We start from the raw sequence: 57,264 nt of genomic DNA, 5'->3' as shown, positions 1-57,264 counted from the left end.
TAGGGTCCCCGGGTGACCAGCGAGATCACCCTTTTCGTCAATCCCACCGCAGGACGCGGCCGGGGCGCGCACGCCGCGCAGCCGGCCGCTTCCGCGTTGCGGGACGCAGGATTCTCCGTCCGTACGGTCCTCGGCGAGGACGCCGACGACGCGTTGCGGCGGGCGCGCGAGGCCGTGGCCGGGGGGACGGGCGCGCTCATAGCCGTCGGCGGCGACGGGATGATGTCCCTCGCCCTCCAGGCGGTCGCCGGAACCCTGACCCCGCTCGGTGTCGTCGCCGTCGGTACCGGCAACGACTTCGCCCGCGCTCTCGGCCTGCCGATCAGGGACCCCGCGGCGGCGGGACGGCTGGCCGCCGCGGCGCTCAAGGGCGGTGCCGTCCGCGAGATCGACCTCGGCCGGGCCGGTGAGCGCTGGTTCGGGTCCGTGCTCGCCTCCGGCTTCGACTCCCGCGTCAACGACCGGGGCAACCGGATGCGCTGGGTCGGCGGCCGGTTCAAGTACGACCTGGCGATCCTCGCCGAGCTCGCCGCCTTCAAGCCCCTCACGTACCGCATCGGCCTGGACGGCGGACCGATGCGGGAGATCGAGGCGACGCTCATCGCCGTCGGCAACGGGTCGGCCTACGGTGGCGGCATGCGGATCTGCGCGGACGCCGTCATGGACGACGGCCTCTTCGACGTGACCGTCGTCGGCGCCTGCAGCCGCACCACTCTCCTCAGGGTCTTCCCGAAGGTGTACAAGGGGACGCACCTCGGTCACCCCGTCGTCACCACGCACCGGGTGTCCTCGATCTCTCTCGAAGCGGTCGGTGTCACCGCGTACGCGGACGGTGAGCCGCTCGGCCCGCTCCCGCTGACCGCCACCTGTGTACCCGGTGCGGCCCGGGTGCTGGGGGCCGGTCCTCCCGCGCGCCTCTGACGCTTTCGCGCACGGGCCGGCGGCCGCGATAAAGATCGCGTCACTGTCAGAGGGGGCGGGTAGGCTCGTGGACAAGATGACAGAGGACCTCTCACCAGCTGAGCGATACCAGGCCTTCCGGATCCGAGCCGCCGAGCAGGCGACCGCGCTCGGGCCGTTTCGCGAGATGTACGAGTTCGATCTGGACCCCTATCAGATCGAGGCCTGCACGGCGCTGGAAGCCGGCAAGGGTGTGCTCGTCGCGGCCCCGACCGGCTCGGGCAAGACGATCGTCGGCGAGTTCGCCGTGCATCTGGCGCTGGCCCAGGGCCGCAAGTGCTTCTACACCACGCCGATCAAGGCCCTGTCCAACCAGAAGTTCGCCGACCTGGTCAAGCGCTACGGCGCGGACCAGGTGGGCCTGCTGACCGGGGACAACAGCGTCAACGCCGACGCACCGGTGGTCGTCATGACCACCGAGGTGCTGAGGAACATGCTGTATGCGGGCTCCCAGGCGCTGAACGGCCTCGGTTACGTGGTGATGGACGAGGTGCACTACCTCTCCGACCGCTTCCGGGGCGCCGTGTGGGAGGAAGTGATCATCCACCTCCCCGAATCCGTCACCCTGGTGTCGCTGTCGGCGACCGTGTCCAACGCGGAGGAGTTCGGCGACTGGCTGGACACCGTCCGGGGCGACACCCAGGTGATCGTCTCCGAGCACCGGCCGGTGCCGCTCTGGCAGCATGTGCTGGCCGGCCGCCGGATGTACGACCTCTTCGAGGAGGAGAGCGACCACGGCGGCCGCGGGTCCGGACGCCGTGAGGTCAACCCCGACCTGGTCCGGCTCGCCCGCATGGAGAACCAGCGCGGATACAACCCGCGTGAACGCCGCCGCGGGAAGATGGTGCGCGAGGCGGACCGCGAGCGCGAGCGGCGCCAGCGCAGCCGGATCTGGACACCGTCGCGGGCCGAGGTCATCGACCGGCTGGACGCCGAGGGACTGCTGCCCGCCATCACCTTCATCTTCAGCCGGGCCGGCTGCGAGGCCGCCGTCCAGCAGTGTCTCCACGCCGGGCTGCGGCTCAACGACGAGGACAAGCGCCGGCTGGTCCGGGAGATCGTCGAGCAGCGCACGGCGTCCATCCCCACCGAGGACCTGCACGTCCTCGGGTACTACGAGTGGCTCGAAGGCCTGGAGCGGGGCATCGCCGCGCACCACGCCGGGATGCTGCCGACCTTCAAGGAGGTCGTCGAGGAGCTCTTCGTGCGCGGGCTCGTGAAGGCGGTCTTCGCGACGGAGACCCTCGCGCTCGGCATCAACATGCCCGCGCGCTCGGTGGTCCTGGAGAAACTCGTCAAGTGGAACGGCGAGCAGCACGCCGACATCACCCCCGGCGAGTACACCCAGCTGACCGGCCGGGCCGGCCGGCGCGGCATCGATGTCGAGGGCCATGCGGTGGTGCTCTGGCAGCGGGGCATGGACCCGGGCGCGCTGGCCGGACTCGCGGGCACGCGTACGTACCCGCTGCGCTCCAGCTTCCGCCCCTCGTACAACATGGCCGTCAACCTGGTCCAGCAGTTCGGGCGGCACCGTTCCCGTGAGCTGCTGGAGACCTCCTTCGCCCAGTTCCAGGCGGACCGCTCGGTGGTCGGGATCTCCCGCCAGGTCCAGAAGAACGAGGAGGGCCTGGAAGGCTACAAGGAGGGAATGACCTGCCACCTCGGTGACTTCGAGGAGTACGCGCGGCTGCGCCGCGACCTCAAGGACCGGGAGACGGAGCTCGCCAAGCAGGGGGCCTCGCAGCGGCGGGCGGCGGCTGCGGCGTCCCTGGAGAAGCTCAAGCCGGGCGATGTCATCCATGTGCCGACCGGCAAGTTCGCCGGACTCGCGCTCGTCCTGGACCCGGGGCCTCCGGCCGGGCGGACCCATGGGAACGGGCACCGCGGGCTCGAATACCACGACGGGCCGCGGCCGTTGGTGCTGACGGCGGAGCGCCAGGTCAAGCGGCTGGCCTCGATCGACTTCCCGGTGCCGGTGGAGGCGCTGGAGCGGATGCGGATCCCGAAGTCGTTCAACCCGCGTTCCCCGCAGTCGCGCCGCGATCTGGCGTCCGCGCTGCGGACCAAGGCCGGGCACATCGTCCCCGACCGTCATCGGCGCGAGCGTGCCGTCGCGGCCGACGACCGCGAGATCGCGCGCTACCGGGCCGAGCTGCGGGCCCACCCCTGCCATGGCTGCGACCAGCGCGAGGACCACGCGCGGTGGGCCGAGCGGTACCACCGGTTGCAGCGGGACACCCAGCAGCTGGAGCGCCGCATCGAGGGGCGGACGAACACCATCGCCCGCACCTTCGACCGGATCGTGGCCCTGCTCACCGAGCTCGACTATCTGCGGGGCAGCGAGGTCACCGAGCACGGACGGCGCCTGGCCCGGCTGTACGGCGAGCTCGACCTGCTGGCGAGCGAGTGCCTGCGTGCGGGTGTGTGGGAGGGGCTGAACCCTGCCGAACTCGCCGCGTGCGTCTCGGCGTTGGTGTACGAGGCGCGGCAGTCGGACGACGCGGTGGCGCCGAAGCTGCCTTCCGGACCGGCGAAGACCGCGATGGGCGAGATGGTCCGGATCTGGGGGCGGCTCGACGCCCTGGAGGAGGACTTCAAGATCAATCAGGCAGAGGGGGTCGGACAGCGCGAACCCGATCTCGGATTCGCCTGGGCGGTGTACATGTGGGCCTCCGGCCGGACGCTGGACGAGGTGCTGCGCGAGGCGGAGATGCCGGCGGGGGACTTCGTGCGGTGGTGCAAGCAGGTGATCGACGTGCTGGGGCAGGTCGCCGCCGCGGCTCCGCGTGAGGGGAGTTCGGTGGGGCGGAACGCGCGGAAGGCTGTCGACGAGGTGTTGCGGGGAGTTGTGGCCTACAGCTCCGTGGGGTGAGCGGGAGGAGGTGCGGCGGCGCTGTTGCCCCGCCGCACCCCTTCTCGTCTTCCGGTGGCCTTCCCATGCCCTGGAGCACGGGCGGTCAGGCGGGGCGGCTTGATCTGTAGGCGCGCCAGCCGCCGTGCTCCGTGATGTCCTCCGCCCCCTCCACCGCGTAGGGCTCGCACAGGAAGCCCGGGGCCGTCGTGCCGTCCGACAGGTCCACCCGGCCCAGCACCATGGGGTGCGGAAGGGCTGCCGTGAGGGCGCCCAGCCCCTCGGCCGGGAGTTCCCAGATCTCCGTCTCGATGGCGGCGCCGCCCTCGTCCGTGCGGACCAGGCCCGGCTTGGGCGGCGTGGTCGCCAGGGCGTGCAGACGGTAGACGCGTGCTGTCGTCGTCGTACGGATCAGACGGGCGCCCAGATGGAGGAGTTGCGGGTTGAGCGGCTCGCCGGTCAGGTGGGCGCCCGCCACCGCGATGCGGACGGGCGGGGTCAGCAGCGCGGCGATCCGCGCCAGGCGTTCGTCCGTGTGGGCCGGGCCGATCAGCATCACGCCGAACGGCAGGCCGGCCACCTCACCCGCCGGTACCGCCACCGCGCACAGGTCGAACAGATTGGTGGAGTTGGTGAACCTGCCGAGCCGGGCGTTCGCGCCCAGCGGGTCGGCCGCCACCTCGGCGAGCGTGGGGTGGCCGGGCGCCGTGGGAAGCAACAGCGCGTCCGCGTCGCCCAGTGCGGCCTCGGCCGAGGCGCGGAGCCGAGCCAGCCGGTCCCGGTCCGCGAACAGGCGGTGCGCCGGGACGTCCCGGGCCGCGGTGATGATGCCCGCCACCGTGGGGTCCAGGTCCGTGGGGCCGCTGTCGACGAACGCGCCCACCGCGGTGTAGCGCTCCGCGACGAACGCGCCCTCGTAGAGCATGGCCGCCGCCTCCGTGAACGGGGCCGGATCGACGGGCAGCAGGACGGCACCCGCCGCGCGGAACCGGGCCGCCGCGGACGTGTAGGCGTCCGCCCAGCCCGGGTCCAGTTCACCCAGCTGTTCCACGGACGGCACCGCGATCCGCCACGGGCCCGGGACACGGGCGGGGACGGGGGCGGGGACGGGGTGGGCGGTGGGGGCCGTCATCAGGGCCAGTGCCGACTCCGCCTCGGGGAGCGTACGGGCGAAGACGGTGACACAGTCCAGGCTCGCGCAGGCGGGGACCACGCCGTCGGCCGGGACGAGACCGCGCGTCGGCTTCAGGCCCACGATGCCGTTGAACGCCGCCGGCACCCGGCCGGAGCCCGCCGTGTCCGTACCGAGCGCCAGGTCCGCGATGCCGAGCGCGACGGCGACCGCCGAACCCGAGCTGGAACCGCCGCTGACGCGATCGGGGGCAACGGCACTGCGGACCGCGCCGTACGGGGAGCGGGTGCCGACCAGTCCCGTGGCGAACTGGTCGAGATTCGTCGTGCCGATCACCAGAGCACCGGCGGCGCGCAGCCGCGCCACGGCGGGGGCGTCCGCGGCGGGTTCGTACGCGAAGGAGGGACAGCCCGCCGTGGTGGGCAGCCCGGCCACGTCGATGTTGCCCTTGACGGCCAGCAGACGGCCGGCCAGGGGCAGGAACTCGCCCGCTGCCAGACGGGCTCCGACGGCATGGGCCTCCTTCTCCAGATCGGCCTGCGGACGCAGGCCGATCCAGATCTCCGGGCGGTCCACCGCCTCGATACGGGCGTACGCGGCGCGGACCCGGGTGAGCGTGGGGTGGGACATCGGGGGTGCTCCTCAGTTCGTACGGGTGGGCGGGGCGAGAGTCACCAGAGCCGTGCCCGCTTCGACCTGGGCGCCCGGCCGGGTGAGGATCCGGTCCACCACGCCGTCCGCCGGGGCGTGCACCCGGGACTCCATCTTCATCGCCTCCAGCGCCAGCAGCGGCTGACCTGCCGTCACGGTGTCGCCCTCGGCCACGTTCAGCTGCCAGACCGAGGCCGCGAACTCGGCCTCCACCAGCCGGCCGCCCTGCGGCACGGTCACCTCGGCGGCGGGCGGCGCCGGTGCGTCGGCGGCGTCGGCCCGCGCGAACTCGCCCGCCGCCTCCCACGCCTCGCGCTCGGCGGCGAACGCCGCGCCCTGGCGGGCACGGAACTCGGCGATCGAGTCCGCGTGATGGGCCAGGAACTCCTCGTACCGGGCCAGTGAGAACTCGCCCTCCTCGATCCGGGGGACGAAGCGGCCGGAGAGGAGGTCCGCGCGCAGGTCCAGGAGTTCGTCGGCCTCCACCGGATACCACTTGATGCGGTCGAAGAACCGCAGCAGCCACGGCGAGCCCGGCTCGAAGGCGCCGCGCTGCTGCCAGCCCGACCAGACCTGGGTGGTGCGGCCGACGAACTGGTAGCCGCCGGGCCCCTCCATTCCGTAGACGCAGAGGTAGGCCCCGCCGATGCCGACGGAGTTCTCCGCGGTCCAGGTGCGGGCGGGGTTGTACTTGGTGGTGACGAGGCGGTGGCGCGGGTCCAGCGGGGTGGCCACAGGTGCGCCGAGGTACACGTCACCCAGACCCATCACCAGGTACTCGGCGTCGAACACCGTGCGGTACACGTCGGCGACCGTGTCCAGGCCGTTGACCCGGCGGATGAACTCGATGTTCCACGGACACCACGGCGCGTCGTCCCGGACCCCGGCCATGTAGCGGGCGATGGCCTCACGGGTCGCCGGATCGTCCCAGGACAGCGGGAGATGCACGGTGCGGGAAGGGACGGTCAGGGCGTCGGTGGGCGGGAGCGCCCGCTCGGTGCGGTGGAGCAGGTCCAGCAGCGCGGTCTGACCGAGAACGGCGGGGTCCGTCTGGATCTGGAGCGAGCGGATGCCGGGAGTCAGACCGGTGATGCCGGGAACGGCCGCCTTCGTCAGCGCCTCCATGAGGGCGTGGACGCGCATCCGCAGGGCCAGGTCCAGCTGCATCGGCCCGTACTCGACCAGGACGTTGTCGTCACCGCTGCGACGGTAGGTGAGAACGTCGTCGCGGTACAGGATGCCGCCGTCGACGATCTCCGCGCGCGGCTCGCCGGTCACCGTCACCGGTGCGAAGCGGACGGTGTCGCCGGGCCTCAGCTGGCCCAGCTTCCAGCGTTCGGCCGTCACCACCGTCGCCGGGCAGACGAATCCCCCGAGCGAGGGGCCGTCCGGGCCCAGGAGCACGGGCATGTCGCCGGTGTAGTCGACCGCGCCCACGGAGTACGGCGTGTCGTGGATGTTGGACGGATGCAGCCCCGCCTCGCCGCCGTCCGCCCGCGCCCAGCGGGGCTTCGGACCGATGAGGCGGACGCCGGTGCGGGCCGAGTTGAAGTGGACCTTCCAGTCGGCCGCGTAGAAGTCGTGGATGTCCTCCTCGGTGAAGAACTCCGGTGCCGCGTGCGGGCCTTCGGCCGCGGCGATGTGCCAGCCCGACGTGAACCGGGGCCGTTCGGCCACCGGTACGGGGAGCGCCGCCGGTTCGCGGGCGCCGCCGTGCAGGACATCGCCGGTGCGCAGGGCCCGGCCGCCGTGTCCGCCGAAGCCGCCCAGCGTGAACGTGGCCGCGCTGCCCAGGAACTCCGGCACGTCCAGACCGCCGCCGGCGAAGAGGACGTACGTGCGCAGCCCGTGCTCCGCCGGTGCGCCGATCGCCAGCGCGGATCCGGCCGGGACGGTCAGCGGCTCCCACTGCGGGGCCGGGGAGCCGTCGACGGTCACCGGAGCGGGGGCGCCGGTGACGCACACGGTCGTGGGACGGGTGAAGCGGAGCGTGGGGCCCTGGAGGGTGCACTCCAGGCCGGGGGCGCCCGGGACGTTGCCGAGGGCCGTGTTGCCCAGCCGGAAGGACAGGTCGTCCATGGGGCCCGACGGTGGCACGCCGACCTGCCAGTAGCCGGTGCGGCCGGGCCAGTCCTGCACGGTGGTGAGCGTGCCGCCGGAGACCACCTCGATCCGGGGCGTCGGGTCGGCGAGCGTGGCGAGGGTGGCCGTGGAGTGCGTCGCCTCACGGACCCGGTCGTCGGCCAGCGCCGCCCGGACCAGACCGAGGTTGGTCTCGATGCCGTCGATACGGGTGCCGGCGAGGGCCGCGTCCAGCCTGGCCAGGGCCTCGGCACGGTCGGTGCCGTACGCGATGACCTTGGCGAGCATCGGATCGTACGCCGTCGTCACCTCCGTGCCCGTCTCGATCCAGCTGTCCACCCGCAGGCCCTCGCCCCGGGGGAAGTCGACCCGGGTGAGCAGACCGGCACCCGGGCGGTGGTCACGGGTGGGGTCCTCTGCGTAGACCCGGGCCTCCACGGCGTGGCCGTGCGGAGCGTCCGGCTGCCGTACGACCCCGGTTTCGCCCTGGGCCAGGCGCAGCATCCACTCGACGAGGTCGACGCCGTGGATCTCCTCCGTGACGGGGTGCTCGACCTGGAGACGGGTGTTGACCTCCAGGAAGTACGCCTCGGCGCGTGCGGCGTCGTAGACGAACTCCACGGTTCCGGCCGAGCGGTAGCCGACCGAGGCGCACAGCTCCCGCGCGGAGGCGGTCAGCCGGGCGCGGATCCGGTCGGGGAGGCCGGGGGCCGGGGCCTCCTCCATGACCTTCTGGTTGCGGCGCTGGAGGGAGCAGTCGCGGTCGCCGAACGTCACCACCCGGCCGTGCCCGTCGCCGAACACCTGCACCTCGACATGGCGGGCGTCCTCCACCAGGCGTTCCAGGAAGACCCCCGCCGAGGAGAACGACGCGGCGGCGACACGCTGCACCCGTTCCCAGGCGTCGGCGAGCTCGGGGCCCGACCCGCAGGCCGACATGCCGATGCCGCCTCCGCCACCGGTGGCCTTCAGCATGACGGGATAGCCGATGCGTTCCGCGGCGGCCAGCGCCGACGGCAGATCGGGCAGGAGCCCGGTCCCGGGGGCGAGCGGCACGCCCGCGGCCTCGGCCGCCGCGCGTGCGGTGTGCTTGGCGCCGAACAGCTCCAGCTGGGCGGCGGTCGGCCCGACGAAGACGATCCCGGCGTCCTCGCAGCGCCGGGCGAACTCCGCGTCCTCGGAGAGGAATCCGTAGCCGGGGTGGATGGCCCCGGCCCCGGTGTCCTTGGCCGCCTTCAGTACCTGGTCGGCGTCCAGGTAGGACTCCTTGGCGGGCGCGGGGCCCAGCCGTACCGCCTCGTCGGCGAGCCGGACGTGGGGGGCCGACCGGTCCGGGTCGGAGAAGACGGCGACCGTACGCAGACCGAGACGGCGGGCCGTACGGATGACGCGGACGGCGATCTCGCCGCGATTGGCGATGAGCAGCGTGTCGAAGGTCATCGGCCCGTCCCGGTGAGGGTCGCCGACACCGCTGTCGGCTCGAAGCCGTTGCAGGGGTTGTTGATCTGCGGGCAGTTGGAGATCAGTACGAGCACATCGGTGTCGGCCCGCAGGGTGACGCTGAGCCCGGGTGCGGAGATTCCGTCGACGATGCCGAGTGTGCCGTCCTGTTCCACGGGCACGTTCATGTACCAGTTGATGTTGGACACCAGATCGCGTTTGCCGAGCCCGTGCCGGGATCCCTCGGCCAGGAAGTTGTCCACGCAGGCGTGCTGGGACCAGGTGTGATGGCCGTAGCGCAGGGTGTTGGACTCCTTGGAGCAGGCGCCGCCGACCGTGTCGTGGCGGCCGCAGGTGTCCTCGGTGACTGTCATCAGCGGGGTGTGCTCGTTCGACATCAGCACACTGCCGGTGGTGAGGAAGACGGAGCCGCCGGCCTGGATCGTGTCGGGGGCGCTGTAGCGGACCGCCGTGTCGTGGGCGTCGTACACCAGGAAGTCCACCGCCTGGTTGCCGTGGAGGTCCGTGAGGGTGAGGTGCTCACCCGCCCGGACGGTGGCGGACCAGGCCGCGCGGGCGGGGATGGCGGTGGTGGTCATGCGAGCCCCCGGGCGGTGAGGAAACCGAGTGTGCTGAGGAAGGCGCGGCGGCCCTCCGGCGTGGCGTCCCAGAGGGCATCACCCGGAGCGGTCGGCCGTGCGCGCCAGGCCAGTACCTCCAGCGGAGTGCAGGTGTAGGCGGGGCGGGGGTCCAGCGGGTGCGGGACGTTCGCGATCAGCACGGTCAGGTCCTGCTCGGCGCGCAAGGTCACGGCGGTGCCCGCCCCCGCCGAGCCGGTGAACTCCGTGGTGCCGTCCTCGCCGATCCGCACTCCCTGGAAGAAGGAGAGCGACGGCGGCAGGTCGCGCGGCTCCAGCCCGTTCTTCAGGGCGGCCAGCTTCAGCAGCTCGCGGCCGGCGGGGGAGGGCGACTGCGGGGTGCCGTCGCCGTACCGCTCGGTGTTCCGCCGCAGCGTGGAGGTGCCGCACAGCGCGTCATGCCGGCCCGAGGAGTCGGCGGTCACCGAGGCGAGCACCCGTCCCTGGTCGGAGAGGAGCAGCCGGCCGGCCCGCAGATAGGCGTTCCACTGGACCTTGACGGTGTCCGCCGTGTTGATCCGCTCCCAGGGCCGGCCGTCGGCGTACAGCAGCAGATGGGCGCAGGCGTCGCCGGTGAGGTCCGTGAGCCGCAGCTCGGTACCGCGCGCCAGGACCCGGTGCGTGTAGTTGCCGCCCGCGACCGTCTCGGCCCAGACCGGTGGTGCGGGGACCTCGCCCGGCCAGTCGGTGGCGGGCACCACGGGCATGGTCCCGGTACGGGCGCTGCCCTGGGCGCGTGCGTGGTCCCGGGCTCCGTGTGTTGTCGCTGTCGCTGTCGCCATGGCTCGGCCTCCGGCTCGACGTGTTGCCGATGGATGTTCGCTGTCGGGATGTCTCTGTCGGGCGTTTCTGTCGGGGTGTCCCGTCGGGGTGTCCCCGTCGGGATGTTTCTGTCGCCCGACAGAAATTAGGGCGCCGGGGATTCACGCCCATTGCCCGTTCGTTGCGCGGGAGTTACCGACAGCTCACGAAGATCGTGGCGGGCGGGGATGTGCGACGATCGGCCCATGTCCAGCACCTCGGGTACCGGCGGCGGGCGCCGGGTCGGCCGGCCGCGCGCCACTCAGCGACCGGACAGCGGGCTGTCCGCCCGGGAGGAACTGCTGGCGGCGGCAGCCGAGTTGTTCACCACCCGTGGATACGCGGCGACCACCACCCGGGCGGTCGCCGAACGCGCGGGCATGCGGCAGGCGACGATGTACCACTACGTGGCGGGCAAGGAGGATCTGCTCGCGACGCTCCTCGAGTCCACGGTCACCCCGTCGCTCGCGCTCGCCGTAAGGCTCCTCGCGGACGGGTCGAGGCCGGCCGAGGACCGGCTGTGGGAACTGTGCCGGGCCGATGTGGCGCTGCTCTGCGGGGGCCCGTACAACCTGGGTGCGCTGTACGTCCTGCCGGAGGTGCGGGCCGAGCGGTTCGCGGACTTCCACCGGGTGCGGGCGGAGCTGCGGTCCGCGTACGGGGAGCTGCTGGCCGCCACCGAGGCGGGCGCGGCGCTCGGCGCGGACGAGGCGCGGCTCCGTGCCGACCTCGTCTTCGGGCTGATCGAGGGCGTGATCCTGGTGCATCTGTCGGGGCCGGGGCGGGCGACGGAGACCTTCGCGGCGGCCACGGCGGATGCGGCGCTCCGGATCGTGGGCTGTGGGGCAGGTGGGGGCGGCGGGGCTGACAGGGCCGGTGGGGCTGATGGGGGCGGCGGGGCGCGGGCCGGGGCCGGACCCGGACCCGGGGGGTGAACGCGGCGCCGGCCGGTCCGCGTTCCGCGGACCGACCGGCGGTGATGGTCCCTTCTGCCGGACGGGACGGAGGTGCCGCGTCCGGACGCGGGGACGTGCGGACGGGTTCTAGGTGCGGTGGCCTGCCTCGCTCCTCATCGAGGCGCCCGCGCAGACCAGCCCCAGCAGGACGGTCAGGCCGCCGATGATGACGTTGTTGAGCACGACGCCCGTGTCCGGGCTGCTGCCCACCACCCACGGCGAGATGATCATCCATGCGCCCATGGCGCAGATGGCCCAGCTCAGGCCGTACATCCGCTGGGGCATGACGGTGAATCCCAGTCCCAGTACGGCGATTGCGATGCCCATGACCAGGTTGTGGGTGACGAGGGAGCTCTGGGAGGTGGTGAAGTGGAGCACCCAGGGCGAGACGGCGCAGTACAGACCGACCAGGAACACCGGTCCGTCCACGAGCGCCACATCGCGGCCGCCCATGATGCGGTCGTAGCGGTCGCGCATTTCGGAGACGTCGGGGTGTCCGGCCATGTCATGGCCGGTGTGCGAGACGTTTGACATGAGGGTCGTCTCCTTCGGTTCCGGCCGCCGGATGGTGCGACAAGCGGCCTGCTCTGCCATTGTGCCCTTATATGCCCTTTATGTGTCGATTCAGTGCGGCCGGATATCCGCAGGAACCGCATCGGTCTCGCGGTGGTCCAGCCGTCTCGCCAGGGCGACGAGTTCCGGCGTACGCAGTACGCGTCCGCCGTACCCGGGCAGCGGGACGTGCAGGGGCCCGGTCCAGCGCGCCGGGATCGCCCCGAATCCGTACACCGCCCCCGCCAGCCCCCCGGCCACCGCCGCCACCGTGTCGGTGTCGCCGCCCACGTCGATCGCCGAGGCCAGCGCGTCCTCGTACGACCCTGTCGTGCGCAGCGCCTACAGAGCCGTGCCCAGGCAGGGCCACACGGCGCCGTTGAACTCCGTCGCCAGGTCCGGATGCCAGCCGGGCGCGAGCACGGTGGCCCAGCGCTCCCGGTGATCAGAGTGGACGGCGGCCAGGGCGTCCGGGACGGCGGCGAGCGGGTCGTCCCCGTTGAGCGCCACCCGGATCAGCTCGTGCAGCACCGCGGTGCCCTCCCAGGCCGCGCGGTCGCCGTGGGTCAGGGCGGCGATCCTGCGGGCGGCCGCCGCGGTCGCGGCCCGGGTGTCCGCGTCCGGCCCGGCGTCCGGCCCGGCGTCCGGCCGGGCACTCGGCCGGGCGAAGTAGACGGCGGAGGTGGCGGCGCGCATCAGTGAACCGTTGCCCGCCGCCCGGCCGTTGATCTGGAAGTGCAGTGCGGCGGCGGTGTCCCACGGGTCACCGCCGGTCAGGACGGCCTCCGTCTGGAGCCCGATGTCCTTCGGCTCGCCGGCCGCCCACCGCCGGAACCGGTCGAACACATCGGGAAGGTCCAGGCCGTCGCGCTCCAGCAGGGACTCCGCGACGAGTACGGCCATCTGCGTGTCGTCCGTCGCCTCACCCGGATCCCATCCACCGCCGCCGCACATCGTGCCGACACCGTCCGGGAAGCGGGCCGTCCAGACGCCCGCCGGACCGAACTCGAACGGGGCCCCCAGCGCGTCGCCGACCGCCGACCCGACCACCGCACCTGCTGCCCGGTCCTGCCTGCTCAGGGAGTTCATGGAGGCAGCGTACGTACGCGCATCGGTGCACCGGTCGGCTGACGCCGGCGGGCCGACGGCCGGCCCGGGTGCGGTGGGGGCGAAGCTGCGTCAGCCGGCCCGTGACGGCCGCTTCGTCCAGGCGCGGTAAGCGGCGCCGAGCAGCACCGTGGCCCCCAGGAAGAGCACCGTGAACCACTGGAAGTACCAGTGTCCGCCCGCCGGGTCGTACACCGCGGCCCGCGGCCAGGCCAGGTTGACGGTCATCACCGCTCCGTACGCGAAGGCCAGCGCGTTGACCGGAAGTCCCCAACGGCCCATCGAGAAGAGGGGTTTGCCCGCCTCGTCGTGGAGCGGTCCGCCGGCGGGGGAGAGCGGGACGCGGCGCAGGCGACGCAGCAGCATGGGGCCCGTGACCATGGCGTACGCCAGGTACAGCATCGCGATACAGGTGGTGCCGATGGCCAGGAACGCCTCCGGTGACGCCAGGTTGAGCAGCCCGAGCGCCGCGGCTGCCGCGCCGACGAACAGGGCGGGTGCGGCCGGCATTCCGGTGCGCGGGGAGACCTTGGCGAGCCGGGAGGAGCAGGGCAGTACCCCGTCACGTGCCATCGAGAACAGCATCCGGGAGCCGGACGTCTGGATCGCGAGCGTGGCCACCGCGACGGCGACCGCCACATCGGCGAGCAGCACCCGGCCGACACCGTCCCCGAGGCTGCTGGTCAGCACGTACGAGAGCCCTTCCGTGGCCAGCCGTCCGTCGGTCAGGCCGGGCGCGGCCAGGACGCCCGCGAGCACCAGCAGCCCGCCCAGCACCCCGGCCGAGGCCAGGGCGAGCAGGATCGTGCGCGGGGCCGTGCGGCGCGGTGCGCGGGTCTCCTCGCTCATCTCTCCCGCGCTGTCGAAGCCGATCAGGACATAGGCCGCGGTGAACGAACCGACCAGCATGGCCCCGAGCGCGCCGCCCTGGTCGCCGTTGTGCAGGGTGACGCCCGGATCTCGTTCGGTGTGGGTGAGGAGGAGGACCAGGATGAGAACGGCTCCGGCGATCTCGGCCGTCACCCCGATCCTGTTGACCGCCGACATGACCTTGTTGTCGAGGAGGTTGACCGTGGTGGTGAGGGCCAGCAGCGCCACGGCGAGCAGTGCGGCGTTGGCGGCGCCCGTCGACGTGGTGGGCGCCGGATCCCCGCCCACCAGCTGGAAGCCGGACCAGATCGCCGGCAGTACCACCTGGAGCGCGAGCGCGGCGGCGGCGACCACGACGATCTGGCCGATCACCATGATCCAGCCCGCGAACCAGCCGAAGGCGGGAGTGCTCAGCCGGGTCGACCACTGGTAGACGGCCCCGGACAGGGGGTAGCGGGCGGCGAGTTCGGCGAAGCACGCGGCGACCAGCAGCTGGCCCACGAGCACGGCCGGCCAGGTCCAGACGAATGCGGGGCCGCCGAAGGAGTAGCCGAAGGCGAAGAACTGGAAGACGGTCGTGAGGACGGAGATGAAGGAGAAGCCCGCGGCGAACGAGGCGTAGCGCCCCATGGACCGGTGCAGCTCCTGGCGGTAGCCGAAACCGGCCAGGGACGCATGGTCGCCCCGGCCGGTTGCGGTGGGATCCGGTCGTAGGTCCGTGGGTGCGGTGGCGGTCATGTCAGCCCCTGTCGCCGATTTCCTGTCGGGCGACAGAAATTAGGGACGCGCTGTTTCGGGGGAGTGACACGACCGTGTCCGCGCGGGGCCGAAGTGCTCACGCCCCGCGGCGGGTTGCCGAGGGGCGTGACCGTCCGGCCCCGCCCGACCGTCCGGCCCCGCCCGACCGTCCGGCCCCGCGGGGACGGGCCGCTACTGGGCGGGCATCAGCACCGTGTCGACGATGTAGACCGTCGCGTTGGCGGTCTGGACATTGCCGCAGACGACCTTCGAGGAGCCGTTCACGGTGTACGCGGTGCCGGAGCCGGACGTCGTCAGCGGGCCCTTCTCCAGGGTGTCGAAGGACCCCTTCTCCAGCTGCTGCGGCGTCAGCTTCTGGCCGACCACGTGGTAGGTGAGGACCTTGGTGAGCGCGGCCTTGTCGGCGAGCAGCTTGTCCAGGTCGGCCTTCGGGACCTTGGCGAAGGCGTCATTGGTGGGGGCGAACACCGTAAGGTTCTGCGCGCTGTTCAGGGTGTCGACCAGGCCGGCCTTCTTGACCGCGGTGACCAGGGTGGAGAGCGCCGGGTTGTTCGAGGCCGCTGTCGCCACCGGGTCCTTCGCCATGCCGTCGAAGGAGCCCGAGCCGTTCTTCGGCACGGTCGAACAGGCCGTACCGAAGGGCTCGTCCATGGGCATCGTGGCGTCGGTGGAGGCCGAGGCCGCGCCGGATGCCTTCGCGGAACCCGCGGAGGATCCGGACGTGCTCTCCTTCGATTCGCCGGAGCAGGCCGTCAGGGCCACGGGCAGGAGGACCGCCGCGCAGAGTGCGACGGCGGCGCGACGGGTGTGGATGACCTTCATGGTGTTCTCCTGGTCGGAAATAAGTGACGTAATGGTCACGTTGGGTAGTCGCTTCATGGTGTGAGCGGGTGGGATGTTCCGTACGGAGCGCATGGGACGTCCTGTTCCAGGCGGAGTCCGCGGGGACGCCTTGCTCCGTACGTGGTGTGTGGGACGTCTTGTTCCGCACAGGGTGTGCGCGGGACGTCCTGTTCCGTACGTGGTGTGTGGGACGTCTGATCAGGACACGTCGACCACCACCGAGTGCCAGCCGGTCGCACCGTTGGGGACGGTGCCGACGCGCCGGCCGGTCTGGGTGGCACCGGTACGGTCCGTCGCGCGGACCTCAAGGGTGTGGTTGCCGGGGGTGGCCGGCCATTCCCACACCCACTGGCGCCAGGTGTCCGGGCTGTCCTCCGCCGCCAGCCGCGCGGTGTGCCACGGCCCGCCGTCCACCCGGACCTCGACCCGCTGGATGCCGCGGTGCTGGGCCCAGGCCACGCCGGCGACCGGAAGGGTGCCGGCCTTCGGGGAGGCGAAGGGGCGGGGGGTGTCGATCCGCGACTCGGTCTTGACCGGCGCCTGCGCGGACCAGGAGCGTTTGACCCAGTAGGCGTCGTAGTCGGCGAACGTGGTGAGCTCGATGTCCTTGATCCACTTGCAGGCCGACACGTATCCGTACAGGCCGGGGACGACCATCCGGACCGGGAAGCCGTGAGTGAAGGGCAGCGGTTCGCCGTTCATGCCGAGGGCCAGCAGCGCGTCGCGCCCGTCCATGACGGCCTCGACCGGTGTGCCGATCGTCATACCGTCCACCGAACGCGCCACGATCTGGTCGGCGGGTCCACCGCCGGACGGCGGCCTCACCCCCGCCTCGCGCAGCAGATCTGCCAGCCGGACCCCGATCCACCGGGCGTTGCCGACATACGGTCCGCCCACCTCGTTGGAGACGCAGGTCAGGGTGATGTCGCGCTCGATGATCTCCCGGCGCAGCAGGTCCTGGAAACTGAGGGCGAGAGGCTTCCTCACCCCTGTGCCGTGGATCCTCAGCCGCCATTCGCCCGCGTCGACGCGCGGTACGACCAGGGCCGTGTCCACCCGGTAGAAGCTCTTGTTCGGGGTGATGAACGAGCTCAGACCCCTGATGCCCAGATCGGCGCCCGCCGGTACCGCAGGTGCCGCGGAGGCGGGTGCGGGCAGCGTCAGGTCACGCCGTGAGGCCTCCGCCCCGGCCTGGACGGCGGAGGTGAGCTGCCGCCCCAGCAGCCCGGCACCGGCCGAGGCCGCCGCGGCCGCGCTCGCCGCGATGACGAAGCCCCGGCGGTCGAAGGTGCCGCGGTCCGGCCCCCCGCCGCTGTCGCCGGCCTCGTCGCCGGCCTCGGGAGAGGGACCGGGAACCGGAGGCAGCCTTCCGGCCAGGAGATAGAGCACTCCCGCGGCCACCACGGCACCCACCACCGAGGGCAGGGCGTCGGACGGGTGGCCCTCCGGCCGTCCGGCCGCCGCTACTGCCCCGATCACACCGAAGACCAGAACGGCGGCGGAGCCGGCCGGCCGGTGCCGTGCCGCCAGCACTCCGACCGCCATGGCGAAGACCGCCAGCAGGACCAGAATGCCGAGCTCCAGCACCAGCTTGTCGTTGGTGCCGAAGTTCCGTACGGCGAAGTCCTTCAGCGCCGGGGGAGTGCGGTCGATCACGGCGCCGCCCACCGCCGCGACCGGACCCGCTTCGGGACGGACGACCCCCGCCACGAGCTCGGAGACGGCCAGGGCGCAGAACCCCGCGATCACACCGCTGAGCGCGGCGAGGGCGGTACGTGCCCAGCGGGACCGCCGGGGCGCCGGGGCCCCGTTCCGTGTGTCGTTCCGGTCTTCACTCACATCCGGCATTCGGCGCCGGATGCCCGGTGGATTGCTCTGTCACCCGAACGGATGAGAGTCGGTCCCCGCCAATCCGCAGTGCGACCGGTAACGAACCACAGCCGTAAGGCATCGCCGCCCACACGTGAAGGCGCGAGCGGCGAGGGGCGCCGGCAGGCGGAGGGAACGGATCGGTATGACAGGCAGACGGCAACGCACCGCGGTGGTGGGGAGCGGGGTGGCGGGACTGACCGCCGCCCACATTCTGCGCACCACCCACGACGTGACGCTGTTCGAGGCGGACGACCGGGTGGGCGGCCACGCGCACACCCATGACCTCCCCGCCTCGGACGGCCGCGTCCACCGCGTGGACTCCGGCTTCATCGTGCACAACCGGCGCACCTATCCCCATCTGCTGCGGCTCTTCGCGGAACTCGCCGTCCCGACACAGGAGTCGGAGATGAGCATGTCCGTCAGGTGCGAGGGATGCGGCCTGCAGTACGCGGGCGCCCGCGGCCCGGCCGGTCTCCTCGCCCGGCCGGCGACGGTCCGCGATCCCTCCTATCTGCGGATGCTGGCCGCCGTCCCCCGCTTCCACCGGGCCGCCCGCCGGCTCCTGGCCGACGGCGGCCCGGACGCGGACACGATGACGCTCGGCGACTTCGCCGCCCGCTGCCGCTTCTCCCCGTACTTCACCGCCCACTTCCTGACCCCCGTGGTGGCCGCCGTCTGGTCCTGCGACCCGGTGACCGCGATGCGCTACCCCGCCCGCTACCTCTTCCGCTTCCTCGACCACCACGGGATGCTCGCGGTCGGCGGCTCCCCGGTGTGGCGGACCGTCACCGGCGGATCGGGCGCCTACGTCGAACGGGTCACCAAGCAGCTCTCCGCCGTCCGCACCGCGACCCCGGTCCGTGCCGTGCGCCGCCACGCGGACGGCGTCGACCTCGTCACCGCCGACGACACCACGGAAGCGTTCGACTCCGTCGTCATCGCCACCCACCCCGACCAGGCACTGCGCATCCTCGCCGACCCGACGGACGAGGAACGCCGCACCCTCGGCGCCTTCCACTACTCCCGCAACCCCACCCTGCTGCACACCGATGCCCGGCTGCTGCCGAGCGCCCGAGGCGCCCGCGCCTCCTGGAACTACCTGATGCCGGACTGCTCGGCCGACGCCGGACACGTCACCGTCAGCTACGACATGAACCGGCTCCAGCGGCTCGACGCCCCCGAGACCTTCGTCGTCACCCTGAACGGCGCCGGCCGTGTCGCCCCCGGCCTCGTCCGCGCCCGGATGGTCTACGAACACCCCGTCTTCACCCCGGAGTCGGTGGCCGCGCAGGCCCGGCTGCCCGCCCTGTCCGGCCCGGTCACCGCTTACGCGGGGGCCTACCACGGCTGGGGTTTCCACGAGGACGGCTGCCGTTCGGGGGCCGAGGCCGCCGCCGCCCTGGGGGTGGACTGGTGAACGCCCTCTACCCCTGCACGATCGTCCACGTGCGGACCGCGCCCAGCACGTACGCGTTCCGGCACCGCACCTACCTGTGGCTGATCGACCCCGACGGGCCGCCGCCGCTGCCCGCCCCGCTGCGCTTCCTGGCCGGTTTCGACCCGCGCGACCACTTCGGCGGCACGGCCCCGACCATCCGGGCCGGTCTGAGCCGCTTCCTGGCCGCCAACGGCCTGGACCTCGCCGACGGGACCGTGCGGATGCTCACCCAGGCCCGGGTGTTCGGCCATGTCTTCAACCCGCTGACCGTCTACTGGTGCCGCCGCGCGGACGGCAGCCCGCTCTGCACGGTCGCCGAGGTCCACAACACGTACGGCGAACGCCACTGCTACCTGCTGCGCCCGGACGCGGACGGCAGGGCGTCCACCGGCAAGGAGTTCTACGTCTCGCCCTTCTTCGACGTCGACGGCTCCTACCGGATGCGGCTCCCCGAGCCGGGGGCCCGGCTCGACCTGACCGTGCGTCTGGAGCGCCGCGGTATCCGGCCCTTCGCCGCCACGGTCCGCGGTGTGCGCCGCCCGGCCACTCCGCGTGCGCTGCTCCGGCTGGCGCTGCTCCACCCCTGGTCCACGGCCGCCGTCTCGGCCGCCATCCGGTGGCACGGCATCCGCCTGCTGCTGCGCGGACTGCCCGTACAGCCCCGCCCGCACCACCGTTCCCAGGAAGGAATGCAGTGACCGTGTCCACGTCCGACTCCGTGCCGCATGCCACGTCCGACTCCGCGTCCCATGCGACGTCCGACTTCACGTCCGACTCCTCCCGTTCCCCGTCCCCCTCCGCCTCGCCTCCCGCGCGCGCCACCGGGACCATCGACCCCGGGCGCTGGCCCGACATCGTGCGGCCGCCGCGCGGCTCCCGGCTGCGTACCGCCGTCGCCGAGCGGCTCGTCGTCCACGCGCTGGGCCGCCTCCCGCTCCAGGTCCGGCTGGCGGGCCGCGCGGACCTAGGCCTCGGCGGCCCGCTGATGGACGTCCGCGATCCCGCCACGTTCTTCCGCAGGATCGGGGCCGACGGACTGATCGGCTTCGGCGAGTCGTACATGGCGGGGGAGTGGGACGCACCCGACCCGGTGGCCGTGCTGACCGTCCTCGCCGGCCAGGTCACCACCCTGATCCCGCAGCCCCTCCAGCGGCTGCGGGGCATCTGGGCCCGGCGCCGGCCCGCCGGACAGCTCGGCACCCGCCAGGGGGCCCGCGACAACATCAGCCACCACTACGACCTCTCCAACGAGCTCTTCCGGCTCTTCCTCGACGAGACCCTCAGCTACTCCTCCGCGCTCTTCCGCGGCTTCCCCGCCGAACAGTCCCTGCTGCCTGCCGCCCAGCACCGCAAGATCGACCGGCTGCTGGACCTCGCCGCCGTCGGACCCGGCACCGCACTTCTGGAGATCGGCACCGGCTGGGGCGAGCTGGCGATCCGGGCCGCCGCCCGAGGCGCCCGGGTCGTCTCCGTCACCCTGTCGCGGGAGCAGCAGGAGCTGGCCCGCCGCCGGATCAGGGACGCCGGATCCGAGGACCGCGTCGACGTCCGGCTCCGCGACTACCGGGACATCGACGGGGAGTACGACGCGGTCGTCAGCGTCGAGATGATCGAGGCGGTCGGCGCGCGGTTCTGGCCGGTCTACTTCCGCACCCTGGAACAGCGGCTCGCACCCGGCGGCCGGATCGCCCTCCAGGCCATCACCATGCCCGACGACCGGATGCGCGCCGGCGGGAACACCTACACCTGGATCCAGAAGTACATCTTCCCCGGCGGGCTCCTCCCGTCGGTCGAGGCCGTCGAACAGGTCACCGCCGCACACACCGGCCTGCGGGTCGACCGCCGCGACGCCTTCGGCACCCACTACGCCGAGACCCTGCGGCTGTGGCGGGAACGCTTCACCGAACGGGCCGCCGACGTCGACGCGCTCGGCTTCGACGCCACCTTCCGCCGGATGTGGACCTTCTATCTGGCCTACTCCGAAGCGGGATTCCGCTCCGGCTACCTCAATGTGCAGCAGATGCTGCTGACCCGTCAGGAATCAGCCCGATGACACCCACCGCCAGGCAGACCGCCGCCCCCGGCGCGGCACAACGCGTCGAACCCCTCGCCGAGCAGTTGCTCGGCGGTGAACTCCCGGTCAGGGTACGGATGTGGGACGGCAGCGAGACGGGCGCCGCCGACGGCCCCCTGATTCACGTCCGCTCCCGCCGGGCACTGCGCAGACTCCTGTGGGCGCCGGGCGAACTCGGTCTCGCCGAGGCCTACATCACCGGTGACCTCGATGTCGAGGGAGACCTCGCCACCGGGCTGCGGGCCATGCGCCACGCGGTGCGTGAGCGCGGGCTGCGTCCGCCGCGCCCCGGCGCCGGCAGTCGGCTGCGGGCCCTCGGTACCGCGCTGCGCATGGGCGTCGTCGGCCCCCGGCCACCGGTGCCCGCCGCTCGTGCCGGACTCCGCGGCGTACCGCACAGCAAGGACCGTGACCGGGCCGCCGTCAGCCACCACTACGACCTCTCCAACGCCTTCTACGCGCTGCTCCTCGACGAGACGATGGCCTACTCCTGCGGCTACTGGACCAGTGACGCCCCCGGCTACGGTCCCTCGGACGCGCAGCGCGACAAGCTCGAACTGATCTGCCGCAAGCTGGGACTGCGCCCCGGCGCCCGGTTGCTGGACATCGGCTGCGGCTGGGGATCGCTGACCCTGTACGCCGCGCAGCGGCACGGTGTCCGCGTCACCGCCGTCACCCTCGCCCGGGAACAGGCCGCCTACGTCCGCCACCAGGTGACCGAACGCAACCTCGGGGACCTGGTCGAGGTCCGCTGCTGCGACTACCGCGACATCGCGGCGGCGCCGGGCCACCAGGGCGGCTATGACGCGGTGTCCACCGTCGAGATGGGTGAGCACGTCGGGGACGCGCAGTACCCGGCCTTCGCCGGCACGCTGCACACCATGGTGCGCCCTCGCGGCAGGGTGCTCGTCCAGCAGATGTCGCGGGGGCGCGATGCCCCCGGCGGCGGTGCGTTCATCGAGTCGTACATCGCCCCCGACATGCACATGCGCCCGCTCGGAGAGACGGTCGCGCTGCTGGAGGGCGCCGGTCTCGAAGTGCGGGACGTCGAGGGGCTGCGCGAGCACTACGTACGGACCGTCGACGCGTGGCGGCGCACGCTGGAGGAGCACCACCAGGAGTTCACGGGCCTTGTCGGCGAGGAGGGGGTGCGTGTGTGGCGCCTCTATCTGGCGGGCGGAGCCCTCGCGTTCGAGGAACGGCGGATGGGCGTGGACCAGATTCTCTGCGTACGTCCGGAGCCGACCGGTTCGGCCGGGATGCCGGGCACCCGGAACGGCTGGTACGCGGCTCCGGCCGAAACACCGGCCGCACGGGGCGGGGTGCCGGCCGCGCGCGACGGGGCGACGGCCGGACACGCGGGATGAGCGGCTTCGCATGGGCGGGGTTCGCCCAGGGCCTCGTGCCCTGTGCGGGCGCCGCCCTCGCCGTCATGCTCGTCACCTTCGCCGTCGCGCTGCGCAAGGGTGTGCACCGGGTCGTGGATGTCGCCTGGGGCCTCGGATTCACCGCCGTGGCCCTCGTCTCGTTCGGCGTGTCGGCATCGGACGGCGACGGCACCCGCCGCCTCCTGGTCACCGTGCTCACGGCCGTGTGGGGGCTGCGCCTGGCCTGGCACATCGCCCGCCGGGGCCGCGGCCACGGCGAGGACCCCCGGTACGCGGCGATGCTCGCCAAGGCGCCCGGAAACCCGCGTCTGTACGCCCTGCGGAAGGTGTATCTGCTCCAGGGCGCCCTGGTCTGGCTGATCTCGCTCCCGGTGCAGGCGGCCGGATATCTGACCGGCTCCGCCGGGGGATGGGCCTGGGCCGGTACGGGAGTGTGGGCGGCGGGGCTGGCCTTCGAAGCGGTGGGGGACCGTCAGCTGGCGCGGTTCAGGGCCGGCCCGGACAACCGGGGGAAGATCATGGACCGAGGCCTGTGGGCCTGGACCCGGCATCCCAACTACTTCGGCGACTTCTGTGTGTGGTGGGGCCTGTTCCTGATCGTGTGCCAGGCACCCGGGGCGGCCGCCGCGACCCTGGTGGCACCTGTCCTGATGAGCTTTCTGCTCATCGGCGGCAGCGGAAAGGCGCTGCTGGAACGGCATATGGCCGAACGCCCGGGCTTCGCCGCGTACAAGGCCCGCACCAGCGGCTTCTTCCCGCGTCCCCCGCGCCCGCGTCGCTGAGCGATCCGCCCGGGGCAGTGTGCCCCGTGCTCCGCCGCCTCCCAACGGCGGAGCAGGGGCGAACACCGCGAAATGGCCACGGCCCGCCGGGACGACCCGACCCGGCGTGAGCCACGGTGACCACTGCGTCAGGGCCCGCACGCGCGGCCGTACCGGTCACTTCATGACGCGTGCGGCCGTACCGGTCGCTTCACCACGGGTGCCCCGCCCGGCGCCGATCATGCGGACGGGCGCTCGTTCACGCCGACGGCAGGACTATCAGCCCCAGCGGGGCCGATGTCGGCTGCGCCGACCCGCCCGCGGGTTCGACGGTCACGCCCATGCCCGTCGCGTCGTCCACCGGTCCGTCCAGCAGAGCCGCGTACGTCTTCGACGAGGGGCCCGTAGGAGGCATCAGGCCCGCGGAGCGCATCGTGCCGTCGTCGTCGAACCACAGCTGGTAGACCTTGCCGGCAGGCGCCCCGGGAAGCTCCGCGGCCAGGAACGCGGCGCGGTTCCGGCTCCTGGACACCACGATTGTGCCCTTCCCGCCGTCCTTCAGGGCCCCGGACCGCGACCGGGCGTCGGGTGCCGCGAGGACCTGCGCGAGCTGATCGTTCTGCCGCTGGGTGTCGCGGGCGTCCTGCTGGGCGTCCCGGGCCACCTGGTTCTGCCAGACCGCGATCCCGCCGAAACCCGCGGCCGCCGCCAGGCACGCGGCGAGCGCCAGCCTCGGCCACGGGGCGGCGCGGCCGAGAGGCCTGGTGCGTGCCCGGCGGCCACCGGACGGAGGCTCCTGACGTACGGTCGCGACCTCCCGCATGACCCGCTCACGCAGTTCCCGGGGCGGCGTGACGGAGACGGCGAGCCCGAGCCGGGTCGCGGTCTCCGAGAGCTCACGCACCTCGACGGAACAGGCCTCGCAGTCGCCCAGGTGGCGTTCGAACTCCCGGCGTTCGGACTCCGGCAGCGCGTGCAGGGCGTAGGCGCCGGTCAGTGTGTGCAGTCCGGCGTCTCTCATGCGCCCACTCCGAGGCAGTCGCGCAGCCGGATCAGACCGTCGCGCAGTCGGGTCTTGACGGTTCCGAGCGGTGCCGCGAGCAGCTCCGCCACCTCGCGATAGGTCAGCCCGCGGTAGTACGCCAGGGTGACGGACTCCCGTTGCAGCTCGGACAGGGTCCGCATGCAGCGGCGTACCTGCTCCTGCTCCAGCCGGCTCTCCACCTGTTCGGTGACCTCGTCGAAGGCGGGGGTGCGGTCGAGCAGCGCGGCCTTGTGCTCACGGGCCGTCGCCGCTTCCACCGAGCGCACCCGGTCCACCGCGCGGTGATGAGCCAGCGTCAGCACCCAGTTCATGACACTTCCCCGGGCCGCCTGGAAGCGTGACGCCGTACGCCACACCTCCACCAGCACCTCCTGCGCGACCTCCTCCGACTGGGCGGGGTCGCGCAGAACACTGCGTACGAGTCCGAGCACCGGCCCGCAGACCGCCTCGTACACCTGCGAGAAGGCATCCTGATCGCCCCGGGCGACCATCCCCATGAGCTCCTGGAGATCGGGCCCCGCCGAGGCGAGTCCGCTGATGTGCACGGCTTCTTTCACACGGGCTTCCTTCCAGGGTGCTCATCGTTCTCCGGGGTGGTTCGGAGCCGGTGGCGGCGCGGATTGGTCAGAGGGCGGAATCCTTCCAGAGCGAGGGCGGAATCCTTACGGACTCCGGAGAGGCACGGCCGGGTGTACCCGCAGAAGCGCGGCCATGTGGAGGTGCGGGCGTGCGGCGGCCGGGCGCTGCTCCGAGTACGCGCCGCACGGCATCATCCGGGGCCGGGTGATGCCGGGACGCCGGACCGGCCGGCCGGGTCGTGGTGCCGGCCGGCGTCGTCTCACCGGTTCGCAGCCACGCCGTCCGCCCGGTCCGGGAGTCCGTTTCCGGGCCGGTCTCCGCGCTGCCGGAGCGCGCGCAGTGCCAGGAAGAGCAGCAGCCCGAAGGGCGAGAGCAGGATCGTCAGCACCAGCAGCGGACCCATCAGATACGGCGAGAACCCGAGCCTGCGGCTCTCCAGGAACATCCACTGGCCCAGCAGCAGGTCCCAGGCGATGACCTGCGCCCACACCGCACCCGCCCCGTTCGCCAGCGCGGTCAGTTCCCGGAACGTGTCGATGTCCGGGCTGCTCACCGCGGTCCAGAGCTCGGGAAGGACCGGAACGGCCATCGCGAGATAGACGGCGAGCACCGGCAGGACCGTCAGGGGCGAGGCGGCTGCCCGTGCGGTGACGGCCCGTCCGGGCAGGAAGATCATGAGCAGCCAGAACGGCGCGGCCAGCACGAACGAGATCTCGAAGAGTGCACCGGTCATGACACGAGCTCCTTCTCGAAGGCGGGGGAGGCGGGTGCGGTGTGCGTCCCGGAGCGCGGTCGCAGCGCGCCGTACGCACCGGCGGCGGTGGCGGCCAGGACGAGAGCCGCGGCGGTGAGGGTCGCGCCGTCCGGGTGGATCAGCGGCCGGCCGCGCAGCGCCTGCCAGGCGACCAGGGCGGTGACCGCCGCGTAGGCACCGGAGGCGACCCGCACCAGGCGCAGCCGGACCCGGGGGTCGCGCAGCCGGGCGAAACGCGGCGCCAGCGCGACCAGCGCGAGCAGGAACAGGGGGAGGAGCTGGAGCGCGTGCATCCCGACGAAGTGCGGGATGCGCAGATCGCCGCCGGTCGTCGACCAGCCGGTGAGCGGCATCGAGGGCCCGCCGTCAGGGACGCCCACGGCGTGCGCGCCGACCACATCGGCGGTGTCGAGGTTCCCGGCCGCGCGCTGCTCCTTCGAGGGCCGCGTCATCAGGAAGCCGAAACCGGCGCCCACCAGGGCCAGCAGCACACCCGAACGGATCGCCCAGGCGGCGGCGCGGTCCGCGATGCGGGCGCGCGTCAGAAGGATCGCGATGACCAGGGTGCCGGCCCACAGGATGACCACGGTGGCGCCCATCACGGCGAACAGCGACGCGTCGAACGGTGTCGCCTGGTTGAAGTGGCTGCGCTTCCCCCGGACGACCTGCCCGGTGATGATCGCCATCTCGACGAAGCCGGAGAGCGCGACCACGGTCCCGGCCCACCGGCCGACGCGCCGGCCCCGGGTGAGCAGCGTCAGCATCCAGGCGAGCGCGAGGGCGTACACCACGAACGAGACCGCGAATTTGAAGGGTTTGAACCAGATCGCCGAGCCGGCCAGGACCCGGTCGTCGACCAGGAGGCCCACGCCCGAGACGACCGTCATCACGGCCATGGCGGCGGCGAAGAGGACTAACGGGCGGTGCCAGGTGCGCCATTGCGGCATGAGATCCCCCAGAGATGATGACAACATTATGGATAGCGGCACTCACCGCTATCCGATAGTGGAACTATCTATGATGGGGTGCGTGGCGGCAAGTGGATTGAGGGAGAACACGCTTTGCGCATCGGTGAGTTGAGCCGCAGGTCCGGGGTTCCGGTAGCGACGATCAAGTTCTACGTACGGGAGGGGCTGCTGCCTGCCGGGCAGTTGACCAGCCCGAACCAGGCCAGTTACGACGACGGGCACGAGCGCGGGCTGCGGCTGATCCGCGCCCTGCTGGACGTCGGAGGGCTCCCGCTGTCGGCGATCGGCGAGGTGCTGCGGGCGATGGAGGACCCGGACCTGTCCGTACACGACGTGCTGGGCGTGGCGGCGAAGAGCATGGCGCCGTCACGGGGCGACGATGCCGGGCCCGAGCTGGAGGACGCCCGCGAGGACGTGGCGGAACTGCTGGAGCGCCGGGGCTGGAAGTCCGGGGCGCGCAGCCCCGGAGGGGAGTCCCTGGCCGAGGTGCTGGTGGCGCTGCGCCGGGCCGGCCACGGCGGCTTCGCCGGACTCCTCGACGACTACGCGGCTGCCGCCGAGCAGGTGGCGCGGGCCGACCTCGACTATGTCGGGCGCCATGGGGCGCGCGAGGACCTGGTGGAGAGCGTGGTCGTCGGCACGGTGCTCGGTGAGGCGATGTTCGCCGCCCTGCGACGGCTCGCGCATGTGGACGCCTCGGTGCGGGCGTTCGGCGAGGACGCGGACGGCTGAGCCGGCGGTGTCCGGTCCGGCCGCGGCCGGCCGGCGGCCGTGGGGGCACATGCCCGTGCCCCGGCCGGTGGACCGGGGCACGGCGCGGCTGCCGGGGGGACGGTTACGCGGCGCCCTCCTGCTCGCGTTCCACCTGCTCGTTCCATTCGCGCTTGACCGAACGCCAGGCGTCGTCGTTCTGGCCGAGCCGCCAGTAGCCGGAGATCGACAGCTGCGGCAGCGGGATCCCCCGGTCGAGCCGCAGATGACGGCGGATCTCCTTGACGAAGCCGGCCTCGCCGTGGACGAACGCCTGGACGTCGCCCGCCGGGAACTCCAGCCCCTTCACGGCGGCGACGAGCGCCTCGCCCACCGGGCGCTCGCCCCGGTGCAGCCAGGTGACCTCGACGCCGTCCGGCGACGCGATCTTCTGCTCCTCGGAGGCGTCCGGGATCTCGATGAACGCGTGGACCACCGCGCCCGCGGGCATCTGCTCCAGTGCCGCGGCGACGGCCGGCAGCGCGCTCTCGTCGCCCACCAGAAGATGCCAGCCGGCCGAGGCGTCGGGGCCGTAACCCCCGCCGGGGCCCAGGAAGGTCACCTGGTCGCCCTCCTTCGCGCGCGCCGCCCACGGTCCGGCGAGGCCCTCGTCGCCGTGCACCACGAAGTCGATCGCCAGTTCCCGGGCGGCCGGGTCCCAGGAACGCACCGTGTAGGTGCGGGTGGTGGGCCAGAGCTCGCGCGGGTACTCCTCGCGGATGCGGGCCATGTCGAAGGGATGTGTGTACTCGGCGCCCTCGGGGGCGAAGCACAGCTTGACGTAGTGGTCGGTGAAGCCGGACAGCGTGAAGTCGGTGAGACCTTCACCGCCGAGCACCACCCTGATCATGTGCGGGGTGATCTGCTCGGTGCGCAGGACCTGCGCACCCTGCGCTGTGGGCGCCTGCCGCGCCGGTCGTTCTGCCACGAGGTTGTCTCCCTGCTCCGGGTGCCGGACCGGTGGCCCATGCAAGGGGTTACGGCCTTAGGGTTACCTAACCTAACATCTCAGGCGGCAAGTGTGGAGAGCAGGCGCTGGAGCGCTCCGCCCAGGCCCCACTGGTCCGCGAGCGCTTCGAGCGTCGCGGGGTCACGCGGTTCGGAGGGCAGCGTCGGGTCGAACTCCGGAAGCGGAACGTCGCCGGCGACCCGGACCACGGTCGGCGCGACGGCCACGTAGGCACGCGCCTCGTCGAGCCGCTTGCGCTGCGAAGGCGTCAGCTTGGCGGCCGGGTCGTCGACCGCGGCCATGATCCCGGCCAGGTCACCGAACGCGTCCAGCAGCTTCGCGGCCGTCTTCTCGCCGATACCGGGAACGCCCGGCAGTCCGTCGCTCGGGTCGCCGCGCAGCAGTGCCAGATCGACGTAACCGGAGCCGTCCACCCCGTACTTCTCGCGGAGCCAGGCCTCGTCCGTCACCTGAAGGGTGCCGACGCCCTTCAGCGGGTAGAGCACCCGCACCTCGCGGGCGTCGTCCACCAGCTGGTAGAGGTCCCGGTCGCCGGTGACGATGTCGACCGGGCCGGTCGCCAGGCCGGTCAGTGTGCCGATCACGTCGTCGGCCTCGTATCCCGGGACACCGACCCGGGCGATGCCCAGGGCGTCGAGGACGTCCGCGATGACCGGTACCTGCGGGGCCAGTGTGTCGGGCGTCTCCTCCTCGTCGGGCAGGCCCGCGCCGGTCTCCACCGCGACGCGGTGCGCCTTGTACGAGGGGATCAGGTCGACCCGCCACTGCGGCCGCCAGTCCGCGTCCCAGCAGGCGACCAGATCGTCCGGGTGGTGGTCCTGGACGAGCCGGCCGATGAAGTCCAGCAGCCCACGCGCGGCGTTGACCGGTGTCCCGTCCGGTGCGCGCACCGAGTCGGGCACTCCGAAGTAGGCGCGGAAGTAGAGGGAAGCGGTGTCGAGGAGCATCAGGCGTCGCGTCACACCCCGATGATGCCGCACCCCGCCGACAGTGGCCGCCGTGGACGCGGTTCCCGGACGGCGGCCGGAGTTCTGTGACCTGGGTCACTCTTGTGTTTGCCACGTGTAAGTGAGGGCAGGCGCGGCATCGGAGCGGATCACGTCGCATTTTCAACTAGTGCACGTGCCATGCGGACCGAATCCGCACCGCTCCACGGTCTGCCGGAGGGGGTGGCAGACCGTTCTCGGTTCAACGCGTGAGGTGTATGTGTCAAGGCTGCAAGCCGAGCACTTGTACAAGGTGTTCGGCAGACGACCCGATCAAGCCGTGCAGAAGCTGGAGAGCGGCACGGACCGCGACGAGCTGCGCGCAGACGGAACGACCGCAGCGGTGATCGACGCATCGTTCACCGTGGAACCGGGCCAGATCTTCGTCGTGATGGGTCTGTCCGGGTCCGGCAAGTCCACGTTGCTGCGCATGCTCAACGGGCTGCTGGAGCCCACGGCCGGCAAGGTGCTCTTCGATGGCCAGGACCTGACCGCCCTGAGCCCCGCACAGCTTCGCCATGTCCGCTCCACCAAGATCAGCATGGTGTTCCAGCACTTCGCGCTCTTCCCCCACCGGAGTGTCCTGGAGAACGCCGGTTACGGCCTGGAGGTCCAGGGCGTGCCGCGCGACGAGCGCAACCGCCGCGCCGCCGAGGCACTGGAGCTGACCGGTCTCGCCGGCTGGGAGAACTCCTGGCCCGACGAGCTCTCCGGCGGTATGCAGCAGCGTGTCGGCCTGGCCCGCGCGCTCGCCACCGACGCCGACCTGCTTCTGATGGACGAGTCCTTCAGCGCACTCGACCCGCTGATCCGCCGCGACATGCAGGACCAGCTCCTGGAGCTGCAGAAGCGGCTGAAGAAGACCATCGTCTTCATCACCCACGACCTCAACGAGGCCATGCGCCTCGGTGACCGCATCGCGGTGATGCGCGACGGCGAGATAGTCCAGCTCGGCACCGCCGAGGACATCCTCGTCACCCCGGCCAACGACTACGTCGCGTCCTTCACCCAGGACGTGGACCGCGCCCGGGTCCTGACCGCGGGCGCCGTCATGGCCGAGCCGCACACCGTCATGGGCACCACGACGGACGACGGCAGGGAACTGCGTACGCCCGCCGACGTCCTGCGGGAGGCCCCGGCCAGCGTCGTCGAGTCCACCCCGATCATCGAACTCTTCACGCCCTGCTCGCAGAGCGGTGTCGCGGTCGCGGTGACCGACGACAAGGGCAAGCTCGTCGGCGTCGTGCCGAGGGCCCGGCTGCTCGCTGTGCTCGGTGAGCCGATGCCCCCTGCCGAGGCTCCCCAGGACGCCACGGACTCGCTGAAGAAGGTGGCCAATGTTTAGGCTCCACCTCGGCGACTGGGTCGACTCGGCCGTCGACTGGCTCCAGACCCACCTGGCCTGGCTCTTCGACGCCATCAGCTCCGTCGTGAGCGGCATGTTCGACGGCATAGCCGCCGTGCTCTCCGCCCCCGCCCCCCTGCTCTTCGCGGGCATCGTCGCCGTCATCGCCTGGTGGCTGCGCGGCCTGCTCGCCGGTGTGCTCGCGTTCGTCGGCTTCGCCCTCATCGACTCGGTCGAGTTGTGGGACGAGGCGATGGACACCCTCACCCTGGTACTCGTCGCGACCATCGTGACGCTGGTCCTGGCCATCCCCCTCGGTATCTGGGCGTCCCGCTCGAAGACCGTCAGCGCGGTGATCCGGCCGGTCCTCGACTTCATGCAGACCATGCCCGCCATGGTCTACCTCATCCCCGGCGTCATCTTCTTCGGTGTCGGCGTCGTCCCCGGAATCATCGCCACCATCATCTTCGCGCTGCCCCCGGGCGTCCGGATGACCGAGCTCGGCATCCGCCAGGTCGACGGCGAACTCGTCGAGGCGGCCGAGGCCTTCGGCACCACGTCACGCAGCATCCTGCTGCGGGTGCAGCTGCCGCTCGCGCTGCCCACGATCATGGCGGGCATCAACCAGGTCATCATGCTGGGCCTGTCCATGGTGGTCATCGCCGGCATGGTCGGCGGCGGCGGCCTCGGCGGCTCCGTCTACCGTGCGATCGGCAACGTCGACGTGGGCCTCGGCTTCGAAGCCGGTGTCTCCATCGTCGTCCTGGCGATGTACCTGGACCGTATGACCAGCGCCCTGGGCCGCGAGGTCTCCCCGCTCGCCCGCCGCGCACTCGCCAAGGCGCAGTCGCTGGCCGGCGGACTCAAGGTGTGGAACTACCGCCCGCAGCCCGTCGTCGCCGTGGTCGGCATCGTCGTCCTCGCCCTCGTCGCAGGCGGCATGGGACTGTTCGGCTCCTCGGACACGGACGACACCGCGAGCTCCGACCCGAAGAACGTCGGGGCCGGCAAGAAGATCAGCATGGGCTACATCCCGTGGGACGAAGGCATCGCCTCCACCTTCCTGTGGAAGGAGCTGCTGGAGCAGCGCGGCTTCGAGGTCGACGCCAGGCAGTACGAGGCCGGTGCGCTGTACACCGGCATGGCGAGCGGTCAGATCGACTTCGAGACCGACTCCTGGCTGCCGGTGACCCACGCCGCGTACTGGAAGAAGTACAAGGACCGCCTGGAGGACATGGGCTCCTGGTACGGCCCCACGTCGCTGGAGCTCGCCGTTCCCTCGTACATGAAGGGCCTCGACTCGCTCGACGACCTGAAGGGCAAGGCGTCCGGCTTCAAGGGCCGGATCGTCGGCATCGAGCCGAGCGCCGGTGAGATGGGTCTGCTCAAGGACAAGATCCTGCCGGGCTACGGCCTGGACAAGGAGTACAAGGTCGTCGACGGCTCCACCCCGGCCATGCTGGCCGAGCTGAAGCGCGCGTACGCCAAGAAGGAACCGATCGTCGTTCCCCTCTGGTCGCCGCACTGGGCCTACAACCAGTACGAACTCACCAAGCTCAAGGACCCCAAGAACCTCTGGGGCAAGGGCGACGGCATCCACACGCTGGCCCGCAAGGGCTTCGCGGCCGACAACCCCGAGGTCGGCACGTGGCTCAAGAACTTCAAGATGACCGAGGACCAGCTCACCAGTCTTGAGGCGCAGATCCAGAAGAGCGGTTCCGGCAAGGAGCAGGAGGCCGTCCGCACCTGGCTGAAGGCCAACCCGGGCGTCGCCGACACCTGGACCCCGGTCAAGAAGGCCGCCGCCTCCGGCACCGCCGACGGCAAGGACGAGCGCGACCGTGCCATCGAGATGGCCTGGTTCCCCTGGGAGGAGGACATCGCCGCCACGTACCTGTGGAAGGCAGTCCTGGAGGACCGCGGTTACAAGATCAACCTCAAGCAGTTCGAGGTCGGCCCGATGTACGCCGCGATGTCCCGCGGCCAGCTCGACGTCCAGTTCGACGGCTGGCTGCCGTACACCCAGAAGAACTACTGGGACAAGTACGCGTCCAAGCTGACCGACCTCGGCTCGTGGTACGGCCCGACGTCACTTGAGATCGCGGTGCCCGACTACGTCAAGGACGTGAAGTCCCTGGCGGATCTGAAGGGCAAGAGCAGCCGGTTCAAGGGCCGGATCATCGGCATCGAGCCCGGCACCGCCACGATGGAGAACCTCAAGAAGAACGTGCTCCCGAGCTACGGCCTGGACAAGGAGTACAAGGTCGTCGACGGCTCCACCCCGGCCATGCTGGCCGAGCTGAAGCGCGCGTACGCCAAGAAGGAGCCCATCGCCGTCATGCTGTGGACCCCGCACTGGGCCTACAGCGAGTACAGCATGACCAAGCTCCAGGACCCGAAGAAGGCCTTCGGCGACGGCGACCGGCTGCACACCATCGCCTCCAAGGAGTTCCCGGAGAACTACCCGCAGCTGACCAAGTGGTTCAAGGACTTCAAGCTCAGCGAGGACCAGCTCGCGGGCCTGGAGAACCAGATCCAGAAGCGCGGCGCGGGACACGAGGAGGAGGCCGTGAAGGCCTGGATGGACGAGAATCCGGGCATCGCGGACAAGATGGCTCCTCAGCAGTAACAGCGCCGGCGGCCCCACAGGGGCGGCGGCACGGAAGGGGTGGGCACCGCCGACGGCGGCGCCCGCCCCTTCCTGGCTGTCCGGACGGCTCTTTCCCCGCCGACCTCGCCCAACGGAGTGCGTAAGGTGCTCGCAACCGGAAGGATGGCGAGTCGGGAGGGAGCCGGACATGGACGACAAGGAAACACTCCGGGTGGGCGCCGCGGTCCGCCGACAGCGCAGATCCCTGGGACTCACCCTGGCCGCGGTCGCCGCACGCAGCGGTCTGTCCGTGCCGTTTCTCAGCCAGATCGAGAACGAACGGGCCAGACCCAGCGCACGTTCCCTGGACCGGGTCGCCGAAGCCCTGGAGACCACCACCGCACGCCTGCGCGCCGCCGCGGACTCGGCGCGCGCCGTCGATGTGGTGCGCGGCGGCGAGGAGGACGGGGTACGCAGGGTGGTACGCGGCCGCCATCAGCTCAGTGCCCTGGAGTTCACCGGGGAGCTCGACCTCGGGCAGGAGTTCCAGCACCGCAACGACGAGGTGATGTACGTGGCGGAGGGCGCGGCCGAGGTGGAGGCCGAGGGGCAGGCCTACCGGCTGGAGCGCGGCGACACGCTGTTCCTCTCGGGCGGGGTGCGCCATCGCTGGCGGGCCACCGTCCCCGGCACCCGGCTGCTGGTCGTCGCGGTCGCCGAGCACATCGACGCCACGTTCGACCCCCGGCGCTGAGGCCCCACCCGGGAGGCCCCGCCCAGGAGGCGGGGGCTCGGGCGGCGTTCAGGCGGCGGGGGCCGGCGCCCGCGCGGGCACCTGCGGCGGCGCGAGCAGCACCCCGCTCAGCAGCCCGCGCACCGTACGCACCCCGGCCACGGCCCAGGCCGCCACCAGCAGCACGTACAGGGCGACGGCCAGCCAGGTGAACGCCGTCAGACCGGTGTGGCGGGCCAGACCTGCCGCACCCGTCACACACGTACCGACGGGGAAGGTGAAGCCCCACCACGTCATGGCGAAGGTCATCCCGCCCCGCACCGCCCGCACCACCATGGCGACGGACAGCGCCAGCCACAGCAGGGCGAACCCCATGACCGGCACCCCGTACAGCACCGCGAACGCACCGAGCGCCGAGGCGTACGGTGCCTGGATCGCACCCGGCGCCACATCGGCCAGCGCGTTGACCGCGGTCGTCGACTGGCCCAGCGGGCCGAGCACCAGGAACAGGGTGGGCGTCAGCGCGAGCGGCAGCGGGCCCCGGTGGACCAGACGGCCGAAGATCAGCGGCAGCATCACCAGCGTGCCCAGCAGGCTCAGCCCGAACATCGCGTAGCAGGCGAGCAGCATCGCCTCCCGCCACTGCCCCTCGGGCAGCTCCGGCACCAGCAGCGGACCGAGCGCGGCGGACACCATGGGTGCCACCACCGGCAGCAGCCACACCGGGGACGCCGTCCCGGGATCCGGCCGGTGGCGCACGATCATCAGATACGGAATCGCCACGGCCGCGGCCACTCCGGTCAGCGTGCCGGCGGTGTACAGCAGCACATCCAGGGCCAGCGCCGCCGCATGCCCGATCAGGTCCTTGCCGACGACCATTCCGGAGCCCCCGACAGCCAGCAGCGCCATCGAGAGACAGCCGTAGAACGGGGCGACCGCCGGGTCCAGCAGATGGGCGCGGGCCTGGTCGCGGTGTGCGGCCCAGTGCCCGGCGCGGGCGGCCAGCAGAGCGGTGAGCAGGACCGCGGCGAGCACCCACACCAGCGTGCAGGCCGCCCGCAGACCGGGAACGTGCACGGGCAGGGCGACACCCGCACTCGCGACGATCGAGGTGCCCATGACGGCCGCGTACCAGTTGGGACCGAGGTGCCTCAGGGCCGGCCACCGGGTGGTGCCGGAGTACCGGGGAAGGGTGTGGGTCTGCGGAAAGATGGCCATGCCACGATTCTCGGCACCCTGGTCGTGCCCCACCAGGGAGTCCCGCCCTATGAGGTCATAAGGTGGACTTATGTCCAGCGATCTTCCCGCACCGCTGTCCCACCGGGTGCCCGATCTCGGCGCGCTGGAGCTGCTGCTCGCCGTCGCCCGGCACGGCAGCCTCGGCCGGGCCGCCCGGGACGTCGGCATCACCCAGCCCGCCGCCAGCAGCCGCATCCGTTCCATGGAGCGGCAGCTCGGCCTCGCCCTCCTCGACCGCTCGCCCCGCGGGTCCCGGCTGACCGACGCCGGTGCGCTCGTCACCGACTGGGCGCGCCGCGTCGTCGAGGCGGCCGAGGCCTTCGACGCGGGCGCCCAGGCGCTGCGCGACCGCCGCGACTCCCGGCTGCGGGTCGCCGCCTCCATGACCATCGCCGAGTACCTGCTCCCGGGCTGGCTGATAGCTCTGCGCGGCGAACGCCCGGACACCGCCGTGTCGCTGCTCGCCGGAAACTCCGCGGTGGTCGCGCGAAGGCTGCTCAGCGGCGAGGCGGATCTCGGCTTCGTCGAGGGGCTCTCCGTCCCGGAAGGGCTCGACGGCACCGTCATCGCCCATGACCGCCTGGTCGTCGTGGTCGCCCCGTCGCATGCCTGGGCCCGCCGCCGCACCCCGCTGACCCCGAAGGAACTGGCCGCGACCCCGTTGATCCTGCGCGAGCACGGCTCCGGCACCCGACAGGTCCTGGACGCCGCCCTCGCCGTCCACGGCGGACTGGGCCCGCCGTTGCTGGAACTCTCCTCGACCACGGCGGTGAAGGGTGCCGCGGAGAGCGGCGCCGGGCCCTGCGTCCTGAGTGAACTGGCCCTCGGCGAGGAACTCTCGGCCCGGCGCCTGCTCAAGGTCCCGATCGCCGGGGTCCGCCTGCGCCGCCAGCTCCGCGCCGTCTGGCCCGCGGGCCACCGCCCCACGGGCCCGGCCCGCGACCTGCTCTCCCTGACACGGTCGAGCCCGGCCGGCGACTGAGGGGCACGGGTCTGCGGCGCACCGGCAGAACGGTGGCCGTCCCTCCGGCGGGGCGGCAAGGAGAACCGTGATCCACCCGCCCGCCACCGGCGTCCGCCGGCACCACATGGCGGCGCTCAATACGTCCCGGGCCGTCCAGCGCGTTGCGGCCCGTCGGCGGTGCGGCCGCCCCGGACCGGCTGCGCGGCCGGCCCACCGGACAGGAGCGGTCCCGGCGGAGCCCGGCCGTGCCCGTGGTTCAGTGCCGTGCCACGTAGTACACGTTCAGGATGTCGCCCTCGACCCGCCGGGTGTCGATCCGGCCGAATCCGGCCTCGCCGAGCATCCTCCGGGCGGTCTGCTCACCCCAGACGGTACCCAGTCCCTCACCGCCCTCACCCAGCGAGACACTCATGCAGTAGAAGACCGAGAACGTGTACAGCGCCGGGCCCAGCGGATGGTCGATGTTCTCCTCCAGTCGGCTGGACGCCGCGATGTCCCCCATCAGGAACACGCCGTCCGGTGCCAGCGCGGCGGACACGCACGCCAGCGCGCGCTCCGGCCGGGCCAGGTCGTGGATGACGTCGAACGCCGTGATCAGGTCGTAGGAGCCGGACACCTCGGCGCAGTCGCCGATGTCGAAGGCGGTGTTGGCCAGTCCCATCGAGGCGGCCTCGGCACGGGCTGCGGCGATGCCCTCCTCCGACATGTCGAGCCCCTGGAAACGGCTCGCCGGGTAGGCCCTGGCCAGCACGTTGACCGCATGACCGTGACCCGTACCGATGTCCAGCACCTCGATGCCCGCACGCAACCGCTCCGGGAGACCGGGCGCCAACGGCACGATCCCGTCCACCAGAGCCAGGTCGAAGACCTCGCCCGACTCCTCGGCCTGAAGGGACTGGAACCGCGGATACGCGGAGTACGGCAGCCCGCCCCCGGTGCGGAACGCCTCCAGAACCTGCTGCTCGACCTCGCCCATCATGCCGAAGTCCTGGGCGATCCGGGCCAGATTGTCCGGCCCGGCCGACCGCGTCAGCGAGGCGGCGTGCTCGGGCGGCAGCGCGTACATGCCCTGCTCGGGCTCGTAGTCGACGATGCCTCCGACGACCATCGCGCCCAGCCACTCCCGTACATAGCGCTCGTTCAGCCCGGCGGCCTTCGCGATCTCCCCGCTCGTGGCCGGCGCCATACCGGCCATCGTGTCGAACAGACCGCTCTGGTGACCCAGACCCGCCATCAGCCCCAGGCAGGTGTCGTTCACCACCTGGACCATGCGGCCCGCGAACGCCTCCTGTTTCACCGCATCCGGTGCTGTGACAGACATCGCTCCTCCTCTCGCCATCGGGCCACGGGAGGGGAGCGGAACAGCCGGCCGGCCGCGCTCACGGCGGGCGGCCCGACGGGACGGCGACGGATACTCTCCTTCCCGCAACGCTACGCCGCACGGCCGCCGACGGCCGCCCGGGACCGCGACCACCCCCGAGGGGATCACCGGAACACCCGCCGCCACCCTCAGCCGGCCGGTGAGGCCGCCGTCACCAAGGCCCGCATCACCCGCACGTCGTCACCCATCTCCGGATGCCACTGCACCCCGAGCACCCACCCCGGCCCCGGCAGCTCCACCGCCTCGACCGTGCCGTCCGCCGCGTGCGCCGAGGCCACCAGACCCGCGCCGAGCCGGTCCACGGCCTGGTGGTGGTACGTCGGTACGTCGCAGGGGTCCGGTACCACCGAGGCGTAGCGCGTACCCGGCACAGGAGTCACCGTGTGCCTGTCGAACACCCCTGCCGCCCCGTCGGGCCCCTTGTGGCCGTCCAGATGCTGCGTCAGCGTGCCGCCGAGCGTCACGTTCAGCAGCTGCATCCCCCGGCAGATCCCGAGCAGCGGCGTACCGGAGCTCAGCGCCGCCAGGGCCAGCGCCGCCTCCCAGCCGTCCCGCTCCGGCGCGGGCGGCCCGGTCCGGGGGTCGCGTTCCGCCTCGTACCGCGCGGGGTCCACATCCGGCCCGCCCGCCACCACCACCGCGTCGAGCCGGGCCACCACCGAAGCCGCGAGCTCCGGCGAGTCCGGCGGCAGCAGCACGGCCACCCCGCCCGCCTCCCGCACCAGCCGGGCATAGCCGGCGGGCAGCAGGGTGGCCGGCAGGTCCCAGACCCCCCAGCGGGCCGAGGCTTCCAGATAGGTACTGACACCGATCAGCGGACGGTTCAACGGACCCCTCACTTCACTCGTACGGCACGCACCGGCACCGTATCCAAATCCCTTGTGCTGCCCATAGATTTGGATCATCTGTCGGCCTGCGAGGAGAGGATCCGTCCGTGTCCGACCGAACAGCCCCGCTCGCCGTCGAGGAACTGCACCTCCTCGTCGGCAGCGGTGAGATCGACACCGTGGTCCTGGCCTTCCCCGACATGCAGGGGCGTCTCCAGGGAAAACGCTTCGCCGCCGCCTTCTTCCTCGACGAGGTCGTCACCCACGGCACCGAGGGCTGCAACTACCTCCTCGCGGTCGACACCGAGATGAACACCGTCGACGGATACGCCATGTCCTCCTGGGACCGGGGCTACGGCGACTTCGCCATGCACCCCGACCTCACCACGCTGCGCCGCGTGCCCTGGAACGAGTCCACCGTGATGGTCACCGCCGACCTCACCTGGTCCGACGGCTCACCCGTCGTCGCCGCGCCCCGCCAGATCCTGCGCCGCCAGCTGGAGCGCCTCGCGGAGCACGGCTACACGGCCCACGTCGGCACCGAGCTCGAATTCATCGTCTTCAAGGACACCTACGAACAGGCCTGGGACCGCGGCTACCGTGACCTGACCCCGGTCAACCAGTACAACGTCGACTACTCCGTCCTCGGCACCGGCCGCGTCGAGCCGCTGCTGCGCCGTATCCGCAACGAGATGGCGGCGGCCGGCCTCACCGTCGAGTCCGCCAAGGGCGAGTGCAACCCCGGCCAGCACGAGATCGTGTTCCGGTACGACGAGGCCCTGGTCACCTGCGACCAGCACGCCGTCTACAAGACGGGCGCCAAGGAGATCGCCGCGCAGGAAGGAGTCGCGCTCACCTTCATGGCCAAGTTCAACGAGCGCGAGGGCAACTCCTGCCACATCCACCTCTCGCTCCGGCCCACCGGCACACCCGGCCGCAGCGCCATGGCGGACACCGACGGCGCCATGTCCCCGGTCATGCGGCACTTCCTCGCCGGACAGCTCGCCGCCCTGCGGGACTTCTCCCTCCTGTACGCGCCGAACATCAACTCCTACAAACGCTTCCAGCCCGGCTCCTTCGCCCCGACCGTGGTCGCCTGGGGCCACGACAACCGCACCTGCGCACTCCGCGTCGTGGGCCACGGCCAGTCGCTGCGCCTGGAGAACCGGCTCCCCGGCGGCGACGTCAACCCGTACCTTGCCGTCGCCGGACTCGTCGCCGCGGGCCTGTACGGCATCGAGCACGCGCTCGAACTCCCCGAGCCGTGCGAGGGCAACGCCTACGCCGCCGCGTACGACCACGTCCCCACCAGCCTGCGGGAGGCCGCCGGGCTCTGGGAGCACAGCGGGATCGCCCGCGAGGCCTTCGGCGATGAGGTGGTGTCCCACTACCGCAACATGGCACGCGTCGAACTCGACGCCTTCGACGCAGCGGTGACCGACTGGGAACTCCGACGCTCCTTCGAACGCCTGTGAGGGCCGCCTTGATCCAAGAACACCGTGTCCTGAACCCGGCGACGGAAGAACTCGTCGCCACCGTCCCCGCGACCTCGGCCGCCGAGGCGGCTGCGGCCGTCACCCGCGCCGCCGCGGCCCAGCGGGTCTGGGCCGCCCTCGCCCCCGCCGACCGGGCGCGGCTGCTGCGCCGGTTCGCCGTCACCGTCGACTCCCACATCGAGGAGCTGGCCCGGCTGGAGGTCCGGGAGGCCGGGCACACGATCGGCAACGCGCGCTGGGAGGCCGGGAACGTCCGCGACCTGCTCGACTTCTCCGCCGGGGGAGTGGAACGCCTCAGCGGCCGGCAGATCCCCGTGCCCGGCGGCATCGACCTCACCCTGCTCGAACCCCTCGGCGTCGTCGGGGTGATCGCACCGTGGAACTTCCCCATGCCGATCGCCGCCTGGGGGACCGCCCCCGCCCTCGCGGCAGGCAACGCCGTGATCCTCAAACCCGCCGAGACCACCCCGCTGACCGCGCTCCGGCTCGCGGAACTCGCCCTGGAGGCAGGCCTTCCCGAGCACCTGTTCCAGGTGCTGCCGGGCGCGGGGGGCGTGGCGGGCAACGCCCTCGTCGAGCACCCCGGAGTCGCCAAGATCGTGTTCACGGGCTCCGGCCGTGTCGGCAGGCAGATCATGGCCACATGCGCCCGGCAGGTGAAGCGGATCACCCTCGAACTCGGCGGCAAGAGCCCCAACATCGTCTTCGCCGACGCCGACATCGAAGCCGCGGCGGCCGCCGCCCCGATGTCCTTCCTGGACAACACGGGCCAGGACTGCTGCGCCCGCACCCGGATCCTCGTCGAGCGCTCTGTGTACGACCGCTTCCTGGAGCTGCTGGCCCCGGCCCTCGCGGCGGTCGTCGTCGGCGACCCGGCCGACGAGAAGACGCGGATGGGCCCGCTCATCTCGCGCACACAGTTGGAGCGGGTGCGCGGCTACGTCCCCGAGGACGCCGCCGCGATCCGTGGCAGCGCACCCGAGGGCCCCGGCTTCTGGTTCCCGCCGACGGTCCTCACCGGCGTGCCCGAGGACGCGCCCGTCGCCACCGAGGAGGTCTTCGGCCCGGTCGCCGTCGTCCTGCCCTTCGAGGACGAGTCGGACGCCGTCCGGCTCGCCAACGCCACGGAGTACGGGCTCGCGGGCTCCCTCTGGACCCGCGACGTGGGCCGCGCGCTGCGCGTCGCGCAGGCGGTCCGGGCGGGGAACCTCTCCGTCAACTCCCACTCCGCGGTCCGCTACTGGACCCCGTTCGGCGGGTTCAAACAGTCGGGCCTCGGCCGGGAACTGGGCCCGGACGCCCTCACCGCCTTCACCGAAACCAAGAACGTCTTCCTCAGTACGGAGGCCTGAACGGTATGACCACGGACCACGGGAACATCTGCCGCCGCCTCGTCGGCCGCACCGCAGTCATCACCGGTGCCGGCAGCGGCATCGGCCTGGCCACCGCCCACCGGCTCGCCTCCGAGGGGGCGCACGTGGTCTGCGGTGACATCGACGAGACCGCGGGCAAGGCGGCAGCCGAAGCGGTCGGCGGCACTTTCGTACGGGTCGACGTCACCGACCCCGAGCAGGTCGAGGCGTTGTTCAAGACCGCGTACGACACCTACGGTTCCGTCGACATCGCCTTCAACAACGCCGGGATCTCGCCGCCCGACGACGACTCCATCCTCACCACGGGGCTGGAGGCCTGGAAGCGTGTCCAGGACGTCAACCTCACCTCGGTCTACCTCTGCTGCAAGGCCGCTCTGCCCTACATGCGGCGCCAGGGCCGTGGCTCGATCATCAACACCGCCTCGTTCGTCGCCAGGATGGGAGCGGCGACCTCCCAGATCTCGTACACCGCCTCCAAGGGCGGAGTGCTGGCCATGTCGCGCGAACTGGGCGTCCAGTTCGCCCGCGAGGGCATCCGGGTCAACGCCCTGTGCCCGGGACCGGTCAACACCCCGCTTCTTCAGGAACTGTTCGCCAAGGACCCGGAGCGCGCCGCCCGCAGGCTCGTGCACATCCCGCTCGGCCGGTTCGCCGAGGCGACCGAGATCGCGGCAGCCGTCGCCTTCCTGGCGAGCGACGACTCCTCGTTCGTCAACGCCACCGACTTCCTCGTCGACGGCGGGATCTCCGGCGCCTACGTCACGCCCCTGTAGCCTCCGGTCACTCACCACCGAACCCGGAGCGCAGCGGTGAGCGACCTGGCAACGAGCGGTGGTGGGGCGGGTGTTCCCGGCGAGGGGCATCCGCCCGATCGGTGGCAGCGAGACGGGCGGGGCGCCGGCGGTTCCGTCGCTTCCTGGGGCTGTCGGACCCGCCCGCCCGCTCAGAGGAAGGTGCGGCCCTCGCCCCGGTACGTCGGCACGGTCGCCGTGACCCGGTCGCCCTCGATCAGCTGAAGCTCGTCGAACCGCTCGCACAGCTCGCCGGCCTTCGCGTGCCGGAACCACACCTTGTCGCCGATCAGCAGATCGTCGGCCGGGGCGCCGAGCAGCGGAGTCTGCACCTCGCCGGGGCCCTCCTGCGGGTCGTAGCGCAGACCCTCCGGCAGATACGGGACCGGCAGCCGGTCCGCTCCGGCCGCACCGGACGCCGGGTAGCCGCCTCCGAGCACCGTCACCACGCCCACTCCAGGCCTGCGCACCACGGGCTGGGCGAACAGGGCCGCCGGGCGCGCGGAGAACGAGGTGTAGTTGTCGAACAGCCGCGGCACGTAGAGGCCGGAACCGGCCGCGATCTCGGTGACGGCGGGCTCCGCCGCGGTGTGCTGCACACTGCCGGTGCCGCCGCCGTTCACGAATTCCAGATCCGGTGCCACGGCCCGTACCGCCCGCACGACCTCGGCCCGGCGGGCCACCAGCTCCCGCCGGGCGGTGGCCTGCATCAGCCGGATCGCCCGGGAACGCAGCGGCCGTCCGGCGAGCGAGTCGCCCACTCCGGCGATATGCCCCTCGTACGCCATCAGCCCCACCAGCCGGAAACCGGGCCTGCGGGCCACGGACCGGGCCAGCTCGGCCAGTTGGGCGGGGGAGCGCAGCGGAGAACGCAGGGCCCCGATCCGTACCCGGCCGCCGAGCATCCGCAGCGAGGTGTCCAGCTCCAGACAGACCCGGATCTCCTCGGTGCCCCCGGCCCGTGCCGCGTCGATGAGCTCCAGCTGTGCGTGGTCGTCCACCATCACGGTCACGGCGGCGGCCAGCTTCGGGTCCGATGCCAGCTCCGCGAAGGCGGAGCGGTCGGCCGACGGGTAGGCCAGCAGGACGTCCTCGAAACCCGCCCGCGCCAGCCACAGCGACTCCGCGAGCGTGAAGGACATGATCCCGGCGAATCCGGGACGGGCCAGCACCCGTTCCAGCAGGGCACGGCAGCGCACCGATTTGCTCGCCACCCGGACGGGCTTCCCGGCCGCACGCCGCACAAGGTCGTCGGCGTTGGCGTCGAACGCCTCCAGATCGACGACGGCGACGGGGGCGTCGAGATGGGCGGTGGCCCGGTCGTAGCGGGTCCGGTCAGCGGCACGGGCAGTCATGGCCGCAGCTTGCCAGACAGCTGTACCGCTGGGTAGGGGGACGATCTGCGCAGATCGGCCCCCGTGCCTGTCCGGCGCGGCGGCCCGCTCCCACCAGGGCCTCTCCAACCCGTAGAGTGACGGGCACGCGGCGAGCAACGGGCCTGCCTGTGCGGCTGATCCGCGTGCGGTACGGAACGGACCAGGGGGGCGGATGAGTACCGAGGCGCAGCGCGCTCCCGTCCCGCCACGCCCGAGCACTCCGCCACCGCTTCCTGCGGCGCCTGCCGACCGGCCCGTGAACGCCACCCAGCCGCCCCGCCCCGAAACCCCGAAGCCGGCCACGGTCCCGGCACCGGACGGCCGGGAGGGCGAGCCCCCGGTGCGAGGCATGCGGTTCTCGGACCTGCCCAAGGCGCAGCCCCCGACGCAGGAGCCGACGCGGAAGCAGGAACAGAAGCCGGCGGAGAAGCAGGTACCGGCACCTGGACCAGCACAGACGCAGAGTTCGGCCCCGGCTCCGGCTCTGCCGCCGGTCCCGGACCCGGTGCCGGACCCGGACCCCGTCTCGCCCCGGCCGCCGGCCGTGCCCCCGCCATCGGCTCCGGGCGGGCCCCCGGCCCAGACCCCGGCTGCTTCGCCGTCCCCGGCCCCGCCCGCCCCCCAGGTGCCCGCCCCGTCCGGCGTATCCCCGGCCGCGCCGCCCCCCGTGGAGACCACCGCCCGGCTGCGCCCCGTACCTCCTGCCCCGCCGGCCGGGGCTCCCGCGTCCCGGCGGGAACCGGCGGCGCCCACCGCCCCCGCCTTCCCGGCGAGGCCGCCCGTTCAGTCCCCCGCGGCGACCCGGCGGCGGCCCGTGGGAGCCGTTGATCTCGGCGGACCGCCGACGCCGTACGGGGCAGCCGCCCCCTACGCCTACCGGCCCCCGCACACCCACCCTCCGGCCGAGACGCCGGCCGAGACCACCACCCGGCTCCGGCCCGTGCGGACCCGGCGCCCCTTCAGGGCCGCGGCGGCCGCGGTCTGTGCCGTGCTCGGGCTCGGACTGATCGGCGGGGCCGCCACCGGCAGCTGGCTCATCAGTGACTCCTCGGCCGATCCCGCGGCCCACAGCGCCTACACCGTGGGCCGGGACGCCTGGCACAGCGTCCCCGTCGACACCCTCTTCCCCCGCACGCTGAAGGGCGACGGCGCCGGACCCGGCGGCGCCGACCGGGTCTGGACCAGGGTCGCCGTGGCCCCCGACAGCGGCTGCGCGGGCGCGCTCGACCCGCTGCTGCTCAAGACGCTGAGCCCGGTCGGCTGCGCGCGCCTGCTCCGCGCCACGTACACCGACGCGACGAGCAGCGGTGTCACCACGGTCGGACTGGTCTTCACCGAGGCCGACACCGAGGCCATGCGGGCGCTGAGCACCCGCTTCGCCTCCGAGCATCTGGACACGCGCGCCGACCTGATGCCCCGCGCGTACCCGGTGAAGGACAGCGTCGCCGCCGGATTCGGAGACCGGCAGCGTGCCGGCTGGACCGTGCACGTACTGACCGAGGTACCCGTCGTGGTGTTCGCCGTGTCCGGTTTCGCGGACGGGCGAAAGGTCACCGACCCGCAGCCGGCCGAGAAGGCCATGGCGGCCGGCGCGACGACCGCCGCCGCGCAGGCCGGACTCGGACACGAGGCCAAGGGCGTGGCCGACCGGGTCGAGCGCGGACTGCGCAGGACCGTCGCCGATCTCACGGAGAAGCCCGAATGACCCGCCGCCTCCGCCCCGGCAGATTCCTCGGCGCGGTCTGCGCCGCCACCGCGTTCGCGCTGCTGCCCGCGCCCCCGGCCGGCGCGGACACCATCCGGGCCCGGCAGTGGGGTCTGGACGCCCTCCACACCGACCGGGCCTGGCAGACCACCCGGGGCAAGGGCATCACCGTCGCCGTCGTCGACACCGGAGTCGACGGCGACCTGCCCGACCTGGCCGGCCAGGTGCTTCCGGGCAAGGACATGATCGGGTTCGGCGCCGGACGCGGTGACCGGTCCTGGGCCAGGCACGGCACCGCGATGGCCGGGATCATCGCAGGCCGGGGCCACGGCAGCGGAAACGAGGAGGGGGTCCTGGGCATCGCGCCCGAGGCGAAGATCCTCCCGGTCCGGGTCATCCTCGAAGCGAGCGATCCCTCACGTGCCAAGGCCCGCAAGTCCCGGGGCACCGCGCTCGCCGACGGCATCCGCTGGGCCGCCGACCACGGCGCCGACGTCATCAACCTCTCCCTCGGCGACGACAGCGATTCCGCGCACCCCGAACCCGGTGAGGACGCCGCCGTCCAGTACGCGCTGAAGAAGGGCGCGGTCGTCGTGGCCTCGGCAGGCAACGGCGGCGAGAAGGGCGACCACATCTCGTACCCCGCCGCCTACCCGGGCGTGATCGCGGCCGCCGCGGTCGACCAGTACGGCACCCACGCCTCGTTCTCCACCCGCCGCTGGTACGCCACCGTGAGCGCACCCGGGGTCGGTATCGTCGTCCCCGCACCCGACCGCAAGTACTACGTGGAGTGGGGAACCTCCGCGGCCTCCGCGTTCGTCTCCGGCGCGGTCGCGCTGGTGCGTGCCGCGCACCCGGGGCTGACCCCCGCCCAGATCAGGAAGCTCCTCACGGACACCGCCCGCAGCTCCCCGCCCGCCGGCCGCGACGACGCCCGGGGCTACGGCATCGTCGACCCGGCCGCGGCCATCAAGGCCGGCGGTTCACTCCCTGCCGCCGGGCCGCGCGCCGACTCCGCGGCCGCCGGCTACCGCAAGCGGTACTTCGGCTCCGGGCCCACCCCGCCCCCGGCGGACGGCGGCCCCGCGGGGTGGCTGGCCCCGGCCGCGGGCGGCCTCGGCGCGGCCCTGCTGGCCCTGGCGGTCGTCCTGTGGCGCGGCCGGGGCGGACGCCCGCCCGCCTTCCGCCGCTGAACCGCCCCTTTCTGTTCCGCCCGTCCGGCGCTCGACCCGTCCTCACCCCGCCCGTCCGGCGCGCACCACCCCCACGGCCGCCTTCGCCACCGACTCGACGAGTGCGATGCCCGCCTCCTTGGTCCGCTGGCCGCCGGACAGCACGGCCACCAGATAGGTGCGCCCGCCTGCTGTCACCCGGCCGATGCTGTTGATGTTCCACAGCCCGGTGGCGGTACGGAGCATCCAGCCGTTCTTCAGCGCCCAGTCGCCGCCCGCCGCCGAGACCCCCCACCGCTGGTCCGCCTCGACCCGCGTCATCAGCCCCCGCAGATACGTCCGGGACTCCTCGCTGAGCCCGGTGCCCGCGTCCGATCCGAATACCGCCCCCAGCAGCGTCAGCTGATCGGCCGCGGTGGTCCGGGTCAGCCCCCACGCCTTCGCGGCCGTCGTCGCGGTCAGCCCGAACCGTGCGTTGGCGGCGTCGAGACCGGCCGCCCCGCCCACCGCGGCCAGCAGCGCGGTGGCGGAGTCGTTGTCGCTCCGCTCGATCATCGCGACCGCGTGGGCGCGCTCGGCCGAGGTCAGTTCGCGGCCTTCGTCCTGGGTCCGGAGCAGCAGCGCCGCGAGAATGTCGACCTTGACGATGCTCGCGGTGTCGTACGTGGCGTCCGAGCCCCCGTACACCGCACGCGTACTGCTCACGCTGTCCAGCACGGCCACCGACACGGCCGCCGTGCCCGAAGCGGACAGCAGGGGCTCGACGGCCGAGGCCAGTTCCGCGTCCAGATCCACCACCGGCTCCTCGCTCGTCGCCGCGACCGGAGCGGTCGCGGCCGGTGAGGCGGACGATACGGAAGCCGCGGCGGAGGGAACGCGATCCGGCGACCTGCCGGTCAGGTACGCACCCCCGGCGGCCGAGCCGGCCAGTACGACCGAGGCCGCCACGGTCGCGGACAGGGCGGATCTGCGGATTCTGTGTCGGGGCATGGTCCGGACGCTAGGAACCGCAGCTGAGAGGAGGCTGAGCCCGACCTGTCGGCGGGATGAGAATGCCCAGGCACTACGCTCACCCTGTGGCGCAGAAGAACATTCCGGACCCCGGATACTCCGACGACGACGGCACGGCCGACCCCGCCCTGACCGCGGCACTCGCCGCCTGGGCGGCGGACCGCGAGGCCGTCGGCCCCGTACTCGAAGCCCTCAAGGGGGCTCGTCTCCTCGTTCCCGTGGTGGCGGTCCTCGGTGAGGTCGAGGAGGACGAGAACGGCCTGCGCCGGGAGAAGACCAGCGACATGGCCGTCCCCACCCTCCAGGCCGGCGACCGCCGCGCCCTGCCCGCCTTCACCTCCACCGCTTCGCTGGCCCGCTGGGACCCGCAGGCCCGGCCCGTCGCCGTGCCCCTGCACCAGGCCCTCCAGGCAGCCGTGCACGAGAAGGCCGACACGCTGGTGCTCGACCTCGCGGGGCCGGTGGCCTTCGAGCTGACCGGTTCCGCCCTGCTCGCCCTCGCCGAGGGCCGTACCAGTGCCGACCCGCTGGACGACCCGGCCGTCACCGCGGCGGTACGTGACGCCGTCGCCGCCGAGCCCGCCGTGCTCCGCGCCCATCTCGGACCGGGCCGCGCCGACGGCACCCTGGCCCTGGTGCTGGTGGACGGCGCCGACCCCGCGGAGGCCGCCGGCCGGGTCGCGAACGCGCTGGCGGCGAACGAGGTGCTGCGCGCCCGGCTGGTCCGCGGCCTGGACCTGGCGATGCTCCCGGCCGACGCGCACACGCCCGGTGAGGCCCTGTTCACGCGCTGATCACCCGAACGGCTCAACGGGCGCAAAGCGGCCGAGAGTCGGAGAATTGCGAAGAAGTCGGACGATTGTCGATCTTCGCGAGGTGGTTGTATGCAGACGCGGACAGCGGTGTCGGAGTTCCTCGGCACGCTGCTACTGGTCTTCTTCGGCGTCGGGGCGGCGGTGCTCGGCGCCGACTACATCGGGACCGTGGGCATCGCGCTGGCTTTCGGCTTCGTCCTGCTCGCCCTCGCCTACGCGCTGGGGCCGATATCTGGCTGTCACGTCAATCCGGCGGTGACGCTGGGAATGCTGACCGCCCGGCGCATCGACGTGCGCACCGCGGTGACGTACTGGATCACGCAGCTCCTCGGAGGCATCGCCGGTGCCGCCCTGCTGTTCCTGCTCGCCAAGCAGGTGCCGGGGCTGAAGACGAGCGGGAAGTTCGGCAGCAACGGCTACGGCGACCGGTCGGACGTGCACCTCAACGTCGGCGGCGCCTTCCTCGCCGAAGTGATGCTCACGTTCCTCCTGGTGTTCGTCGTGCTCGCGGTGACCCACAAGGTCGCCGTCATCGGCTTCGACGGGCTCCCCATCGGCATCTCGCTCGCGGTGATCCATCTGGTCGGCATTCCGCTCACCGGCACCTCGGTCAATCCGGCACGGAGTCTGGGCCCGGCCCTGTTCGCGGGCGGCGCGGCGCTCTCCCAGCTCTGGCTGTTCCTGGTGGCGCCACTGGTCGGCGGGGTGATCGCGGCGCTCGTGCACCGGCTGACCCACCCCCTCCCCGGGCGGGAGGAGCGGCCGGTCCAGGTCTGATCCCCGCCCTACCCGCCCGTGAGCCCCCTGCCGGATCCGGCAGGGGGCTCACGGGCGGGTAGGAACGGAAGGGGCGGGCGAGCTCAGCCGAAGACCGGGCCGGTGTACTTCTCGCCGGGGCCCTGACCGGGCTCGTCCGGTACGAGCGAGGCCTCGCGGAACGCGAGCTGCAGGGACTTCAGGCCGTCACGCAGCGGAGCCGCGTGGAAGGAGCTGACCTCGGTGGTGCTCGCGTCCAGCAGGCCGGCCAGCGCGTGGACCAGCTTGCGGGCCTCGTCGAGGTCCTTGTGCTCGTCGCCGTCCTCGGTCAGTCCGAGCTTGACGGCGGCGGCGCTCATCAGGTTGACCGCGACCGTCACGATCACCTCGACGGCGGGCACCTCCGCGATGTCGCGGGCCATCTCGTCGAAGCCGGGGGAATCACTGGTGGGGGTCGCGTCACTCATGCGCCATACGATAGGCCCACGCCGGGCCCGCTCCGTCTGCGGGAGTGCGTGAGACATCGGGTTAGCGCACCGGTCGTCGAGCTGCTAACCTTGTGTAACGACCGGCTGGGTGCCTATGTGCCCGGCCCACAAGTGGAGGCTCCGATCTCCCACCTGGCCGTCCTCAGGACGGCGGGTCACCGGTCAGGCAGCGCCCATCGTTCCGTACGGACGATGGAGCTGCCCGATACGCCCCGCGGTTGACCGCGGCGGTGTTCCGGTTGTTCATGGAGCCCCGCCTGTGTCCCGGCGGGGCATTTTTCATGGTCCCGCACGGTTGGTCTGTCGAAACAGACGTTACGTGGCTGTCTGCCAGGCGGCCGCGTGGTGCTACCGAGGAGGATCCATCAGCGCCGAGCCCCGCATCAACGACCGGATTCGCGTACCCGAGGTGCGACTTGTCGGTCCCAGCGGCGAGCAGGTCGGGATTGTTCCGCTTGCCAAGGCCCTGGAACTCGCACAGGAGTACGACCTCGACCTGGTCGAGGTGGCGGCTACCGCCCGTCCGCCCGTGTGCAAGCTCATGGACTACGGGAAGTTCAAGTACGAGTCGGCCATGAAGGCCCGTGAGGCGCGCAAGAACCAGGCGCACACGGTCATCAAGGAGATGAAGCTCCGGCCGAAGATCGACCCGCACGACTATGACACCAAGAAGGGTCATGTCGTCCGGTTCCTCAAGCAGGGCGACAAGGTCAAGATCACGATCATGTTCCGTGGTCGTGAGCAGTCCCGCCCCGAGCTGGGCTTCCGACTGCTCCAGCGTCTCGCTTCGGACGTGGAGGAACTCGGCTTCATCGAGTCCAACCCGAAGCAGGACGGCCGGAACATGATCATGGTTCTTGGCCCGCACAAGAAGAAGACCGAAGCCATGGCCGAGGCCCGCGAGGCCCAGGCCGCCCGCAAGGCGGGGCGTCAGGGTTACACCCAGGACGACTCCGAGGCCGCGGACGAGGCTGCCGAGGCTCCGGCCGAGGCGACCTCGGAGGCTCCGGCCGAGACACCCTCCGAGGCGTGACCTCAGGGGGCAGCCATCCAGGCGCCCCCCGGGTCCCCCCGGAGTCCCACCAAGATCTGACGCCCCTGCAGTCCGGTGCCCGCACCGAGAGGGGCGCCACTGACGAGGAGAGAACGGCGCGATGCCGAAGAACAAGACGCACAGCGGTGCCAGCAAGCGCTTCAAGATCACCGGCTCCGGCAAGGTGCTCCGTGAGAAGGCCGGCAAGCGCCACCTGCTCGAGCACAAGTCGTCCAAGAAGACCCGCTCGCTGACCGGCACGGTCGTCGTGGCTCCGGCCGACGCCAAGAAGATCAAGAAGCTTCTCGGCAAGTGAGGCCGTCGTCCCCGGTGACACCGGGGACGCGCCCTCGATCCGACCGGGACCAATTCGTTTCCGGGCCGTGTGAGTACGACCACGGCCCCGCTACAAGGAGTTAACAAGTGGCACGCGTCAAGCGGGCAGTCAACGCCCACAAGAAGCGCCGGGCAATTCTCGAGGCCGCCAGCGGTTACCGCGGTCAGCGCTCGCGCCTGTACCGCAAGGCCAAGGAGCAGGTCACCCACTCCCTGGTCTACAACTACAACGACCGCAAGAAGCGCAAGGGTGACTTCCGTCAGCTGTGGATCCAGCGCATCAACGCCGCTGCCCGCCAGAACGGCATGACGTACAACCGCCTCATCCAGGGTCTGAAGGCCGCCAACATCGAGGTGGACCGCAAGATCCTGGCCGAGCTGGCCGTCAACGACGCCAACGCGTTCGCGACCCTCGTCGAGGTTGCCCAGAAGGCCCTCCCGAGCGACGTCAACGCCCCGAAGGCCGCCTGATCCAGGCCGCACTTCTTGGCTTTTGAGCCGGACCCGCAGGCGCTCGCCGTCTGCGGGTCCGGTGCGTTCACCACCCGGACGTTCCCCGTCATGCAGAGAGGCTCGCCGCCGACATGGGCACCCCCGAACTGATCTCCCCGCGTTCGCCGCGGGTCGCTGCCGCCCGGCGGCTGGCCAGGCGCAACTTCCGCGGCAAGGAGCGCATGTTCATCGCCGAGGGGCCGCAGGCCGTGCGCGAGGCCGCGGACCACCGCGGCGCCGACGGCCGGCCGACCCTGACCGAGCTCTTCGCCACCGTCGAGGCCGCCGAGCGCCACGCGCCCATCATCGACGCGGCGTACGACGCGGGCGCCCGGGTACACCTGGCCGACAGCGAGGTCCTGGCCGACGTGTCGCAGACCGTCACCCCGCAGGGCCTGATCGGCGTCTGCCACTTCCTCGACTCGCCCTTGGAGTCGATCCTCGCCGCCCGGCCGAAGCTGGTCGCGGTCCTGGCGAACGTCCGCGACCCCGGGAACGCCGGTACGGTGCTGCGCTGCGCCGACGCCGCGGGCGCCGACGCGGTCGTCCTCACCGACGCGTCCGTGGACCTGTACAACCCCAAGTCCGTACGCGCCTCCGTCGGTTCGCTCTTCCACCTGCCGGTCGCCGTCGGCGTGCCCGTCGAGCAGGCCGTACAGGGGCTTCGGGACGCGGGCGTACGGATCCTGGCCGCCGACGGCGCGGGCGAGGACGACCTCGACGACGAGCTGGACGCCGGCACCATGGGCGGACCCACCGCCTGGGTCTTCGGCAACGAGGCCTGGGGCCTGCCCGAGGAGACCCGGGCACTCGCCGACGCCGTCGTACGCGTCCCGATCCACGGCAAGGCGGAGAGCCTCAACCTCGCCACCGCGGCCGCCGTCTGTCTGTACGCCTCCGCGCGCGCCCAGCGCCCCCGCCGCACCACCGGCTGAACCCTCTGCGCTCCCCGGCCCTTGCCACCGCAGGGTGTCGCACCGTCACCGTCGACTAGTAGGGTGACGAACTCGGGGGCCCACTGCACCGGTTCGAGAGGTGGGGTACGGGAATATGGCTGTCGGCATGAGCGGACCGCGGGCGACACACGCGACCGTCGTGCGCGCAGACGAGGACCCGGAGGGTGTCACCGCCGGTGGCATCGGTTCCGGGGGCCAGGCGCTGGATCCGGACGACCTTCCCGACGGGCTGGTCGTCGCGGACGAGACCGGCCGGGTCATCTGCTTCAACGCCGCCGCCGCACGCATCACCGCCGTGCCCAGGGCCGCGGCCCTCGGACGCCCGCTGGAACACGCACTGCCGCTGGAGGACCTCAAGGGCCGCCGCTGGTGGGAGCTGACCGATCCCTACGGTGGCCTCGCCACCCGGGTCGGCCAGCCCGAACGCAACCTCCTGCTGCCCGGCGGCCGTGAGGTCCTGGTCTCCGCCCGCTTCGTACGCGAGAGCCCGACCGGCCCCGTGCGCCGGCTGGTGGTCAGCCTGCGCGGCACCGAGGCCCGTCGGCGGACCGAACGCAGCCACGCCGAGCTCATCGCGACCGTCGCCCACGAGCTGCGCTCGCCGCTGACCTCAGTGAAGGGCTTCACCGCCACGCTGCTGGCCAAATGGGAGCGGTTCACCGACGACCAGAAGCGGCTGATGCTGGAGACCGTCTACGCCGACGCCAACCGGGTCACCCGCCTGATCACCGAGCTCCTGGACATCTCCCGGATCGACTCCGGACGTCTGGAGGTGCGCCGCCAGCCCGTGGACCTCTCCGCCGCCGTGGAGCGCCACATCCAGGCACTCACCGCCTCCGGCCAGGACCCCGGCCGGTTCCTCGTCCGCACCTTCCAGCCGCTGCCCACCGTGTGGGCCGACCCGGACAAGGTCGACCAGGTGCTCGGCAACCTCCTGGAAAACGCGGTGCGCCACGGCGAGGGAACCGTCACCATCGAGGTGGCACCGGCGAAGAGCGACGAGAAGGGAACGGCGGTCACCGTGAGCGACGAAGGCCCCGGCATCCCCGAGGAGTCGATGGGCCGTGTCTTCACCCGCTTCTGGCGGGGGAGCAAGCGCGGTGGCACCGGCCTGGGCCTCTACATCGTCAAGGGCATCGTCGAGGCCCACGGCGGCACGATCACGGTCGGGCGAGGCCCCGGCGGCGGCGCCGAGTTCCGATTTATTCTGCCCGTGAGCACGCCGGCCTATCTGGCCTGAGCGGCCCACGGGCGCCCCATACATCCCGCGGCCCGTAGACTCGACCTTTGGCACCTTTGTGTCCTCCAGCCGTCGAGCGGGGCCGCGGAGGCCCGGGGGTATCCCCCGGTAAGCGCAGTACCAGCCAATCGGAAGTACGGGAAGAGATGTCGGCACCGAACAAGTCGTACGACCCAGTCGAGGTAGAGGCACTGAAACCGGAAGAGATCGAGCGCATCCGGGACGAGGCGTTCGCCGCCTTCGCCGCCGCGGGCGACCTCGACGCGCTCGCCCAGGCGAAGACCGCGCACACCGGTGGTACCTCGCCCCTGTCACTCGCCAACCGCGAGATCGGCGCGCTGCCGCCGCAGGCCAAGGCCGAGGCGGGCAAGCGCGTGGGCCAGGCCCGCGCCGCCGTGGGCAGGGCGCTCGCCGCCCGCCAGGCGGAACTGGAGGCCGAGCGGGACGCCCGGGTCCTGGTCGAGGAGGCGGTGGATGTCACGCTGCCCTACGACCGCACCCCGGCCGGTGCCCGCCACCCGCTGACGACGATCATGGAGCGCGTCGCCGACGTCTTCGTGGCCATGGGCTACGAGATCGCCGAGGGCCCCGAGGCCGAGGCCGAGTGGTTCAACTTCGACGCCCTGAACTTCGTGCCCGACCACCCGGCCCGGCAGATGCAGGACACCTTCTTCGTCGAGGGCGCCGACGGCGCGAAGACCGACGAGTCCGGTGTCGTCCTGCGCACACACACCTCGCCGGTCCAGGCCCGCACCCTGCTCGACCGCGAGCCCCCCGTCTACGTCGTCTGCCCCGGCCGCGTCTACCGGACCGACGAGCTCGACGCCACGCACACCCCGGTCTTCCACCAGATCGAGCTGCTCGCCGTCGACGAGGGCCTCACCATGGCCGACCTGAAGGGCACCCTCGACCACATGGTCCAGGCGCTCTTCGGACCGGACATGAAGACCCGGCTCCGGCCGAACTTCTTCCCGTTCACCGAGCCGTCCGCCGAGATGGACATGGTCTGCTACGTCTGCCGCGGCGAGTCCGTCGGCAACCCCGACCGCCCCTGCCGCACCTGCGGCAGCGAGGGCTGGATCGAGCTCGGCGGCTGCGGCATGGTCAACCCCAAGGTGCTCATCGCCTGCGGCGTCGACCCCCAGAAGTACAGCGGATTCGCCTTCGGGTTCGGCATCGAGCGGATGCTGATGTTCCGCCACAACGTAGAAGACATGCGAGACATGGTCGAAGGCGACGTCCGGTTCACCCGGCCCTTCGGGATGGAGATCTGATGCGCGTCCCGCTTTCCTGGCTGCGGGAGTACGTCGACCTGCCGCCCACCGAGACCGGCCGTGACGTACAGGCCAAGCTCGTCGCCGTCGGCCTGGAGGTCGAGACGGTCGAGCAGACCGGTGCCGGCCTCAAGGGCCCGCTGGTCGTCGGACAGGTGCTGACCATCGAGGAGCTGGAGGGCTTCAAGAAGCCCATCCGCTTCTGCACGGTGGACGTCGGCACCGCCAACGGCACCGGTGAGCCGCAGGAGATCGTCTGCGGAGCCCGTAACTTCGCCGTCGGCGACAAGGTCGTCGTGGTCCTGCCCGGCGCCGTGCTGCCCGGTGACTTCGCGATTGCCGCGCGCAAGACCTACGGCAAGACCTCTCACGGCATGATCTGCTCGACCGACGAGCTCGGCATGGGCGACGACGGCACGCACGGCATCATCGTGCTGCCGCCGGAGCACGAGGCGGGCACCGACGCGATCGAGCTGCTCCAGCTCGTCGACGAGGTCCTCGACATCGCGGTCACGCCCGACCGCGGCTACTGCCTGTCGATGCGCGGTGTCGCCCGCGAGACCGCCATCGCCTACGGCCTGCCGCTGCGCGACCCGGCGCTGTTGGACGTGCCCGCGCCCAACGCGTACGGCTACCCGGTCAAGGTCGCCGACCCGATCGGCTGCTCCCGCTTCACCGCACGCACCGTGGTCGGTCTCCAGCCCGAGGCCCGGTCCCCGATCTGGCTGCGGCGCAGGCTCCAGAAGGCCGGTATGCGGCCGATCTCGCTCGCCGTCGACGTCACCAACTACGTCATGCTCGAACTCGGCCAGCCGCTGCACGCCTACGACCGGACCCGCATCGACGGTCCGATCGGGGTGCGCCGCGCCGAACAGGGCGAGAAGCTCACCACGCTCGACGGCACGGTCCGCGTCCTGGACGCCGCCGACCTCGTCATCACCGACAACCGCGGGCCGATCGGCCTGGCGGGCGTCATGGGCGGTGCCAACACGGAGATCGCGGACGCCGCCGAAGGCACGCACACCACCGAGGTCGTCATCGAGGCCGCGCACTTCGACGCGATCTCGATCGCCCGGACCGCGCGCCGCCACAAGCTCGCCTCCGAGGCGTCCAAGCGCTTCGAGCGCGGCGTCGACCCGCAGGCCGCCGCCGCTGCCGCGCAGCGCACCGTCGACCTGCTGGTGCTGCTCGCCGGTGGCACCGCAGAGGCGGGCGTCACCGAGGTGAGCGCCCCCTCCGGCCCCCGCACCATCACGATGGCGGCCGACCATCCGGACAGGGTGGCCGGTGTCGCCTACGGCCGCGAGACCGTCGTGCGCCGCCTCCAGGAGGTCGGCTGCGACGTCTACGGGCAGGACGAACTCCTCGTCACCGCCCCGTCCTGGCGGCCCGACCTGAACGAGCCGAACGACCTCGCCGAAGAGGTCATCCGGCTGGAAGGGTACGAGAACCTCCCGTCCACGCTCCCCACGCCGCCCTCCGGCCGGGGGCTCACCGACCGCCAGCGGCTGCACCGCAGGGTCGGCCGGGCACTCGCCGGCGCCGGCTACGTCGAGGCGCTGAACTACCCGTTCACCGGCGAGGCGGTCCTGGACCAGCTGGGCCTGGCGGCGGACGACGCCCGCCGCCGCACGGTCAGGCTCGTCAACCCGCTCTCCGACGAGGAGCCGTCGCTGCGCACCACGCTGCTGCCGGGCCTTCTCGGCGCCCTGCGGCGCAACGACGGGCGCGGCAGCCACGACCTCGCGCTCTTCGAGACCGGTCTGGTCTTCCGGCCCACCGGACAGGAGACGAAGCCGGTCCGGCTGCCCGTCGACCGGCGCCCCTCCGACGAGGAGATCGCCTCGCTCGACGCGGCCCTGCCGCGTCAGCCGCGCCGCGCCGCCGTCGTCCTCGCGGGCGCCCGCGAGCAGGCCGGCTGGTGGGGCAAGGGCCGCCCCGCCGACTGGGCCGACTCCGTCGAGGCCGCCCGGACCGTCGCCCGTGAGGCCGGTGTCGACCTCACGGTCCGCGCCGACCAGCACGCGCCGTGGCACCCGGGCCGCTGCGCCGCACTGTATGTGAAGGTCAACGGCGAGGAGACCCTCTTCGGGCACGCAGGCGAGCTGCACCCGCGCGTCATCAAGGAACTCCACCTCCCCGAGCGCACCTGCGCCATGGAGGTCGAGCTCGACGTCCTGGAGCAGGCCGTGGACGGTGCTCTCCAGGCACCGCGGATCTCCACCTTCCCGGTGGCGACCCAGGACGTCGCACTCGTCGTCGACCAGGGCGTGCCCGCCGCCGACGTGGAGCGGGCGCTTCGCGACGGCGCGGGTGAACTCCTTGAGTCGCTGCGGCTGTTCGACGTCTTCACGGGCGAGCAGATCGGCGAGGGCCGCAAGTCCCTGGCGTACGCGCTGCGGTTCCGAGCCGCGGACCGCACTCTGACCGTCGACGAGGCGAGCGCGGCCCGCGACGCGGCGGTGGCCCTGGCCGCCGAGCGTACGGGCGCGGTGCTGCGCGGCGCGTAACAGCCCGCCCGCACAGGAGGAGGGGCGTATCCGGCCACCGGACACTGTTGGCCAATGCCTCTTCGTCGTGACGTCGGCCTGATCCATCTCGTTGGTGGGTCAGGCCGACGTTGTGTTTGGGGTGGGTGGATGTC

47 protein-coding genes and 1 pseudogene are annotated in these 57,264 nt (G+C 72.1%); 27 read left to right on the top strand and 21 right to left on the bottom strand.

Annotation, left to right across the window (positions count from 1 at the left end):
• Window positions 1-12 precede the first annotated feature (12 nt).
• Together ACZ4LX_RS22730 and ACZ4LX_RS22725 are read left to right on the top strand one after the other, a co-directional pair.
• Window positions 13-921: a diacylglycerol kinase gene (locus ACZ4LX_RS22730; RefSeq protein ID WP_467647959.1), complete on the top strand. Its 909-nt coding sequence runs from the start codon at window positions 13-15 to the stop codon at window positions 919-921.
• Between the two features lie 76 nt (window positions 922-997).
• Window positions 998-3,832: a DEAD/DEAH box helicase gene (locus ACZ4LX_RS22725; protein ID WP_467648121.1), complete on the top strand. Its 2,835-nt coding sequence runs from the start codon at window positions 998-1,000 to the stop codon at window positions 3,830-3,832.
• Window positions 3,833-3,917: 85 nt separating this feature from the next.
• Here the strand turns inward: ACZ4LX_RS22725 and atzF are convergent, their stop codons facing one another.
• The 4 genes from atzF to ACZ4LX_RS22705 are packed head-to-tail and all read right to left on the bottom strand — an operon-like array spanning window position 3,918 to window position 10,536.
• Window positions 3,918-5,573 carry an allophanate hydrolase gene (gene atzF / locus ACZ4LX_RS22720; RefSeq protein ID WP_467647964.1) on the bottom strand — a complete coding sequence of 552 codons (1,656 nt, stop codon included), beginning with the start codon at window positions 5,571-5,573 and terminating at the stop codon, window positions 3,918-3,920.
• 12 nt (window positions 5,574-5,585) lie between these two features.
• Entirely contained in the window at window positions 5,586-9,116 is a 3,531-nt protein-coding gene (locus ACZ4LX_RS22715; RefSeq protein WP_467647968.1) for a 5-oxoprolinase/urea amidolyase family protein, read from the bottom strand.
• A complete protein-coding gene (locus ACZ4LX_RS22710) occupies window positions 9,113-9,715 on the bottom strand; it encodes an urea amidolyase associated protein UAAP2 (protein WP_467647973.1) in 603 nt (200 codons plus the stop codon). Before ACZ4LX_RS22710 ends, ACZ4LX_RS22715 begins: the two co-directional genes overlap by 4 nt.
• A complete protein-coding gene (locus ACZ4LX_RS22705) occupies window positions 9,712-10,536 on the bottom strand; it encodes an urea amidolyase associated protein UAAP1 (protein WP_467647978.1) in 825 nt (274 codons plus the stop codon). The genes ACZ4LX_RS22710 and ACZ4LX_RS22705 overlap by 4 nt, the downstream gene beginning before the upstream one ends.
• Window positions 10,537-10,761: 225 nt before the next feature.
• Here ACZ4LX_RS22705 and ACZ4LX_RS22700 point away from each other — a divergent pair, with 225 nt between their 5' ends.
• The gene (locus tag ACZ4LX_RS22700) at window positions 10,762-11,490 is read left to right on the top strand and encodes a TetR/AcrR family transcriptional regulator (RefSeq protein WP_467647981.1); all 729 of its coding nucleotides are present in this window, start codon (window positions 10,762-10,764) and stop codon (window positions 11,488-11,490) included.
• A gap of 108 nt (window positions 11,491-11,598) precedes the next feature.
• Here the strand turns inward: ACZ4LX_RS22700 and ACZ4LX_RS22695 are convergent, their stop codons facing one another.
• The 5 genes and pseudogenes from ACZ4LX_RS22695 to ACZ4LX_RS22675 form a co-directional block, all read right to left on the bottom strand.
• On the bottom strand, window positions 11,599-12,045 hold the full coding sequence (locus ACZ4LX_RS22695; RefSeq protein ID WP_467647986.1) for an SPW repeat protein: 447 nt from the start codon (window positions 12,043-12,045) through the stop codon (window positions 11,599-11,601).
• 90 nt (window positions 12,046-12,135) lie between these two features.
• A pseudogene (locus ACZ4LX_RS22690) lies at window positions 12,136-13,152 on the bottom strand (ADP-ribosylglycohydrolase family protein).
• Window positions 13,153-13,242: 90 nt separating this feature from the next.
• On the bottom strand, window positions 13,243-14,778 hold the full coding sequence (locus tag ACZ4LX_RS22685) for an amino acid permease (RefSeq protein WP_467647991.1): 1,536 nt from the start codon (window positions 14,776-14,778) through the stop codon (window positions 13,243-13,245).
• A 192-nt stretch (window positions 14,779-14,970) separates the two neighbouring features.
• Window positions 14,971-15,621 (bottom strand): fasciclin domain-containing protein, encoded by a 651-nt coding sequence (locus ACZ4LX_RS22680; RefSeq protein ID WP_467648124.1) that lies wholly within the window; start codon window positions 15,619-15,621, stop codon window positions 14,971-14,973.
• A 219-nt stretch (window positions 15,622-15,840) separates the two neighbouring features.
• Window positions 15,841-17,481 (bottom strand): molybdopterin-dependent oxidoreductase, encoded by a 1,641-nt coding sequence (locus ACZ4LX_RS22675; RefSeq protein WP_467647995.1) that lies wholly within the window; start codon window positions 17,479-17,481, stop codon window positions 15,841-15,843.
• 175 nt (window positions 17,482-17,656) lie between these two features.
• On the opposite strand from ACZ4LX_RS22675, the gene ACZ4LX_RS22670 reads away from it, so the two are divergent.
• The 5 genes from ACZ4LX_RS22670 (at window position 17,657) to ACZ4LX_RS22650 (ending at window position 23,196) form a co-directional block, all read left to right on the top strand.
• Window positions 17,657-18,931, top strand: a complete 1,275-nt coding sequence (locus tag ACZ4LX_RS22670) for an NAD(P)/FAD-dependent oxidoreductase (RefSeq protein ID WP_467647998.1) — start codon at window positions 17,657-17,659, stop codon at window positions 18,929-18,931.
• Window positions 18,925-19,650, top strand: a complete 726-nt coding sequence (locus ACZ4LX_RS22665; protein ID WP_467648130.1) for a DUF1365 domain-containing protein — start codon at window positions 18,925-18,927, stop codon at window positions 19,648-19,650. Before ACZ4LX_RS22670 ends, ACZ4LX_RS22665 begins: the two co-directional genes overlap by 7 nt.
• Window positions 19,651-19,781: 131 nt before the next feature.
• Window positions 19,782-21,005, top strand: a complete 1,224-nt coding sequence (locus tag ACZ4LX_RS22660; protein ID WP_467648134.1) for a class I SAM-dependent methyltransferase — start codon at window positions 19,782-19,784, stop codon at window positions 21,003-21,005.
• Window positions 21,002-22,393 carry a class I SAM-dependent methyltransferase gene (locus ACZ4LX_RS22655; RefSeq protein WP_467648001.1) on the top strand — a complete coding sequence of 464 codons (1,392 nt, stop codon included), beginning with the start codon at window positions 21,002-21,004 and terminating at the stop codon, window positions 22,391-22,393. Before ACZ4LX_RS22660 ends, ACZ4LX_RS22655 begins: the two co-directional genes overlap by 4 nt.
• Window positions 22,390-23,196, top strand: a complete 807-nt coding sequence (locus ACZ4LX_RS22650) for a DUF1295 domain-containing protein (RefSeq protein WP_467648005.1) — start codon at window positions 22,390-22,392, stop codon at window positions 23,194-23,196. The genes ACZ4LX_RS22655 and ACZ4LX_RS22650 overlap by 4 nt, the downstream gene beginning before the upstream one ends.
• Before the next feature lie 238 nt (window positions 23,197-23,434).
• On the opposite strand, the gene ACZ4LX_RS22645 is transcribed toward ACZ4LX_RS22650, so the two are convergent.
• From ACZ4LX_RS22645 to ACZ4LX_RS22630, 4 genes are all read right to left on the bottom strand, one after another.
• Window positions 23,435-24,196, bottom strand: a complete 762-nt coding sequence (locus ACZ4LX_RS22645) for an anti-sigma factor (RefSeq protein WP_467648009.1) — start codon at window positions 24,194-24,196, stop codon at window positions 23,435-23,437.
• Window positions 24,193-24,777, bottom strand: coding sequence for a sigma-70 family RNA polymerase sigma factor (locus tag ACZ4LX_RS22640; RefSeq protein WP_467648016.1), 585 nt, complete (start codon window positions 24,775-24,777; stop codon window positions 24,193-24,195). The genes ACZ4LX_RS22645 and ACZ4LX_RS22640 overlap by 4 nt, the downstream gene beginning before the upstream one ends.
• A 281-nt stretch (window positions 24,778-25,058) precedes the next feature.
• Entirely contained in the window at window positions 25,059-25,532 is a 474-nt protein-coding gene (locus tag ACZ4LX_RS22635; RefSeq protein ID WP_467648019.1) for an ABA4-like family protein, read from the bottom strand.
• Window positions 25,529-26,449 (bottom strand): hypothetical protein, encoded by a 921-nt coding sequence (locus ACZ4LX_RS22630; protein WP_467648136.1) that lies wholly within the window; start codon window positions 26,447-26,449, stop codon window positions 25,529-25,531. Before ACZ4LX_RS22630 ends, ACZ4LX_RS22635 begins: the two co-directional genes overlap by 4 nt.
• A 165-nt stretch (window positions 26,450-26,614) precedes the next feature.
• On the opposite strand from ACZ4LX_RS22630, the gene ACZ4LX_RS22625 reads away from it, so the two are divergent.
• Window positions 26,615-27,253, top strand: coding sequence for a MerR family transcriptional regulator (locus ACZ4LX_RS22625; protein ID WP_467648023.1), 639 nt, complete (start codon window positions 26,615-26,617; stop codon window positions 27,251-27,253).
• Window positions 27,254-27,356: 103 nt separating this feature from the next.
• Here the strand turns inward: ACZ4LX_RS22625 and ACZ4LX_RS22620 are convergent, their stop codons facing one another.
• Window positions 27,357-28,199: a siderophore-interacting protein gene (locus ACZ4LX_RS22620; protein ID WP_467648027.1), complete on the bottom strand. Its 843-nt coding sequence runs from the start codon at window positions 28,197-28,199 to the stop codon at window positions 27,357-27,359.
• An 80-nt stretch (window positions 28,200-28,279) separates the two neighbouring features.
• Window positions 28,280-29,188 (bottom strand): 5'-3' exonuclease, encoded by a 909-nt coding sequence (locus tag ACZ4LX_RS22615; RefSeq protein WP_467648139.1) that lies wholly within the window; start codon window positions 29,186-29,188, stop codon window positions 28,280-28,282.
• 319 nt (window positions 29,189-29,507) lie between these two features.
• Between ACZ4LX_RS22615 and ACZ4LX_RS22610 the strand changes: the two genes are divergently transcribed.
• The 3 genes from ACZ4LX_RS22610 to ACZ4LX_RS22600 all read left to right on the top strand — a co-directional run bounded on the left by ACZ4LX_RS22610 (window position 29,508) and on the right by ACZ4LX_RS22600 (window position 33,916).
• Window positions 29,508-30,572: a quaternary amine ABC transporter ATP-binding protein gene (locus ACZ4LX_RS22610; RefSeq protein ID WP_467648143.1), complete on the top strand. Its 1,065-nt coding sequence runs from the start codon at window positions 29,508-29,510 to the stop codon at window positions 30,570-30,572.
• On the top strand, window positions 30,565-33,201 hold the full coding sequence (locus ACZ4LX_RS22605) for an ABC transporter permease/substrate binding protein (protein ID WP_467648031.1): 2,637 nt from the start codon (window positions 30,565-30,567) through the stop codon (window positions 33,199-33,201). The genes ACZ4LX_RS22610 and ACZ4LX_RS22605 overlap by 8 nt, the downstream gene beginning before the upstream one ends.
• Before the next feature lie 169 nt (window positions 33,202-33,370).
• A complete protein-coding gene (locus tag ACZ4LX_RS22600; protein ID WP_467648037.1) occupies window positions 33,371-33,916 on the top strand; it encodes a helix-turn-helix domain-containing protein in 546 nt (181 codons plus the stop codon).
• Between the two features lie 48 nt (window positions 33,917-33,964).
• Here ACZ4LX_RS22600 and ACZ4LX_RS22595 read toward each other — a convergent pair whose 3' ends face one another.
• A complete protein-coding gene (locus ACZ4LX_RS22595) occupies window positions 33,965-35,113 on the bottom strand; it encodes a TDT family transporter (RefSeq protein ID WP_467648040.1) in 1,149 nt (382 codons plus the stop codon).
• A 70-nt stretch (window positions 35,114-35,183) separates the two neighbouring features.
• Between ACZ4LX_RS22595 and ACZ4LX_RS22590 the strand changes: the two genes are divergently transcribed.
• Complete coding sequence (locus ACZ4LX_RS22590) at window positions 35,184-36,116, top strand: LysR family transcriptional regulator (protein WP_467648043.1); 933 nt, start codon at window positions 35,184-35,186, stop codon at window positions 36,114-36,116.
• Between the two features lie 238 nt (window positions 36,117-36,354).
• On the opposite strand, the gene ACZ4LX_RS22585 is transcribed toward ACZ4LX_RS22590, so the two are convergent.
• Window positions 36,355-37,419 carry a class I SAM-dependent methyltransferase gene (locus tag ACZ4LX_RS22585; protein WP_467648048.1) on the bottom strand — a complete coding sequence of 355 codons (1,065 nt, stop codon included), beginning with the start codon at window positions 37,417-37,419 and terminating at the stop codon, window positions 36,355-36,357.
• A gap of 188 nt (window positions 37,420-37,607) precedes the next feature.
• Window positions 37,608-38,306, bottom strand: coding sequence for a gamma-glutamyl-gamma-aminobutyrate hydrolase family protein (locus ACZ4LX_RS22580; RefSeq protein WP_467648051.1), 699 nt, complete (start codon window positions 38,304-38,306; stop codon window positions 37,608-37,610).
• A gap of 107 nt (window positions 38,307-38,413) precedes the next feature.
• Between ACZ4LX_RS22580 and ACZ4LX_RS22575 the strand changes: the two genes are divergently transcribed.
• Genes ACZ4LX_RS22575 through ACZ4LX_RS22565 form a run of 3 tightly spaced genes read left to right on the top strand, consistent with a single transcriptional unit; the run spans window position 38,414 to window position 41,948 of the window.
• Window positions 38,414-39,781, top strand: coding sequence for a glutamine synthetase family protein (locus tag ACZ4LX_RS22575; protein WP_467648056.1), 1,368 nt, complete (start codon window positions 38,414-38,416; stop codon window positions 39,779-39,781).
• An 8-nt stretch (window positions 39,782-39,789) separates the two neighbouring features.
• A complete protein-coding gene (locus tag ACZ4LX_RS22570) occupies window positions 39,790-41,154 on the top strand; it encodes an aldehyde dehydrogenase family protein (RefSeq protein ID WP_467648060.1) in 1,365 nt (454 codons plus the stop codon).
• 5 nt (window positions 41,155-41,159) lie between these two features.
• On the top strand, window positions 41,160-41,948 hold the full coding sequence (locus ACZ4LX_RS22565; RefSeq protein ID WP_467648065.1) for a 3-oxoacyl-ACP reductase: 789 nt from the start codon (window positions 41,160-41,162) through the stop codon (window positions 41,946-41,948).
• Between the two features lie 170 nt (window positions 41,949-42,118).
• Here the strand turns inward: ACZ4LX_RS22565 and ACZ4LX_RS22560 are convergent, their stop codons facing one another.
• The gene (locus ACZ4LX_RS22560) at window positions 42,119-43,321 is read right to left on the bottom strand and encodes an amino acid deaminase/aldolase (protein ID WP_467648068.1); all 1,203 of its coding nucleotides are present in this window, start codon (window positions 43,319-43,321) and stop codon (window positions 42,119-42,121) included.
• A 961-nt stretch (window positions 43,322-44,282) separates the two neighbouring features.
• Here ACZ4LX_RS22560 and ACZ4LX_RS22555 point away from each other — a divergent pair.
• Window positions 44,283-45,047 carry a hypothetical protein gene (locus ACZ4LX_RS22555; RefSeq protein WP_467648146.1) on the top strand — a complete coding sequence of 255 codons (765 nt, stop codon included), beginning with the start codon at window positions 44,283-44,285 and terminating at the stop codon, window positions 45,045-45,047.
• The gene (gene mycP, locus ACZ4LX_RS22550; RefSeq protein ID WP_467648073.1) at window positions 45,044-46,240 is read left to right on the top strand and encodes a type VII secretion-associated serine protease mycosin; all 1,197 of its coding nucleotides are present in this window, start codon (window positions 45,044-45,046) and stop codon (window positions 46,238-46,240) included. The genes ACZ4LX_RS22555 and mycP overlap by 4 nt, the downstream gene beginning before the upstream one ends.
• 42 nt (window positions 46,241-46,282) lie before the next feature.
• On the opposite strand, the gene ACZ4LX_RS22545 is transcribed toward mycP, so the two are convergent.
• Window positions 46,283-47,209, bottom strand: a complete 927-nt coding sequence (locus tag ACZ4LX_RS22545; RefSeq protein ID WP_467648077.1) for a serine hydrolase — start codon at window positions 47,207-47,209, stop codon at window positions 46,283-46,285.
• Window positions 47,210-47,295: 86 nt separating this feature from the next.
• Here ACZ4LX_RS22545 and ACZ4LX_RS22540 point away from each other — a divergent pair, with 86 nt between their 5' ends.
• Together ACZ4LX_RS22540 and ACZ4LX_RS22535 are read left to right on the top strand one after the other, a co-directional pair.
• The gene (locus ACZ4LX_RS22540) at window positions 47,296-48,024 is read left to right on the top strand and encodes an SseB family protein (protein ID WP_467648082.1); all 729 of its coding nucleotides are present in this window, start codon (window positions 47,296-47,298) and stop codon (window positions 48,022-48,024) included.
• A 90-nt stretch (window positions 48,025-48,114) separates the two neighbouring features.
• Window positions 48,115-48,822: an MIP family channel protein gene (locus ACZ4LX_RS22535; protein ID WP_467648087.1), complete on the top strand. Its 708-nt coding sequence runs from the start codon at window positions 48,115-48,117 to the stop codon at window positions 48,820-48,822.
• Window positions 48,823-48,905: 83 nt separating this feature from the next.
• Here ACZ4LX_RS22535 and ACZ4LX_RS22530 read toward each other — a convergent pair whose 3' ends face one another.
• A complete protein-coding gene (locus ACZ4LX_RS22530) occupies window positions 48,906-49,268 on the bottom strand; it encodes a DUF1844 domain-containing protein (protein ID WP_467648091.1) in 363 nt (120 codons plus the stop codon).
• A gap of 340 nt (window positions 49,269-49,608) precedes the next feature.
• Here ACZ4LX_RS22530 and infC point away from each other — a divergent pair, with 340 nt between their 5' ends.
• The 7 genes from infC to pheT all read left to right on the top strand — a co-directional run bounded on the left by infC (window position 49,609) and on the right by pheT (window position 57,130).
• Window positions 49,609-50,322, top strand: a complete 714-nt coding sequence (infC, locus tag ACZ4LX_RS22525) for a translation initiation factor IF-3 (RefSeq protein ID WP_467648096.1) — start codon at window positions 49,609-49,611, stop codon at window positions 50,320-50,322.
• A 121-nt stretch (window positions 50,323-50,443) separates the two neighbouring features.
• Window positions 50,444-50,638 carry a 50S ribosomal protein L35 gene (gene rpmI / locus ACZ4LX_RS22520; RefSeq protein WP_030918579.1) on the top strand — a complete coding sequence of 65 codons (195 nt, stop codon included), beginning with the start codon at window positions 50,444-50,446 and terminating at the stop codon, window positions 50,636-50,638.
• A gap of 107 nt (window positions 50,639-50,745) precedes the next feature.
• Complete coding sequence (gene rplT / locus ACZ4LX_RS22515; RefSeq protein WP_073737428.1) at window positions 50,746-51,129, top strand: 50S ribosomal protein L20; 384 nt, start codon at window positions 50,746-50,748, stop codon at window positions 51,127-51,129.
• Window positions 51,130-51,242: 113 nt separating this feature from the next.
• A complete protein-coding gene (locus ACZ4LX_RS22510; protein WP_467648104.1) occupies window positions 51,243-52,085 on the top strand; it encodes a TrmH family RNA methyltransferase in 843 nt (280 codons plus the stop codon).
• A gap of 115 nt (window positions 52,086-52,200) precedes the next feature.
• The gene (locus ACZ4LX_RS22505; RefSeq protein WP_467648106.1) at window positions 52,201-53,346 is read left to right on the top strand and encodes a sensor histidine kinase; all 1,146 of its coding nucleotides are present in this window, start codon (window positions 52,201-52,203) and stop codon (window positions 53,344-53,346) included.
• Window positions 53,347-53,492: 146 nt separating this feature from the next.
• Complete coding sequence (gene pheS, locus ACZ4LX_RS22500; RefSeq protein WP_467648109.1) at window positions 53,493-54,620, top strand: phenylalanine--tRNA ligase subunit alpha; 1,128 nt, start codon at window positions 53,493-53,495, stop codon at window positions 54,618-54,620.
• Entirely contained in the window at window positions 54,620-57,130 is a 2,511-nt protein-coding gene (gene pheT, locus ACZ4LX_RS22495; protein WP_467648113.1) for a phenylalanine--tRNA ligase subunit beta, read from the top strand. The genes pheS and pheT overlap by 1 nt, the downstream gene beginning before the upstream one ends.
• Window positions 57,131-57,264 lie beyond the last annotated feature (134 nt).

It is taken from the genome of Streptomyces sp. NPDC026062, from assembly GCF_055568375.1.
This window is presented reverse-complemented; position numbering and strand designations above follow the sequence as displayed.

Coding starts and splice junctions, on each gene's coding strand:
- ACZ4LX_RS22725 (WP_467648121.1), top strand. CDS start 998: ATGACAGAGGACCTCTCACCAGCTGAGCGATACCAGGCCTTCCGGATC.
- atzF (WP_467647964.1), bottom strand. CDS start 5,573: ATGTCCCACCCCACGCTCACCCGGGTCCGCGCCGCGTACGCCCGTATC.
- ACZ4LX_RS22715 (WP_467647968.1), bottom strand. CDS start 9,116: ATGACCTTCGACACGCTGCTCATCGCCAATCGCGGCGAGATCGCCGTC.
- ACZ4LX_RS22710 (WP_467647973.1), bottom strand. CDS start 9,715: ATGACCACCACCGCCATCCCCGCCCGCGCGGCCTGGTCCGCCACCGTC.
- ACZ4LX_RS22705 (WP_467647978.1), bottom strand. CDS start 10,536: ATGGCGACAGCGACAGCGACAACACACGGAGCCCGGGACCACGCACGC.
- ACZ4LX_RS22700 (WP_467647981.1), top strand. CDS start 10,762: ATGTCCAGCACCTCGGGTACCGGCGGCGGGCGCCGGGTCGGCCGGCCG.
- ACZ4LX_RS22695 (WP_467647986.1), bottom strand. CDS start 12,045: ATGTCAAACGTCTCGCACACCGGCCATGACATGGCCGGACACCCCGAC.
- ACZ4LX_RS22685 (WP_467647991.1), bottom strand. CDS start 14,778: ATGACCGCCACCGCACCCACGGACCTACGACCGGATCCCACCGCAACC.
- ACZ4LX_RS22680 (WP_467648124.1), bottom strand. CDS start 15,621: ATGAAGGTCATCCACACCCGTCGCGCCGCCGTCGCACTCTGCGCGGCG.
- ACZ4LX_RS22670 (WP_467647998.1), top strand. CDS start 17,657: ATGACAGGCAGACGGCAACGCACCGCGGTGGTGGGGAGCGGGGTGGCG.
- ACZ4LX_RS22655 (WP_467648001.1), top strand. CDS start 21,002: ATGACACCCACCGCCAGGCAGACCGCCGCCCCCGGCGCGGCACAACGC.
- ACZ4LX_RS22650 (WP_467648005.1), top strand. CDS start 22,390: ATGAGCGGCTTCGCATGGGCGGGGTTCGCCCAGGGCCTCGTGCCCTGT.
- ACZ4LX_RS22645 (WP_467648009.1), bottom strand. CDS start 24,196: ATGAGAGACGCCGGACTGCACACACTGACCGGCGCCTACGCCCTGCAC.
- ACZ4LX_RS22635 (WP_467648019.1), bottom strand. CDS start 25,532: ATGACCGGTGCACTCTTCGAGATCTCGTTCGTGCTGGCCGCGCCGTTC.
- ACZ4LX_RS22630 (WP_467648136.1), bottom strand. CDS start 26,449: ATGGCCGTGATGACGGTCGTCTCGGGCGTGGGCCTCCTGGTCGACGAC.
- ACZ4LX_RS22615 (WP_467648139.1), bottom strand. CDS start 29,188: ATGCTCCTCGACACCGCTTCCCTCTACTTCCGCGCCTACTTCGGAGTG.
- ACZ4LX_RS22605 (WP_467648031.1), top strand. CDS start 30,565: ATGTTTAGGCTCCACCTCGGCGACTGGGTCGACTCGGCCGTCGACTGG.
- ACZ4LX_RS22600 (WP_467648037.1), top strand. CDS start 33,371: ATGGACGACAAGGAAACACTCCGGGTGGGCGCCGCGGTCCGCCGACAG.
- ACZ4LX_RS22595 (WP_467648040.1), bottom strand. CDS start 35,113: ATGGCCATCTTTCCGCAGACCCACACCCTTCCCCGGTACTCCGGCACC.
- ACZ4LX_RS22590 (WP_467648043.1), top strand. CDS start 35,184: ATGTCCAGCGATCTTCCCGCACCGCTGTCCCACCGGGTGCCCGATCTC.
- ACZ4LX_RS22585 (WP_467648048.1), bottom strand. CDS start 37,419: ATGTCTGTCACAGCACCGGATGCGGTGAAACAGGAGGCGTTCGCGGGC.
- ACZ4LX_RS22565 (WP_467648065.1), top strand. CDS start 41,160: ATGACCACGGACCACGGGAACATCTGCCGCCGCCTCGTCGGCCGCACC.
- ACZ4LX_RS22560 (WP_467648068.1), bottom strand. CDS start 43,321: ATGACTGCCCGTGCCGCTGACCGGACCCGCTACGACCGGGCCACCGCC.
- mycP (WP_467648073.1), top strand. CDS start 45,044: ATGACCCGCCGCCTCCGCCCCGGCAGATTCCTCGGCGCGGTCTGCGCC.
- ACZ4LX_RS22545 (WP_467648077.1), bottom strand. CDS start 47,209: ATGCCCCGACACAGAATCCGCAGATCCGCCCTGTCCGCGACCGTGGCG.
- ACZ4LX_RS22535 (WP_467648087.1), top strand. CDS start 48,115: ATGCAGACGCGGACAGCGGTGTCGGAGTTCCTCGGCACGCTGCTACTG.
- ACZ4LX_RS22530 (WP_467648091.1), bottom strand. CDS start 49,268: ATGAGTGACGCGACCCCCACCAGTGATTCCCCCGGCTTCGACGAGATG.
- rpmI (WP_030918579.1), top strand. CDS start 50,444: ATGCCGAAGAACAAGACGCACAGCGGTGCCAGCAAGCGCTTCAAGATC.
- ACZ4LX_RS22510 (WP_467648104.1), top strand. CDS start 51,243: ATGGGCACCCCCGAACTGATCTCCCCGCGTTCGCCGCGGGTCGCTGCC.
- ACZ4LX_RS22505 (WP_467648106.1), top strand. CDS start 52,201: ATGGCTGTCGGCATGAGCGGACCGCGGGCGACACACGCGACCGTCGTG.
- pheS (WP_467648109.1), top strand. CDS start 53,493: ATGTCGGCACCGAACAAGTCGTACGACCCAGTCGAGGTAGAGGCACTG.
- pheT (WP_467648113.1), top strand. CDS start 54,620: ATGCGCGTCCCGCTTTCCTGGCTGCGGGAGTACGTCGACCTGCCGCCC.